The organism is Burkholderia sp. Ac-20353, from assembly GCF_017104785.1.
Classification (GTDB): Bacteria; Pseudomonadota; Gammaproteobacteria; order Burkholderiales; family Burkholderiaceae; genus Burkholderia.
The window spans coordinates 57,672-110,972 of sequence record NZ_JAAGPL010000017.1 but is presented as its reverse complement, the minus strand read 5'-3'; the positions used below and the strand labels follow the sequence as shown (position 1 = coordinate 110,972).

Genomic DNA, 53,301 nt, shown 5'->3' with positions numbered 1-53,301 from the left:
GGCGGCCCGCACGCCGCACGGTCCGGTCAGCACCGCGAGCGGCAGCGGCTCGCCCGCGCGCGGCGCCCAGTCCGGCGCGGCGAGCCACGCGAGCGGTTCGGTGAACAGCAGCGTGCCGTCGTCGCGCGGCGGATCCTCGCCGGGTTCGTGGCGCACGATGACCGCATCGAACCGGCGCTCGTCAAAGCGCGCGAGCAGGTTCGTGGACGTGCCGAGATGCATTTCGAGCGACAGGCCCGGGTCCTGCCGGTGCAGGCTCGTGAGCACCGCCGGCAGGTCGGGCACCGCGACGTGCTCGCTGACGCCGAGCGACAGGCGCCGCGTGCCGGCCGCGATCGCGCCGAGCGCGTGGTCGTGCGCATCGAGCAGCGCGCGGGCGGCGGGCAGGAAGGTTTCGCCGTCGGGCGCGAGTTTCACGACGCGCGGCGTGCGCGTGAGCAGCGGCTTGCCGAGATGGGCTTCGAGCCGCTTCAGCTTCAGGCTGACGGCCGATTGCGTGGTGCCGAGCGCGTCGGCGGCGCGTGTGAAGCTCGCGAGATCGGCAACCAGCACGAACGCGCGCACCGCGTCGAGATCGAGGACTTTCATTTCAGAAGTAAATGAATGAAATATTCATTGATGACTGTTCATTATAGATTCGCGCGCTTAACCTGACCTTGCGTTTCGATCCTTCAACGTCACCGTCAGGAGAACCACCATGCCATTCACCCGTATCGCAGTGCGCGAAGGCAAGCCGGCCGAATACCGCGCGGCGCTCGTCGACGGCGTGCATCGCGCGCTGATGCACACGTTCAACGTGCCCGAGGACGACATCTTCATGGTCGTGACCGAGCACGCGAAAGAGAACTTCGTGTTCGGCCGCCACTATCTCGACATCGAACGCAGCGACGATCTTGTGATGATCCAGATCACCGCGAACAACACGCGCACGCTCGAACAGAAGCAGGCGCTGTACCGGACCATCGTCGACAACCTGGCCGAGCGGCCCGGCGTGCGCCGGCAGGACGTGTTCATCGGCCTCGTCGAGGTGCTGAAGGAGGACTGGTCGTTCGGCAACGGCATCGCGCAGTACGTCGTCTGACCGGCCGCAACGCGGCAACCGCACGCCCGTCGCCAGGAGGCTTTCGTGCCGTGTACTATGGCACTTGTATTACAAGCGATGCCGGCGACGGGGAGACGCCGGCGATTCTTCATACGCAGGAGCCTCCATGTCGCGTGTGCTGGAAATCGTGCTGTGCATGTCGTTGGAAGGTTGGCCGGCCGCGGCGACGGGCCGGGCGCGGGGCGCGCAACGCGACTTCGGCGCCGAACTCGGCCGCGCGTGGCGCATCTGCCCGCAGGTCCGGATGCGTCGCGGCCAGGAGCGCGTGACGATCGAGCCGTGCGAGATCGTCGAAGCCGAGCCGAGTCCCGGCGCGAGCTGGTGGACGTGGGTCGAGTCCACCGCGAACGGGCGGCGCGTCGTCGCGTCGCGCACGCGGGCGTTTGCGCCCGGCGTCACGCTTCGCGAAGTATTCGATGCGGAACATGCGGGCATCGTCGTCGCCGCGCGCGAACCGGAGCCGGCGGTGCGGGCCGATGCGCCGGCGCAAGCGAAGGCATCCGGCGTGTCCGGGGCGGCGGAAGCGTCCGCGGCGTCCGCGGCGTCCGATACATCCGGAGCGTCTGCGGCGCAGGATGCCGCGGTCGTGCTGGAAACTGCCGCCGCAGAGGCGCCTCCACCCCGTGAAGCCGAACCCGCAGCGAAGGCTGGCGCCGCGCATCTGCGGCTCGTCAGCGAGCGGCGGCGCGGGCGCTGGGCCGACGACAGCGGCGTGGTGGTCGAGATGACGCTTGACGACGTGTCGATCCACGACGGCGACGGCCCGCCACGCCGTTACTGCGAACTGCGCCTCGTGGCGCCGGACTGGGAGACGCTCGATGCGCGCACGGCCGCGCTGCACGCGCTGTTCGCCGCCGCGCGCGAACTGAGTGGTGCGTGGCCCGCGTTCGTGCAGCTGACGAGCGTGATCGATCGCGCGTGCGCGGGCGCGCTGGCCGTAGACGCACCGGTGAAGGCGCAGCTCGTCGACCTGAGCGGCATCCGCACGCAGCGCGCGGCGCTGTTCGCGCTGTCCGGCGACATCGCCGCCCAATGGCTCGGCAACGAAGCCGGCGTGCTCGACCACGACGATCCCGAATTCGTCCACCAGATGCGCGTTGCATTGCGCCGCCTGCGCACGCTGATGCGCTTTTTCCCGCGCTACGCGAACGGCGGCTGGAAGGACAATCTGTCGACAGATCTGCGCTGGCTCGGGTCGATGCTCGGCACCGTGCGCGACTGGGACGTGTTTTCGACGGAGAGCCTGCCCGCGCTGATCGCCGCCGACGGCGACAACCCGGAGTGGGCGGGCACGCTCGACGCGTCGCGCGCGCAATGCATGGCGGCGCGCGTCGAGCTGCGGCAGCAGCTGCATTCGGCGCGGTACGCGCGGCTCACGCTAGGCTGGCTCGAATGGCTGAGCGCACTCGCGCTGCCGCCCGTCGGCGACGATGACGCGCCGTCGCTGAAGCGGCACGTCGCGAAGCGCGTGCGCCGCCTGTTCGGTCATCTGTACGGTTCACCGTCGCTCGAATCGCTGGACACGGCCGCGCGCCATCAGGTCCGGATCGACGCGAAGCGGCTGCGCTACGCACTCGAGTTCTTCGCGTCGCTGGCGTCGCGCCGCACGCGCACCGAGACGGTCAAGACGCTGTCGCGCGTGCAGGGCGTGCTCGGCGAAGCGAACGACACGGTGGTCGCGCTGCATCGTCTCGAGCAACTGGCGGCGCCGCCGTACCAGCTCGGCTTCGTGCGTGGCTACGGCGCGGCGCTCGAGCAGCGCGCGGTGCGCGACGCCGAGGCGCTGCTCGCCAGCCTGCGGCCGCCGAAGCTCGCCGGCTGAGCGGTTGAGCTTACGATCATGGCGTTCCACTTTCTGCCTGCCGAACGATGAGTATCGATCCCGATTTGTCCGTCTCAACCGCCTCAACCGTCTCAACCGTCTCGACCGTCTCGACCGACGCGACCGACGCGACCGAATCGACCGAATCGACCGGCCCGTCCGTCTCGTCCATCTCGTCGGTCTCGTCCGAGCCGCTCGAGCTGGGTGGCGAGCTATGGCTGTGCGCGGGTACGCAGACGCTCGGCGGCGCGGCGCGCATCGCGCTGCTGGCGGCGATTGGCGACACCGGCTCGATCACGCGCGCCGCAAAGGCGGTCGGCATCAGCTACAAGGCCGCGTGGGAGGCGATCGACACGATGAACAACCTGGCCGGCGAACCGCTGGTGCTGCGCTCGACCGGCGGCAAGGGCGGCGGCGGCACGGCGCTGACGCCGCGCGCGACGTCGCTGATTGCCGCATTCCGCACGATCGAGCGCGAGCATCGCCGTTTCATCGACGCGGCGAGCGCGGCCGTGGCCGGCTTCGACGTCGACTGGGCGCTGATCGGGAGAATCGGCATGAAAACCAGTGCGCGCAACCAGCTGTTCGGGAAGGTCGCGTCGATCCGGCGCGGCGCGGTCAACGACGAGGTCGTGCTCACGCTGCCGGGCGGCCAGACGATCGTCGCCGTGCTGACGCACGAAAGCGCCGACGCGCTCGGCCTGCAGGTCGACGGCGACGCATGCGCGCTCGTGAAGGCGTCGTGGGTCGTGCTTGCGGTCGACGACGGTGGGCCAGCGCTGAAACTGTCGGCGCGCAACCAGCTGCATGGCACCGTCGAGGCGGTAAAGGGCGGCGCGGTGAACAGCGAAGTGACGCTCGCGCTCGACGGCGGCGGAACGCTGGCCGCGATCGTCACGAACGACAGCGCCGATGCGCTCGGGCTCGCGGCCGGTCAGCGCGCGATCGCGCTGTTCAAGGCGTCGAGCGTGATCCTCGCGGTGACGGGGTAACGGGGTAACGGGGTAACGCGGTGACGCGGTGACGGGGTAACGAGGCAACGAGGTAACGAGGTAACGCCGGCCGCCGCGCGCCATCACGCGATGCGGCTCGGCCACACGGCGTGCGGCGCACCCGGCTGCACGCGACCTTCGCTCACGTGGACGACCTGGTCGCCGAACACGGCGACGTCATCCGGGTCGTGCGTGATCAGCACCATCGGAATATCGAGCCGCGCCTGCAGTTCGGCGAGCTCGTGGCGCATGCGCTGGCGCATCGCGCCGTCGAGCGCAGCGAACGGTTCGTCGAGCAACAGGATGCGCGGCTGCGCAATGAGCGCGCGGGCGAGCGCCACGCGCTGCTTCTGCCCGCCGGACAGCTGCGCCGGATAGTGGCCGGCGAGCGCTTCCAGTTCGAATGCGCGCAGCCAGTACGCGACTTCCGGCGGCAAGGTCTTCGCACGCGGATTGCGCCAGCCGGACGTCAGCCCGAACGCGAGGTTCTGGCGCACGTTCAGGTGCGGGAACAGCGCGTAGTCCTGGAACAGGTACGCGACGCGGCGCTCGCGGGTCGGGACGTCGATGCGGCGCGCTGCGTCGAACAGCGGCTCGCCGTTCAGCGAAATCGTGCCGGCATCGGGCGCGAGCAGCCCCGCGATCGCCTGCAGCGTCAGGCTCTTGCCGGCCCCCGACGGACCGAACAGCACGACGCGCTGCGTCGTCGCGGTGAACGACACGTCGAGCGCGAAACGGCGTTCGGCGGTTGCGTACGTCTTGCGGATGTCGACGGCGAGGCTCATCTCAGCGCGCCCCCGTCAGCCCGCGCGACGGCACGAGGCGCCCGGCCACGAGCAGCACGATCACGCAGGTCACCGACGTCACTAGCACGAGGAAGTTGGCCGTGCCGTCTTCCCCGGCCTGCACGGCCGCGTACACGGCGACCGACAGCGTCTGCGTGCGGCCCGGCAGGTTGCCCGCGATCATCAGCGTCGCGCCGAATTCGCCGAGCGCGCGCGCGAACGCGAGCAGCGCGCCGGCCAGGATGCCGCGTGCGGCGAGCGGCATCGTCACGCGGAAGAACACGGCGGCCTCGCCGAGGCCGAGCGTGCGCGCGGCGCGCTCGAGCTGCGGATCGACGCCTTCGAACGCGGCCCGCGCGGACTTCAGGATCAGCGGGAATGCAACGACCATCGACGCGATCACCGCGCCTTGCCACGTGAACACGAGCTGGATCCCGTACCGGTCGAGCCACTCGCCGACCACGCCGCGCCGCCCGAGCAGCACGAGCAGGTAATAGCCGAGCACGGTTGGCGGCAGCACGAGCGGCAGCGTCAGCAGCGAATCGACCATGTCGCGGGCGGGCGAGCGCCAGCGCGCGAGCGCGAACCCGGCGGCGACGCCGAGCACGATGTCGAGCGCGGTCGCCCAGCCGGCAACCTTCAGCGACAGCAGCAGCGGGATCCAGGCGTCATGCATGTTCGGCGACTCACTTGGCGGCGGCCGGCCTGAAGCCGAACTTCGCGAGCACCGACTGGCCCTGCGGCGACGTGACGAAGTCGACGAACGACTGCGCCTGCGCGGCATGCTGGCTGTCCTTGACCACCGCGATCGGATAGGTGATCGCGGTTTGCGTCGGCACGGTCAGCGCGACTTTCACGCGCCCGGGCATGATGGCCGCATCGGTGCCGAACACGAAGCCGGCGTCGACTTCGCCGCGCGCGACGTAGTCGAGGCTCTGGCGCACGTTGGCCGCCAGCACGCCCTTTGCGCTGACCGCGTCCCAGACGCCCGCCGCCCGCAGCGCGCCTTCGGTGTAGCGGCCGACCGGCACCGAGGCCGGATCGCCGTATGCGATCCGCTTCACGCCCGGCGCGGTCAGGTCGTGCAGCGACGCGGGCGCGGCCGCATGGCTGTCAGCCGGCACGATCAGCACCAGCGAGTTCGCGGCGAAGTCGCGCCGCGTGCCGGGCACGATCACCTTCTCGTCGACCGCGCGGTCCATCGCCTTCTGGTCGGCCGACGCGAACACGTCGGCAGGCGCCCCCTTCGCGATCTGCTGCATCAGCACGTCCGACGCGCCGAAGTTGAACAGCACCTTGGTGCCGGGGTGCTGCTTCTCGTACGCGTTGCCGACGGCCTTGAACGCGTTCGTCAGGCTGGCGGCGGCCGACACGACCAGCTCGTCGGCGGCGCGAGCGGGCGCGGTGAACGCGACACCGGCCGTGAGCGTGACGAGCGGCAGCAGGCGGAGCAGGGTGCGGCGAAGCGGACGGACAGATGAGCGCATGGTGGTTTTCGTTCGAATGAAGGAAACCGTAATCGTAATATAGGGCGGGTTATAACGCTTCGCATATTGCTCATGCGACGGTGGGCATGAGCGGTGGACGGAGCGGGAAAAAGCAGGAGCAAGCAGGCGCCGCCCGCGGTGCGGCGCGGGCGGGCGGTGCTTACGCGTGCAGCAAATGGGCCTGCGCTTCGGTGCGCTGCAGCGGCGACGGCTGCGACGCCGGATGGTAGTTCGGGTTGGCTTTCCAGCGCGCGCGCACGAACGGCCGTTCGTGGCCGGACAATTGCAGCGCGACCTTGGTCACCCAGCGGTGCGACGGCACGGTGATCCCGTGCAGCGCGACGGTGACGAGCGCGAGGCTCACGATGACGGCCGACACCGACCAGCGATGCGGTTCGGCATGCCACGAGCCGTAGATGAACACCAGCGCGGCGAGCGCGCCGACGATGCAGCCGGTGATCGATTCGGATGGCGAATGGGCGGCAAGCGCGACGCGCGACACGCCGACCGCGACGCCCGCCGCGAGCCCGAGCGCGATCCCGAGCAGGCGCACCGGCACGCGCGTGCGGATCAGCATCAGGAACATCGCGACCGGGTAGACCGACGTGGACAGCATCGCGTGGCCGCTGAAGCCGGTGAAATCCCACGCGCGGATGCCGATGCCCCAGCCGAGGAACGCAATCTTCGTGAGCGCGACGACACCGATCGCGGCGGTCAGCACGGCGAGCCACGCTGCGGCGCGTTGCCATGAATAGCCGAGCGCAAGCCAGACGGCGATGGTGACCGCAAGCGGCAGGGTCAGGCCAGCGCCACCGAACGCGGTGATCGAGATCCACAGGTGAGACGGCAGGTCGAACATCTGAAGAGGAAAGCAAGCAGGGGCGGGACGGAATGCTTAATCAACGCACGAGCCGGGAAGAGCGACTACAACGGATACAAGCGGCGAAACACCAGTATAGCCGCGTGCATGCACGCGGCCCGCTTTTTGCACGAGCGGGAACTATCCGCGCGCAGGATAAATCCCAGAAACAATGTTATTGTGCATTGCACAACGCCGAACGATACGTCATTCGTGGCGTCCCCAATTCCTGACTGCGAGCCCGATCGATGACCAAAAGTCTGACGAAATTATGGCTGGGCGGTGTAAAACGCATGCTGTCCCCATCGGCCAAACGCGCGGCGCGCGACGTCGAGCGCATCGCGCGCGACGTGATCGACGCCGCCGCGTCACCCGTCTCCGCCTCGTCGCCCGTCTCCGCCGATCTGTCCCCTTCGCCCGTGCGCGAGTCGCGGGTGCGGCCGCGCGCGGCCGCGTGGGCGGCCGGCGAGTGGACGCGCGGCGAACATCCGATGGCACCCGCGATCGGCCGCCTCGTCCAGCTTCTTTCCTATGGCCTGTATGTGCCGTCCGGCCGCCGGCGCACCAGGATGCCGCTGGTCGTGATGCTGCACGGCTGCACGCAGACCGTTGACGAATTCGTGCAGGGCACCCGGATGAACCTGCTCGCCGACCGCTACGGATTCGCGGTGCTGTATCCGGAACAGTCGCTGCGCGCGCATGCGCATGGCTGCTGGCACTGGTACGAAGATACCGAGCGCGCCGGCCGCGGCGAGGCGCACACGGTCGCGTCGCTGGTCGACGCGCTGGTCGACGCGCACGGTTTCGACGCGTCGCGCGTATACGCTGCGGGATTGTCGGCCGGCGCGGGCCTCGCATCGCTGCTCGCGCTGCATTTCCCGGACCGCTTCGCGGCGGTCGCGCTGCACTCCGGGCCCGCGCTCGGCGAAGCGCATTCGGGCATCACCGCGATGGACGTGATGCGGCGCGGCGTGCGGCAGAATCCGGCCGCGGCGGTCGACGCGCTGATCGGCGACGACGCGTTTCCGGGCATGCCCGCGCTGATCGTCCATGGCGACGGCGATCACGTGGTCTCGCCGAAGAACGCAGATCAGCTTGCCGTCCAGTTCCTGCGCCTGAACGGGATGGCGGACAGCCACGGTGCGCTGCGCGGCGGCCAGCGCGTCGAAGCGCGCGAAGCCGGTGCGCAGGTCTGCGATTACCAGCGCGACGGCGAATCGGTCGTCCGTCTGTGTCACGTGAAGGGGCTCGATCACGCGTGGGCGGGCGGCGACGAGGCCGTACCGTTCCACTCGGCGCTCGGCCCCGATGCGAGCAAGATGATCTGGGCCTTTTTCGAAACGCATCGCCGCACTGTGGCGGCGGAACGACGCACGGGCTGATCGGTGCTGGCAAGTTTTAAGGGTTTTCCCTATAATTCGGGAAAACACCTAGTCGAAAACCCTTGGACTTGCGAGATCGATCATGTACCTGCTGAGCCACCTCTTCCTGATGCTGACCAAGAACGCCGAGCGGGCCGCGAAAGAGCGTGCCGATGCTTACCTGGCTGAAGCGTCCGACATTTACGATCTCGAGTTCCGCATGCGCAAGATCGACCGCGAAGCGGCGATGAACCGCCCGTATTCGTTCGGCGCGCGTTAAGCGGCATCGGGCGGGCGGGTCGGCCCGCCGATCCGGCAAGTCGCGCAAAAAAAGGGCGCGTGCGGCATCAAGCCGCACGCGCCCTTTTTGCATTCGCGGCGCGCGTCGCGTCAGACGACCGTCAGGCGCACCGGCACGTTGTTGCGGGTCGCGTTCGAGTACGGGCACACCTGGTGCGCCTTCTCGACGAGCGCTTGCGCGTCGGCCTTGTCGAGGCCCGGCAGCGACACGCGCAGTTCGACGTCGAGCCCGAAGCCGCCTGCGTCGTTCGGGCCGATGCCCACTTCGGCCGTGACCTGCGTGTCGGCCGGGATCGCCTGCTTGCTCTGGCCGGCGACGAATTTCATCGCGCTCAGGAAGCACGCCGAGTAACCTGCGGCAAACAGCTGCTCGGGATTCGTGCCTTCCGCGCCGGTGCCGCCCAGTTCGCGCGGTGCCGCGAGCTTCACTTCCAGCTTGTTGTCTGCGGATACTGCGCGGCCATCGCGGCCGCCCGTGCTCGTTGCGCTCGTCTTGTACAGAATGTTCATGGTGCAGCTCCTGTCGGAAGGTGGGAAGAGCGGTCCGGTCAAGCGGGATGTGGCCGGCCACGGACAAAATATAGAACACAAATCATTAGTGTGCAAATTAAATTTCAAAAAAATTGCCCGGGCGGGCCGGGCAGCCGGACGAGTCAATGCTCGTCGGTGGCCGACAGCGCGTCACGGAGCTGCTTCAGGTCCGCGCGCAGCCGGATCAGGAACTCCGGTGTTTGCCGCATTGCGCAGAACAGGTCGGCGGGCACCGAGCGCGCCTTTTCCTTCAGCGTGCGCCCGTCAGATGTCAGGCGTACGTTCACCACGCGCTCGTCGGCCGCGCTGCGAACGCGCTCGACATAGCCGAGCGCTTCCAGCCGCTTGAGCAGCGGCGTGACCGTTGCCGGGTCGAGATCGAGGCGCGCGGCGATGTCCTTGACCGCGATGTCGTCGCGTTCCCACAGCACGAGCATCGCGAGATATTGGGGATAGGTGAGCGACAGCTTGTCGAGCAACGGCTTGTACGCTTTCGTCATCGCGTGCGAAGTCGAGTAGAGCGCGAAGCACAATTGCTCGTCGAGCGTTTGCGGATAGGCGGGCGGGCGATCCATGATTCGAAATGCGCGGGGGTGGCGCAAACCATTTGCATGCAAATTATTTTGCGCGCAAATGATTCGCTTGAACAGTAGCGCCCGGCACGGGCGGTGCGTGTGGCGGTGAAGGCGGGGCGATGCCGCGGCGTGGTCGGCGCAGGCCGGCGAGGCCTGCGCCGACCAGCCGACAAGGGTCAGCGGCCCGTCGACGGCTTCGTCGGCGCGCCGGGTTCCTGCACGCCGAAGCAGCCGCGATAGGTCGCGTAGAACGAGCAGTACAGCATCGTGACGATGATGATCGTCACCGGCATCATGAGCGTCAGCGCATACGCGCCCGCGCCGAGCGCCTGCAGCAGCAGCGACAGCACGAGCGAGGTGCCGAGCGCGACGCCGAACCAGAGCAGGCCGTACACGGTGAACGCGCCGCGGTTGCGCCAGCAGCTGACGATGCTGAAGAACAGCGCCTTCGCGGGCGGGATGTCGTGCCATGCGGTGAGCACCGGCGCGAACCAGAACAGCATCGCGACCGGCGTGTACAGCAGCGTCGCGAGCAGCAGCGCGCCGAGCGTGCCTTGCGCCGCGAGCGATTCGGGCGTCGCACTCGTATCGGCCGTCGCGCCCATCATCGCGCTGAACAGCGCGCCGCCATCCATCACCGACGACACGCCGAACACGAACACCATCGACACGACGTAGATCACGCCGAGCACGAGCAGCCGCTGGGTCGTGACGTGGCCGTACGAGCGGAAGCCGTCGACGAGTATCGTCGGCATCACCGGCTTGCCGGCCACCGTATCGCGGCACGCGGCCATGAAGCCGACCGCGATGCCCGGGATGAACAACAGCGGCAGCGCCGCGCCGATCACCGGCACCATCGACACCAGCGTGATCGCCAGCAGGTACGTGAAGAACAGCGTGATGAAAGCGAGCGGGTTCCGGCGGAACAGCCAGATACCCTGTCGGAACCAGACATAGCCCGTCTTCGCGGGCACTTCGATCAGTTGCATGCGGTTTGGGTCTCGGGAAGCACAGGCAGATGCGCGATACGCTCGCGCAGGATGCGTTCGAAATGGCCGGGGTCGTGCGGCTTGAGCATCTCGGCCGCGCGGGGCAGGTGGAAGTCGTACAGACGCGATACCCAGAAGCGGTACGCGCCGGCGCGCAGCATGTCGCTCCAGTGGCGCCGCTCCTCCGCCGTGAACGGGCGGACGGTCTGGTAGGCGCGCAGCAGCGCATCGGCGCGCGCCGTGTCGAGCACGCCCGTTGCGAGGTCGACGCACCAGTCGTTGACGGTCACCGCGACGTCGAACAGCCACTTGTCGCAGCCGGCGAAATAGAAATCGAAGAAGCCGCCGAGCCGCACCTTGTGGCCCGTGTCGGGCGCCGCGTGCGCGAACAGCGCGTTGTCGCGGAACAGGTCGCAGTGACACGGGCCGCCGGGCAGCGCCGCGTAGTCGGCGGAGCCGAAGAAGCGCGCCTGATGGGCGAGCTCGCCTTCGAGCAGCGCGAGCTGTTCGGCCGTCACGAACGGCGCGATGGCCGGCACGTTCTCCTGCCACCACGGCAGGCTGCGCAGGTTCGGCTGGTAGCGCGGGTAGTCGCGGCCGGCGAGGTGCATGCGCGCGAGCATCTGCCCGACCTCGATGCAGTGTTCGATGCCGGGCGCGAGCTCGGTCGCGCCGTCGAGCTTCGTGACGATCGCGGCCGGCTTGCCGTGCAGCTCGCCGAACAGCGCGCCGTCGTCGCGCGGGATCGGGTCCGGCACCGGCACGCCGTGGCCGGCCAAGTGGCGCATCAGGTCGAGATAGAACGGCAGCTGTTCGGCTGTCAGCTTTTCGAAGATCGTGAGGACGTATTCGCCGCGCGTCGTCGTCAGGAAAAAGTTGCTGTTCTCGATGCCGGACGGAATGCCGCGGAACGCGACGACATCGCCCAGCGCGTAGTGGCGCATCCAGTGCGCGAGATCGGAGTCGGAAACAGCAGTGAATACGGCCATGCGAGATGCGTCGAGTCAGGTTGGGCGGGCACGCGTGCCGCGTGCGTCGCGAAATGGGAAGCGGGGAGAGCCCGTGCGCCGCTGCCGGGGCCGGCGCGGCGCGGGCCGAGCGTCAATAGTGCAGGTTGATCGACGGCAGGCGCGTGATCGGAATGCTCGCGTCGTGCGGCTTCGGCGACGTGTCCGGCGACGCGCTCATCTGGTAGCGGGTGCCGAAGTTCGACTTCACGTCGATCTCGACCGGCTTGCCGCGATCGCGGTATTCGGTGACCTCGGTGCCGTTCTTGCTCTTCGTATGAAAGCTCGGCGTGCGGCGGATGTCGCCGAAATCGACCTTGGACGTGACTTCGGCGCCGGGGCGGTTGATCTTCCGGAGATCCGGCAGGCCGGCGGCTTCGTTGGCATCGGCCTGCGCTTGCGCGTCGGCGCTCGGCGTGCCGCCGGCGGCGTGGGCGGCGCTGGCGACGGCGAATGCGGCGGCGGCAGCGACGAGAATGAGCGGCTTCATTGTGACTCTCCCAATTAACCGTTCAATTTTAGCAAATACTGCGCGTCGTCCGGCCGCTTGCTTGCGGCGCGTGACCGGCAGTCTGACAAGGTTCCGTGGTAATGTCGACTGATCAGACGAGGTGATGAAAATGAAGAACGATTTGAGCCGCAGACACCGGATGCTGACCCCGGAAAATCCGCCGGTCGAAGGATTCGACGACCCGATCGCCGCCGTCGCGCGGCTGTCCGCCATCTACGAGGCCAATGCCGGCTTCCTGCGCGATGCGTTCGCACGCTATCGGCGCCACGAACCGATCACCGAGCACGTGCGCGCGTGCTATCCGTTCGTGCGGGTCCGCACGGACGTCAACACGCACGTCGATTCGCGCCGCTCGTACGGTTTCGTCGCCGGCCCCGGCGTGTTCGAGACGACGGTGACCCGACCCGATCTGTTCTCGAACTACTATCGCGAACAATTGCGCCTGCTTGCGAAGAACCACCAGGTGAAGATCGAGGTCGGCGTGTCGTCGCAGCCGATCCCCGTTCATTTCGCGTTCCCGGAAGGCATCCATCTCGAAGGCGAGCTCGACCGCGACAGCCTGCTCGCGATGCGCGACGTGTTCGATACGCCGGATCTGTCGTATCTCGACGACCGCATCGTCAACGGCACGTTCGAGCCGGCGCCGGGCGAACCGCATCCGCTCGCGCTGTTCACGGCCGCGCGGGTCGACTTCTCGCTGCACCGGCTGCGCCACTACACCGCGACGTCACCGACGCATTTCCAGAACTACGTGCTCTACACGAACTACCAGTTCTACATCGACGAATTTGTGAAGCTCGGCCGCATGATGATGACGGAGAGCGACGATCCCGACGTGCGCGCGTACCGCAGCGAGTACAGCGCGTTCGTCGAGCCGGGCGACGTCGTCACGTACAACGAGAACCTCGGCAGCGAGCCGGCTGAAGGCTCGGCGCCGCCGCGCCTGCCGCAGATGCCCGCGTACCACCTGAAGCGCGCGGACGGCAGCGGGATCACGATGGTCAATATCGGCGTCGGTCCGTCGAACGCGAAGACGATCACCGACCACATCGCGGTGCTGCGCCCGCATGCGTGGGTGATGCTCGGCCACTGCGCGGGTCTGCGCAACACGCAGCGCCTCGGCGACTACGTGCTCGCGCACGGCTACGTGCGCGAGGATCACGTGCTCGACGCCGACCTGCCGCTGTGGGTGCCGATTCCGGCGCTCGCCGAAGTGCAGCTCGCGCTCGAGCGCGCGGTGGCGGACGTCACGCGGCTCGACGGCGCGGAGCTGAAGCGCGTGATGCGGACCGGCACGGTCGCGAGCGTCGACAACCGTAACTGGGAGCTGCGCGATCACCGCGAGCCCGTGCAGCGGCTGTCGCAAAGCCGTGCGATCGCGCTCGACATGGAAAGCGCGACGATCGCCGCGAACGGTTTCCGTTTCCGCGTGCCGTACGGCACGCTGCTGTGCGTGTCGGACAAGCCGCTGCACGGCGAGCTGAAGCTGCCGGGGATGGCCGACCAGTTCTATCGCGCGCAGGTCGACCAGCATCTGCAGATCGGCGTGAAGGCGATGGAGATCCTGCGGACCAACGGGCTCGACAAGCTGCATAGCCGCAAGCTGCGGAGCTTTGCGGAAGTGGCGTTCCAATAAGGTTCGCGCGTGGCCGGTAACAGCCGGGGCGTCGGCGCGGCTGCCGTCGGGCAGCCGTATGCGGCTGGCCTGCGGCCCGACGACCGGTAAGCGCATCATTGCCGCATTCGGTTGTCGACGGAGTGGCCGACTGCATGATCGACGAGAAATTTCTTTTCCCCCGCCCGCCGGTTTCGGTCGTCGCGGTGGGTGATAGCGGGGAAGCGTTGCTGATCCGCGCGGTGCTCGAAAGTCTTGGCGCGTCGGTGAGCCTGCACTTGCCGGGGACACCGCAGGACCTGCTGCTGGTGCTGGGCGACACGACGACCAACAGCCAGTATCTGATCATCAGCGGCCACGGCAATCAGGATGGCTTCGTGATGGGCGAATATGACGAAGGGATCGACGTATCGCTGCTGACGAACGGCAGCCTGCCGCCGGATGCGCTTGCCGGGAACATGCGGCTGCAGGGGCGAGTCGTCGTGAGCACGGCTTGCGAGACTGGCACGTCCGCGTTTGGCCGCGCGTTCGTGGACGGTGGCGCGTCCGCCTATATCGCGCCGCGCGGCTTGCCGGACGGCGCCGACGCGGCGCTGTTCGTCCACCGCCTGTTTCATATGGTCCTCGCGCGGCGGATGTCGATTCGGGACGCGCTGCGTAAAGCCCGGACTTATGACGACGCGAGCGAGATGTTCGTCGGGTACGGCGACGTCGTGTGCCATTGAACGAAGGCCGCCCTCGAGCCGAAGCCCGGCGGGCGGCCTGGATGTTGTGCCGGATGGTCAGCGCATCGCGCCGTTCAGCATTCGCCCTTCTTCGCGTGTCCCGGCGGGCAGTGGTAGCCGTGCCCGCGATGACGCTGATAGTCTTCCCATTCGCGGCGCTCCCAGTAGCGGCGGCCGTCCCAGTAGCGGTCGCCGTGCCAGCCGATGACGACGACGGGAGCGGGCGCGATCACGACGGGGGCAGGCGCCGGCGCGACGATGACCGGTGCGGGCGTGCCGATGTTCACGTCGACGTTCACGGCATGGGCGAGGCCGGACAACGAGAGGCCCAGGCTGGCGAAGGCAAGGGCGGTCAGCGAGCGTTTCATGGAGTTTCCCCGAGTGTTGTGAAGAGCGTGGCGCGACGAAGCAGGGCGCGCGAGGCTGCGCACACGTTCGGTGCCGCAACGCGGCGCCGTTGGATCGAAGTGTGTTGCGAAGTGTGCCGCGAAGTTTGCCGTCTTGCGGACCGGATGGCGAACAGGTTTTGTTACAGCAGATTGGCGTGGTTGCGGGGACGAGGGCGCGCACGCGGGGACGTATCGTACGCGCCGATTTGACAATGCGACGCCGCAACGCCGCATTTGCCGTGGCGCAGCATCCGTCGAACGGCGGCCGGATTTGACGTTCGCGAGCCGGCCACGGAACTGGTCACGATAATGCGGCGTTACAAAATGCATCGCGTACGGCCGGTGGCGCCGCGCGACGCGCTGCCCGCAACGGGGCAATGCGAGCCGGGAACCCATCACGAGTACCCGGGCCGCGAGCATGACACTTACAGGTAGAACATCCGGTCTTCTTCCGGACGCGGCGGATGCTCTTCCTCGCCTTCCTCCTCGCCGCGGTCCTCGTAGAACGCGAGCACGGCGTCGAGCACCTGGTCCGGATCGTCGATCACCTGCATCAGGTCCATGTCTTCCGCATTGATGAGCCCGTTCGGGATCAGCTGGTCGCGGAACCATTGCAGCAGCCCCTGCCAGAACGTGCTGCCGACAAGGATGATCGGCACGAGGCGCGACTTCTTCGTCTGGATCAGCGTGAGCACTTCGGACAACTCGTCGAGCGTGCCGAAGCCGCCCGGCATCACGATCACCGCATCGGAGTTCTTCACGAACGTGACCTTGCGCGTGAAGAAGTGACGGAAGCGCAGCGAGATGTCCTGGTAGTGGTTGCCGGCCTGCTCGTGCGGCAGCTCGATGTTCAGGCCAACGGACGGCGCCTTGCCGGCATGCGCGCCCTTGTTCGCGGCTTCCATGATGCCGGGGCCGCCGCCGGAGATCACCGCGAAGCCGGCGTCGGACAGCTTGCGCGCGATCTGCACCGCGAGCTTGTAGTGCGGCGTATCGGGTTTGAGACGGGCAGAACCGTAGATGCTGACGGCCGGGCGGATCTCCGACAGGTACTCGGTCGCCTCGATAAACTCTGCCATAATCGTGAACATCTGCCACGATGCGCGCGCCTTCTTGGCCGTCGCGCGTTCTTGATCTGCGAGCGAACGCAGACTCGGAATCACTTTTCTCTTGTTCATAATGCCTGAAGAACGAAATCTGGAAGGTAAGACCCTGCTATTGGTTGACGGTTCGAGCTATCTGTATCGGGCTTACCATGCGATGCCTGATTTGCGTGGCCCTGGCGGGGAGCCGACCGGAGCGCTCTACGGAATCATCAACATGCTGCGCCGTATGCGCAAGGAAGTCAGTGCAGAGTATAGCGCTTGCGTGTTCGATGCAAAGGGCAAGACATTCCGCGATGACCTCTATGCCGACTATAAGGCAAACCGTCCGTCGATGCCGTCCGATCTCGCGTTGCAGGTCGAGCCGATCCACGGCGCCGTGCGCGCGCTCGGCTGGCCGCTGCTGATGGTCGAGGGCGTCGAGGCCGACGACGTGATCGGCACGCTCGCGCGCGAAGCGGAGCGCCACGGGATGAAGGTGGTCGTGTCGACGGGCGACAAGGATCTCGCGCAGCTCGTCAGCGACGCCGTCTCGCTCGTCAACACGATGACCAACGAGACGCTCGACCGCGACGGCGTGATCGCGAAGTTCGGCGTGCCGCCGGAGCGGATCATCGATTATCTGGCACTGATCGGCGACACCGTCGACAACGTGCCGGGCGTCGAGAAATGCGGGCCGAAGACGGCCGTGAAGTGGTTGACGCAGTACGACAGCCTCGATGGCGTGATCGAGCATGCGAACGAGATCAAGGGCGTCGTCGGCGACAACCTGCGTCGCGCGCTTGATTTCCTGCCGCTCGGCCGCAAGCTCGTGACCGTCGAGACCGCGTGCGATCTCGCGCCGCACCTCGAATCGATCGAAGCGACGCTGGCGACCTGCGGCGAGGCGCGCGACCTGCTGCGCGACATCTTCGCGCGTTACGGTTTCAAGACGTGGCTGCGCGAAATCGACAGCGCGCCCGCGGAAGGCAACGCAGTCGACGTGGCGGACGGTGAGCCGGCGCCGGTGATCGCAGCGGCCATCGCGCGCGAATACGACACGATCCAGACCTGGGCGCAGTTCGACGCATGGTTCGCAAAGATCGACGCGGCCGTGCTGACCGCGTTCGACACCGAGACGACGTCGCTCGATCCGATGGCCGCGCGTCTCGTCGGCCTGTCGTTCTCGGTTGAGCCGGGCAAGGCCGCGTACCTGCCGGTCGCGCACCGCGGCCCCGACATGCCGGAGCAACTGCCGATCGACGACGTGCTCGCGCGGCTGAAGCCGTGGCTCGAATCGGCCGCGCACAAGAAGGTCGGCCAGCACCTGAAGTACGACGCGCAGGTGCTCGCGAACTACGGGATCGAACTGAACGGCATCGAGCACGACACGCTGCTCGAATCGTACGTGCTCGAGTCGCACCGCACGCACGACATGGACAGCCTCGCGCTGCGTCATCTGGGCGTCAAGACGATCAAGTATGAGGACGTCGCTGGCAAGGGCGCGAAGCAGATCGGCTTCGACGACGTGGCACTTGCGCAGGCCGCCGAGTACGCGGCCGAAGACGCGGACATCACGCTGCAGCTTCATCACGCGCTGTATCCGCAGGTCGCGCGCGAACCGGGCCTCGAACGCGTGTATCGCGAGATCGAGATGCCGGTGTCGCTCGTGCTGCGCAAGATGGAGCGCACGGGCGTGCTGATCGACGACGCGCGCCTGCAGGCGCAGAGCACCGAAATCGCGACGCGTCTGATCGAGCTCGAAGCGCAGGCTTACGAACTGGCAGGTGGCGAGTTCAACCTCGGTTCTCCGAAGCAGATCGGCCAGATCTTCTTCGAGAAGCTGCAGCTGCCGGTGGTGAAGAAGACGCCGAGCGGCGCGCCGTCGACCGACGAAGAGGTGCTGCAGAAGCTGGCCGAGGACTACCCGCTGCCGAAGCTGCTGCTCGAGCACCGCGGGCTGTCGAAGCTGAAGTCGACCTACACCGACAAGCTGCCGCGGATGGTCAATCCGGAAACGGGGCGCGTGCACACGAACTACGCGCAGGCGGTCGCGGTCACGGGCCGCCTCGCGTCGAACGACCCCAATCTTCAGAACATTCCGGTGCGCACGGCCGAAGGCCGGCGGATCCGCGAGGCGTTCGTCGCGCCGCCGGGCCACCAGATCGTGTCGGCCGACTATTCGCAGATCGAACTGCGGATCATGGCGCACATCTCGGGCGATGCGTCGCTGCTGCGCGCGTTTTCGCAGGGCGAGGACATCCACCGTGCGACGGCGGCCGAAGTGTTCGGCGTGACGCCGCTCGAGGTCAATGTGGACCAGCGCCGGATCGCGAAGGTGATCAACTTCGGGCTGATCTACGGGATGAGCGCGTTCGGCCTCGCGTCGAACCTCGGCATCACGCGCGACGCCGCGAAGCTGTACATCGACCGGTATTTCGCGCGCTACCCGGGCGTCGCGCAATATATGGTGGACACGCGCGAAGTCGCGAAGGAGAAGGGTTACGTCGAAACCGTTTTCGGCCGCCGTCTGTGGCTGCCGGAAATCAACGGCGGTAACGGCCCGCGTCGCCAGGCGGCCGAGCGCGCGGCGATCAATGCGCCGATGCAGGGCACGGCGGCGGACCTGATCAAGCTGTCGATGATCGCCGTCGACGACTGGCTCGCGCGTGACGGGCTCGCGTCGCGGATGATCATGCAGGTGCACGACGAACTGGTGCTCGAAGTGCCCGACGGCGAGCTGTCGCTGGTCCGCGAAAAGCTGCCGGAGATGATGTGTGGCGTCGCGAAGCTCAAGGTGCCGCTCGTCGCCGAAGTGGGCGCCGGCGCAAATTGGGAAGAGGCGCACTGACCGATACCGATACACGTTCCCCGTGACCTGCGACATATTGTTGCAGCGATGTCACTTATCGAGATGGTTTGCTTGTCGTCAACGCGCAAGCTCCCGGACAATGCAGGTGGTCTTGTCATTGACGCGGGGCTGCGCGCCCCGCGTGCCGGGAGCGGTCGCATCGAAGTGTTTCGAACTGCACATCGATGATGTCCGAACCGGTTAATCCACGAGACGTCGCGCGCGCATCGCGTGCGCGACGTCCGGCGGCAGCAGTTTCGAATCGCAAAGGGGGAATCGGATGCATCGGATCATCATCGTAGGCGGAGGCGCGGGCGGCCTGGAACTGGCGACGCGGCTCGGCGACCGTTACGGCGCGCGCGGCAAGCATCCCGCGCGTGCGCTCGTCACGCTCGTCGACCGCAATCCGACGCACATCTGGAAGCCGCTGCTGCATGAAGTGGCGGCCGGCAGCATGGACCCGTTCACGCAGGAGCTCGAATACGCGGCGCAGGCGCGCTGGCACGGTTTCGAATTCCAGCAGGGCGGGCTGACCGGGCTCGATCGCGCGGCGAAGCGCATTACGCTCGCGCCCGTCAACGACAGCGACGGCGAGGAACTGCTGCCGGCGCGCGAGCTCGAGTACGACACGCTCGTGATCGCGATCGGCAGCACCACGCACTTCTTCGGCGTGCAGGGCGCGGCGGAAAACTCGATCGCGCTCGACACGGTGGGCGAGGCCGAACGCTTCCGCAAGCGACTGATCGCCGCGTGCATGCGCGCCGAGCACCAGAGCCCGGCGCCGGCTGCGTCGGGCGCACCGGGTGACGTGGCCGAGCCGCGCATCCAGGTCGCGATCGTCGGCGGCGGCGCTACCGGCGTCGAGCTGTCCGCCGAGCTGCGCAACACCGCGCAGGTGCTGTCCGCGTACGGGCTGCACAAGCTCGACCCGCGACACGACGTCGGCATCGTGCTGATCGAATCGGGGCCGCGGATTCTCCCTGCGCTGCAGGAGCGCGTGTCGTCGGCGACGGCCGAACTGCTCGAAAAACTCGGCGTGCGGCTGATGCTCAGTGAACGCGTGACCGAGGTCGCGCCCGGGGCCGTTCATACCGCGAGTGGCAAGACGGTGCGCGCCGACCTGACGGTCTGGGCCGCCGGCATCAAGGCGCCGCCCGTGCTCGCGAATCTCGATGGTCTCCAGGTCAACAAGCTCGGCCAGCTCGACGTGCGCCGCACGCTGCAGACCTTTACCGACGACAACGTGTTCGCGCTTGGCGATTGCGCGGCATGCGCATGGCCCGGCAACGAGCGCAACGTGCCGCCGCGTGCGCAGGCCGCGCACCAGCAGGCGAACTTCCTGCTGAAGGCGCTCGGATGTCGGCTCGACGGGCGTCCGTTGCCCGAGTTCACGTATCGCGACCTCGGCTCGCTCGTGTCGCTCGGCCATTTCAGCGCAGTCGGCAACCTGATGGGCGGGCTGATCGGTGGCAACATGTTGATCGAAGGGCTGTTCGCGCGCTTCATGTACATGTCGCTGTATCGGCTGCACATCGCGGCTTTGCACGGCTATCCGCGGATGATGCTCGATACGGTCGCGCACTGGCTGCGACGCACGACGCTGCCGCGCGTCAAGCTGCACTGACAGTGCGAGCACGCGTCGGCGAGCGGCGCGGCGCGCGGATTGCAAGGGCCTCGGACGCGGCAGTCGCGCTGCATGAAGCGTCCTGTCGTAACCGAGTCTTACAATTCTAACAGTTGACTCGGCAACGGATCATTGGGCATCTTGTACAGGTTTCCATATGCGGCGCCGCGCCGATCGCCGCAACGTCACGCCAAGCGCGAGTTCGTGACGGCGGTGCCCAATCGAGGAGTGCATTGATGTTGAAACCCGAAGTCGACAGCCTGGTTCCCCACGTTCCGTTTTCGCGCCGCAAGTTCATGCAGGCGGCGCTCGGCGGCACCTTTGCAGCGGCGGTGCTGCCCGTGTCGGCACAGACGATCACGACCGACAGTACGGGGCTGGACGCGGGCACCGTCGAGATCCGTTCGGGCGATGCGAGCGTGCCCGCGTATCGCGCGCAGCCGCAGGACAAGACCAACCTGCCGGTCGTGATCGTGATTCACGAGATCTTCGGCGTACACGCGCACATTGCCGACGTCTGCCGCCGCTTCGCGAAGCTCGGTTATCTGGCAATCGCTCCCGAGCTGTTCGCGCGGCAGGGCGATGCATCGAAGTATCCGTCGATCCAGGCACTCGTCGAGCATGTCGTCAGCAAGGTGCCGGACCGGCAGGTGACCGAGGATCTCGATGCGGCCGTCGCATGGGCCGGCAAGAATGGCGGTGACCTGTCGCGCGTGGGCGTGATGGGGTTCTGCTGGGGCGGGCGCCAGGCGTGGCTGTACGCGGAGCACAATCCGCATGTGCGCGCGGCGGTGGCGTGGTACGGGTTCGTCGACGGCAAGACCGACGAGATGACGCCGTTCAACCCGGTCGATCGTGCATCGACGCTGGATGTGCCGGTGCTCGGGCTGTACGGTGCGAAGGATACGAACATCTCGCAGGCGTCGCTTGCGACCATGCGCGAGAAGATCCAGGCGAGCGCGTCGAAGCGCGCGCACGAATCGGAGTTCGTCGTGTATCCGGATGCCGGCCACGCGTTCTTCGCCGATTACCGGCCGAGCTATGTGAAGGCCGATGCCGAGGATGGCTGGAATCGCGCGATCGCGTGGTTCCACAAGTACGGCGTGATGTGAACGGCAAGCGGCGGCTTGCGCCGCCGCCGAGTCAATGTGCCGGGTGCGATGTTATGGCGTCGGGCCCGTGGCGACCGGCCGTGCCGGGTCGGCGCACCATTCGCTCCACGAACCGGGGTACAGCGATGCGCCGTGCAGGCCGGCGACTTCCATCGCGAGCGCATTGTGGCAGGCGGTCACGCCGGAACCGCATTGCAGGATCACGCGATTCGGATCGATGCCGCCCAGCAGCGTCGAGAAGGTCTCGCGCAGTTCGTGGCCGGTCTTGAAGCGGCCGTCCGCGCTCAGGTTGTCCTTGAAGAAGCGGTTGAGCGCGCCGGGGATATGGCCGCCGACCGGATCGATCGTTTCGTTCTCGCCGCGATAGCGATCGGGTGCGCGCGCATCGATAACGGTTCGCGTGCGCGACGTCAGATTCGCGAGCACGGCCTGCGCGTCGACCGTCGATTCAAGCGGCGCCGCCGCGTGAAAATCGCCGCGCGACGGGTGAGTGGTTTCGACCGTCAGCGGCTGGCCGGCCGCTTCCCATGCTTGCAGCCCGCCGTCGAGCACGGCGACCGAATCATGCCCGAGCCAGCGCAGCAGCCACCACAACCGCGCCGCGTATGCGCCGCCTTGCGCGTCGTATGCGACGACCTGCTGCCCCTGCCTGAGCCCGCGATCGGCGAGCGTCGCGACAAGCGCATCGCGCGACGGCAGCGGATGGCGGCCGTTGGTGCCGGTCTTGCGGCCCGACAGGTCGCGGTCGAGGTGGAGGTATTGTGCGCCGGTAATGTGGCCGGCCGCATACGCGGCTTCGCCCGCACCCGTAGCCGCGAGATCGAAACGGCAGTCGAACAGTGCGACGCTGCCGGGGGCGGCCGCGAGCCGCTCGGCGAGATTGGCCGCGGAGATGAGCGTAGTGTAATGAGTATGGGGCATGACGGCTCCTGATTGAGCAAACGGCCTGATGTACTAAGTCTAAACAAAAAAGACGGGCCGAAGCCCGTCTTTTCGTCATGCATCGTGATGCGGAAACCGCATGCCTGTGTCAGAGGTCGCCGAGGTGGCTGCGCAGGAACTCGTGGAAGTGCTGCATGCCGTCTTCCATCGGGCTCTGATACGGGCCGACCTGCGATTCGCCGCGCGCCATCAGTGCACGGCGGCCCGCGTCCATCCGCATCGCGATTTCGTCGTCCTCGACGGCCGTTTCCATGTAGGCGGCGCGCTCGGCCTCGACGAACTCGCGCTCGAACAGCGCAATTTCCTCGGGGTAATAGAACTCGACGATGTTGGTCGTCTTCTGCGGGCCGCGCGGGATCAGCCACGACACGACGAGCACGTGCGGATACCACTCGATCATCAGGCCCGGGTAGTAGACCATCCAGATCGCGCCGAACTCCGGCGGCTCGCCGTTGCGGAACTTCAGCACCTGCTCGTGCCACGTCTTGTACGTCGCGCTGCCCGGCTTCGCGAGCGCGTTGTGCACGCCGACCGTCTGCACGCTGTACCAGTCGCCGAACTCCCATTTCAGGTCGTCGCACGACACGAAGCTGCCGAGGCCCGGATGGAACGGGACGACGTGGTAATCCTCGAGGTAGACCTCGATGAACGTCTTCCAGTTGTAGTCGCACTCGTGCACTTCGACGTGATCGAAGTGGTACTCGGAGAAGTCGAAGTGATGCTTCGTGCCGAGGTTCGCGAGGTCGCGCGCGACGTTCCGGCCTTCGTCCTCGAACAGCAGCCCCTGCCAGTTCTGCAGCGGGCTCTTGCCGAGGTTCAGGCAAGGCTTGTCGGGGAAGTGCGGCGCACCGAGCAGCTGGCCTTCCAGATCGTACGTCCAGCGGTGCAGCGGGCACACGATGTTCTGCGTGTGGCCGCGCCCGTTGAGCATGATCGCCTGCCGGTGGCGGCAGACGTTCGACAACAGTTCGACCTGGTTCGCCGGGTTGCGGACCAGCACGCGGCCCTCCTGTTCGGAAGGCAGCGCAAAATAATCCCCCGCCTCGGGCACCATCAACTCGTGCCCGACGTAACGAGGTCCTTTCTTGAAGAGGGTTTCGATCTCGCGCTGAAGTAGCGCCTCATCGAAGTATGCAGTGACTGGAAGCTGGCTGTGAGCCGACTTCAACTGAAGCGCATCGCTCAGATTGGACATTCCCACTCCCGGTGTTAGCGTGAAAGCAGTGAACAACCCAACCATCGAAAATTCGATTTAGGGAAACCGGGAATTATACCCGGATCCCCAAGCAAGGCTAGGATTAAGTGCCTGATTTGTGTCAATTTTTTGTCGGGCGCACATTTGCAGGTGGGCAATGTGCAACAGAGATGGGGCAGGAGCGGGGGCGGGCGATCCAAGTCGGCAGGTCGGAAAATTCTCTTTTGCCGTAGAATGTCCGACTTGTTTTGAAATTTGACACTTCGTCCATGGCGAAAACCGCATCCCCTGGCGCCGCGCCGGCCGGCAACGGCACCGAACCGCTGCCGGACAGTTACGAGATGGCGCTCGCGGAGCTCGAGGCGCTGGTTGCCCGGATGGAAGGCGGCGCGTTGAGTCTCGAGGATTCGCTCGCGGCGTACCGCCGTGGGGCGGCACTCGTTGCGTTTTGCCAACAGCAACTCGAAAAAGTGGAGCAGCAGGTGCGTGTGCTCGACGGCGCGACCCTGAAGCCGCTTTCGGCCGGAACGGCCGCCACGGACGGCGAAGACGACGATCTATGACATTCGAACAATGGATGCGGTCCGTGCTCGACCGCGTCGAGGACGCACTCGGCCACTATTTGCCGGCTGAAACTGTGGTGCCCGCGCAACTCCACGAAGCGATGCGCTACGCGGTCCTCGGAGGCGGCAAACGCGTTCGCCCGCTGCTGTGCCATGCGGCAGGCGAACTGACCGGCGCGTCGGAAGCGGCGCGCAATGCGGCGGCGGCGGCGCTGGAGATGATCCACGTCTATTCGCTCGTGCATGACGACATGCCGTGCATGGACGACGACGCGCTGCGGCGCGGCAAGCCGACCGTGCACGTCAAATATGACGAACCGACCGCATTGCTGGTCGGCGACGCGCTGCAGTCGCAGGCCTTCGTCGCGCTGACCGATGCCGAAGTGCTCGCGCCGGCGCAGCAGGCCGCGCTCGTGCGCGAACTGGCGCTGGCGAGCGGCTCGATCGGCATGGCCGGCGGGCAGGCGATCGATCTGGCGAGCGTCGGCATCAAGCTGACGCGCGAACAGCTCGAGACGATGCACCGGATGAAGACGGGCGCGCTGCTGCGCGCCGCCGTCCGGATGGGCGCGCTGGCGGGCGAAACGCCGTCCGCGGAAGCGATGGCCTCGCTCGACGTCTATGCGGCGGCGGTGGGGCTCGCGTTCCAGGTCGTCGACGACATTCTCGACGTCACGACCGATTCGGCAACGCTTGGCAAGACGGCCGGCAAGGACGCCGCCAACGACAAGCCGACCTATGTGTCGCTGCTCGGCCTCGACGCATCGCGCGAGCTGGCCGCCCAGCTGCGTGCCGAAGCGCACGCCGCGCTGCAACCGTTCGGCGCACGCGCACTGCGGCTCGCCGAACTTGCCGACCTGGTGGTGAACCGGGTCAGCTGACGCGAAAGCCCGCCGCCGCGCACACGCTACGGGTGTGTGCAACAGAATGCGGGCGCGTTTGATTTCCTACAATGGAACGACGATGTACGACTTGCTGAAAACTATCGACGATCCGGCCGACCTGCGCCGTCTTGATCGCCGTCAACTGCAACCGCTCGCCGACGAGCTGCGTTCGTTCGTGCTCGACAGCGTGTCGAAGACGGGCGGCCACTTGTCGTCCAATCTCGGGACGGTCGAGCTGACGATCGCGTTGCACTACGTGTTCAACACGCCGAACGACCGTATCGTCTGGGATGTGGGCCACCAGACCTATCCGCACAAGATCCTGACCGGTCGCCGCGACCAGATGCACTCGCTGCGTCAGCTCGACGGCATCTCGGGCTTCCCGCGGCGGACCGAATCGGAGTACGACACGTTCGGCACCGCGCACTCGAGCACGTCGATCTCGGCCGCGCTCGGCATGGCGATCGGCAGCCAGCTGAACGGCGACGACCGCTTCTCGATCGCGGTGATCGGCGATGGCGCGATGACGGCCGGCATGGCGTTCGAGGCGATGAACAACGCCGGCGTGTCCGAGGACGCGAAGCTGCTCGTGATCCTCAACGACAACGACATGTCGATCTCGCCGCCGGTCGGCGCGCTGAACCGCCATCTCGCCCGCCTGATGTCGGGCCGCTTCTATGCGGCTGCGCGCGCTGGCGTCGAGCGCGTGCTGAGCGTCGCACCGCCGGTGCTCGAACTCGCGCGCAAGCTCGAGGAGCATGCGAAGGGCATGGTCGTGCCCGCGACGCTGTTCGAGGAGTTCGGCTTCAACTACATCGGCCCGATCGACGGTCACGATCTCGACTCGCTGATCCCGACGCTGCAGAACATCAAGGAACTGCGCGGTCCGCAGTTCCTGCACGTGGTGACCAAGAAAGGCCAGGGCTACAAGCTCGCCGAAGCCGATCCGGTGCTTTACCACGGCCCGGGCAAGTTCAATCCGGCGGAAGGCATCAAGCCGTCGGCGACGCCCGCGAAGAAGACCTACACGCAGGTGTTCGGCGAATGGCTGTGCGACGAGGCCGAGCGCGATTCGCGCGTGGTCGGCATCACGCCCGCGATGCGCGAAGGCTCCGGCATGGTCGAATTCGAGAGGCGCTTCAAGGATCGCTATTACGACGTCGGCATCGCCGAGCAGCACGCGGTGACGTTCGCGGGCGGCCTCGCGACCGAAGGGCTGAAGCCCGTCGTCGCGATCTACTCGACGTTCCTGCAGCGCGGGTACGACCAGCTGATCCACGACGTCGCATTGCAGAACCTGCCGGTCGTGTTCGCGATCGACCGTGCGGGCCTGGTCGGCGCCGACGGCGCGACGCACGCGGGTGCGTACGATCTCGCGTTCATGCGCTGCATTCCGAACATGACGATCATGGTCGCATCCGACGAGAACGAATGCCGCCAGATGCTGCACACCGCGCTGCAGCAGCCGAACACGACTGCGGTGCGCTATCCGCGCGGCGCGGGCGCCGGCGTGCCGACGGTGAAGGAATTCACCGAGATCCCGGTGGGCAAGGGCGAAGTGCGTCGCCGCACGTCGCAGCCGGAAGGCAAGCGCATTGCGATCCTCGCGTTCGGCACGATGGTTGCACCGTCGCTGGCCGCGGCCGAGGAACTCGATGCGACCGTCGCGAACATGCGCTTCGTGAAGCCGATCGACGCCGAGCTCGTGCGCGAGCTGGCCGAGACGCACGATTACCTCGTCACGGCCGAGGAAGGCTGCGTGATGGGCGGTGCGGGTTCCGCATGCGTGGAAGCCCTGATGGAGAGTGGGGTTATCCGACCCGTACTACAATTGGGCCTCCCTGACCGCTTCATCGATCACGGTGACCCCGCGAAGCTGCTGTCGCAATGCGGCCTCGACGGCGCGGGCATCGCGAAATCGATTCGCGAACGCTTCCTGAATCCGGCGGCTGCCGTCGCCGACCAGGCCAAGCGCGTCGCGTAAGCCGGCGCCGCCAGTTGGCGGCGTCGACGCGACTGGCGAACCCCGGTCTTTCATTGATGCGGAAAACATGGGCCTGCGGGCCCATGTTGTTTTTCCGGCATGCCGCTTGCGGCGGCGCGCGCGTAGTCGAGCGCGCGGCTTATAAGGATTGAAGAAGATGAACCAGATGAATCCCGCCTTCGTGATGCCCGACGTGCAGAGCACGGTGGATACCCGTCAGATTCCGATTCAGCGCGTGGGCGTGAAGGCGGTCCGGCATCCGTTGACGGTGCGCACCGAGAGCGGTGACGTGCAGCCGACCGTCGGCCTCTGGAACCTCGACGTCCATCTGCCCGCCGACCAGAAGGGCACGCACATGTCGCGTTTCGTCGCGCTGCTCGAAGAGCATCGCACGCCGCTGACGACCGAGCTGTTTCGCACGATGCTCGCAGCGATGCTGGAGAAGCTCGAGGCCGAGGCGGGCCGCATCGAGGTGACGTTCCCGTATTTTGTGAACAAGACGGCGCCGGTGTCGGGCGTCCAGAGTCTGCTGGACTACGAAGTGACGCTCGCGGGCGAAAGCCGCGGCGGCGCGACGCGCCTGTTCCTGAAGGTGCTGGTGCCGGTCACGAGCCTGTGCCCGTGCTCGAAGAAGATCTCGCAGTATGGCGCGCACAACCAGCGCTCGCACGTGACGATCGATGCCGAGCTGGCGGCCGACGTGCCGGTCGAGGCGTTGATCCGGATGGCCGAGGAAGAGGCGTCGTGCGAACTGTGGGGGCTGCTGAAGCGCCCGGACGAGAAGTTCGTGACCGAGCGCGCGTACGAGAATCCGAAGTTCGTCGAGGATCTCGTGCGCGACGTCGCGCAGCGGCTGGATCGCGACGAGCGCATCGTTGCGTACGTGCTCGAGGCCGAAAACTTCGAATCGATTCACAACCACAGCGCTTATGCGCTGATCGAGCGCGACAAGCGGCTGGCCGCGTAACGTGTAACGCATAACGCGCGACACGCGACGCATCGTCCCGCATCGGCAAAAAGGCCGCTCAGTTCGAGCGGCCTTTTTTTCACATGCGCGGCGCGCGGTGCGGATCGATGTGTGCGGCGGCGCTCAGCGCGCGAGCGATGCGAGATCCCAGCGCGGTTTCACGGTGAACGCGTAGTCGGCATTGGCCTGCTCGGGCCAGCGTGCGAGCCGCAGCGCGCCGGCGAGTGCGATCATCGCGCCGTTGTCGGTGCAAAGCGCGAGGTCGGGGTAGTGCACGTCGAAGCCGCGCTTTGCGGCTGCGGCCGACAGCGCGTCGCGCAACTGGCGGTTCGCGCCGACACCGCCCGCGACGACGAGGCGCTTGAGTTTCGTCTTCTTGAGCGCCGCGAGCGATTTCGCGACGAGCACGTCGACGGCCGCGTCGACGAAGCCGCGTGCGAGATCGGCCTTCGCGCGTTCGAGCGCAGCGCCGGACAACTTCGCGGCCTCGAACTTCTTCATCTGCGTCAGCACGGCGGTTTTCAGGCCGCTGAAGCTGAAATCGAGATCGCCGGAATGCAGCATCGGACGCGGCAGTACGACGGCGCCCGGCGTGCCGGTTTCGGCGAGCTTCGACACTTCCGGTCCGCCCGGGTAGCCGAGGCCGATCAGCTTTGCGGTCTTGTCGAACGCTTCGCCGGCTGCGTCGTCGAGCGTCTCGCCGAGCGTCTCGTAGACGCCGACGTCGGTCACGCGCATCAGCTGCGTGTGGCCGCCCGACACGAGCAGCGCGACGAACGGGAACGGCGGCGGCTCCGCGACGAGCAGCGGCGACAGCAGGTGGCCCTCGAGGTGATGAATGCCGACGGTCGGCTTGTTCCAGGCCAGCGCCAGCGCATTCGCGATGCTCGCGCCGACGAGCAGCGCGCCGGCGAGCCCCGGACCCTGCGTGAACGCGATCGCGTCGATCTCTTCGCGCCGCGTGCCGCTTTTCTCGATCACCTCCTCGAGCAGCGGCAGTGCGCGGCGGATATGGTCGCGCGACGCGAGCTCGGGCACGACGCCGCCGTAGTCGCGGTGCATCGCGATCTGCGAGTGGAGCGCGTGCGCGAGCAAGCCGCGCTGCGTGTCGTAGAGCGCGAGGCCGGTTTCGTCACAGGAGCTTTCGATGCCGAGAACGAGCATGGTGTGGGGCAGGGCGTGCCGTGTCGCGGGCGACGCCGGAATGTCAACGTAACCGAAAAGTATAGCAGGCCGACGCGCTGCGCCGCTGGCGGTGGCGCGGGCCGGGTACAATCCGCGCCATGGAAACCTACGATATCGCCGTGATCGGCGCGGGCGCCGCCGGCATGATGAGCGCCGCGGTCGCCGGGCAGCTCGGCCGCCGCGTGGTGCTGGTCGATCATGCGCCGCGCCTGGCCGAGAAGATCCGCATCTCCGGTGGCGGCCGCTGCAACTTCACGAACCTGTACGCGGGCCCCGACAACTACCTGTCGGCCAATCCGCATTTCGCCCGTTCGGCGCTCGCCCGCTACACGCCGCGGGACTTCCTCGGGCTGCTCAAGCGCCATCACGTGACCTGGCACGAAAAACACAAGGGCCAGCTGTTCTGCGACCACGGCAGCGACGCGATCATCGATGTGCTGAAGAGCGAGTGCGACGGTGGCGGCATTGCGTGGCGCCGGCCGGTCGTCGTCGACGCGGTGCGCCACGCGCCGGCGGACGGCTTCACGCTCGACACGCAGGCCGGACAGATTGCCGCGCGCGCGCTGATCATCGCGACGGGCGGCCTGTCGATCCCGAAGATCGGTGCGACCGACTTCGGCTACCGGATCGCGAAGCAGTTCGGTCACAAGCTCGTCGATACGCGGCCCGCGCTCGTGCCGCTGACGTTTGCGGTGCAGGACTGGGAGCCGTTTGCCGCGCTGTCCGGCGTGGCGCTCGAGGTGCGCGTGTCGACCGGCGACCGCAAGCGCGGCGGGGAGTTCGTCGAGGACCTGCTGCTCACGCATCGCGGCCTGTCGGGGCCGGGCATCCTGCAGATTTCGAGCTACTGGCAGCCGGGCGAGCCGATTCGCGTCGACCTGCTGCCGCAGCGTGACGCAGTGGCCGACCTGCTCGAGGCGAAGCGCGGGTCGCGGCGCCAGATCGGTTCGCTGCTCGCGGACTGGGTGCCTTCGCGGCTCGCGCACGTGTGGCTCGACACGCATCGCGTGGCCGCCGATGCGCGGCTGGCCGACCTGCCGGACAAGACGCTGCGCCAGATCGGTGACGCGCTCGGCGGCTGGACGCTGACGCCGAACGGCACCGAGGGCTACAAGAAGGCCGAGGTGACGAAGGGTGGCGTGGATACGCGCGAGCTGTCGTCGGCGACGATGATGAGCGCGCGGGTGCCGGGCCTCTTCTTCATCGGCGAGGCGGTCGACGTGACGGGCTGGCTCGGCGGCTACAACTTCCAGTGGGCGTGGGCGTCCGGCGTGGCGGCCGGGCAGGCAGCCGCGGAGTTCGCGCGCGGCGCTTGACGCGCTGATGTCCTTGTGTAAAGGGTCTGCTATACTCAATAATCTTTTCCTGCAAACCTTTTTTTTGCGTGTCGGGTCATGACGATCATTCGCGTTAAAGAAAACGAGCCGTTTGAAGTTGCCATGCGTCGCTTCAAGCGCACGATCGAAAAGAACGGTCTGCTGACCGAACTGCGTGCGCGGGAGTTCTTCGAGAAGCCGACGGCCGAGCGCAAGCGCAAGAAGGCTGCAGCCGTGAAGCGTCACTACAAGCGCATCCGCAGCCAGATGCTGCCGAAGAAGCTGTACTGAACGATGTTTGCGCCGCGCGGTTCGCTGAGCGGCGCACCGGCGGCTCCCGTGCGAGTCGCCGATGCCGGATTCGAGCAACCCGCTTGAGACAGTGTCCCAAGCGGGTTTTTGTGTTGACGTCCGTTGGCGGGCGTCGGATTCACGTTTCCATTCCCGGGTGAAAGATGAGTTTGAAAGAGCAGATCAGCGAAGACATGAAGACCGCGATGCGCGCGAAGGACACCGAGCGCCTCGCGACGATTCGCCTGCTGATGGCCGCGATCAAGCAACGTGAGGTCGACGAGCAGATCACGCTCGACGACGCCGCGGTGACGGCCGTGATCGACAAGATGATCAAGCAGCGCAAGGATTCGATCAGCCAGTTCCAGGCGGCAGCCCGTGACGACCTGGTCGCGAAGGAGCAGGCCGAGCTGAACGTGCTGAGCGGCTACATGCCCCAGCAGCTGTCGGAGGCCGAGGTGGCCGCCGAAGTGCAGGCCGCGGTCACGGAGACGGGCGCAGCCGGTCCGCAGGACATGGGCAAGGTGATGGGCGTGCTGAAGGGCAAGCTCGCCGGCCGCGCCGACATGACTGCCGTTTCAGCGCTCGTCAAGGCCGCGCTGTCCAAGTAAAACCCGTGCCCGGCGTGCGCATGCATTGCGCGCGCCGGGGCGTCGCATTGTCTTTTTCCGTACTATCCCCCGGTGATTCCGCATTCGTTCCTGCAGGATTTGCTGAACCGCGTCGATATCGTCGACGTGGTGGGCCGCTATGTGCAGCTCAAGAAGGGCGGCGCCAATTTCATGGGGCTGTGCCCGTTCCACAACGAAAAGAGCCCGTCGTTCACCGTCAGCCCGACCAAGCAGTTCTATCACTGCTTCGGCTGCGGCGCGCATGGCACGGCGATCGGCTTCCTGATAGAGCATGCGGGCCTGACGTTCCCTGAGGCCGTGCAGGAGCTCGCGCAGTCGGTCGGCCTGTCGGTGCCGCACGAGCCGTCCCCGATGCGTGGCGGCGGGGGCGGCGGTGGTGGCGACTATCCGGCGCAGCCGGCGGTTTCGAAATCGGTCGCGACCGCGCTGTCCGACGTGATGGCCGCCGCGTGCGATTACTACCGCAAGCAACTGCGTGGCGCGCCGGACGCGATCCAGTACCTGAAGAAACGGGGGCTGACCGGTGAGGTCGCGGCCCGGTTCGGGCTCGGCTATGCGCCGGACGGCTGGCAGAACCTCGAAACGGCGTTCCCGGACTATCGGAACGACGCGCTCGTCGAGTCCGGGCTCGTGATCGTCAGCGAGAAGACTGATGCGCAGGGCGTTGCGCGGCGCTACGACCGGTTCCGCGAGCGGATCATGTTCCCGATCCGCAACGTGAAGGGGCAGGTGATCGGCTTCGGCGGCCGCGTGCTGGGCGCCGGCGAGCCGAAATATTTGAATTCGCCGGAAACGCCATTATTTAACAAGGGCAGCGAACTTTACGGGCTGTTCGAGGCGCGACTCGCGATTCGCGAGCGCAAGTACGTGCTCGTCGTCGAAGGCTACATGGACGTCGTTGCGCTCGCGCAGCTCGGGTTCCCGAACGCGGTTGCGACGCTCGGCACGGCCTGTACGCCGATCCACGTGCAGAAGCTGCTGCGGCAGACCGACACGGTGATCTTCAGCTTCGACGGCGACTCGGCCGGGCGCCGCGCGGCGCGGCGTGCGCTCGAGGCGTGCCTGCCGCATGCGGCGGACAACCGGACGATCCGGTTCCTTTTCCTGCCGACCGAGCACGATCCGGACAGCTACGTGCGCGAATTCGGCGCCGACGCGTTTTCCGAGCAGGTCGAGCGTGCGATGCCGCTGTCGCAGTTCCTGCTGAACGAGGCGATCGCCGGCAAGGCGCTCGACCAGCCGGAAGGCCGTGCGAAGGCGCTGTTCGATGCGAAGCCGATGTTGCAGGCGCTGCCTGCGAATGCGTTGCGGGCGCAGATCATGCACATGATCGCGGACCGTCTCGACATTCCGTTCGAAGAGGTGGCGGGGCTGTCCGACGTCGATGCGCGGATCGTCGCGCCGCCGCGCCAGGCGCCCGCGCGCAGCGAGCGGCGCCGCGTGACGGACAGCGAGAAGCGTGCGCTGCGCAACCTGGTGATGCATCCGCGCATCGGCACGCAGCTCGACGACGAGCAGGTTGCGACGCTGCGGGCGCTGCCGCGGATCGGGGAACTGTTCGGCGAAGTCGTCGAGCACGCGCGTGCGCTGGGCGACGCGGCGGAGTTCAGATTGCTGTCGGATGTGCTGCGGACGTCCTCGAACGCGGCGACTTACGAGGAAATCTTCCGCGAAATTCTGGACTATGATGAAAACGTCCGCGATTTGCTGTTACAGAATCCGGACGACGAGTCGGTGGCCGAGCGGCAGCGCGAGCAGGAGCGGATTGCGGGGGAAGAGCTGCAGGCGGCGGTGTTCAAGATGCGCTACGACGCATGTTGCGACCGGCTCGACCGGCTTTCGCGGCAATCCGCGTTCACCCCGGAGGAATTGGCGGAATTGACGGAATTGAACCAGCAGCGAACCGACATGAAGCGTCGGCTCGGGCTGTAGGCAGGCGGGGCGCCAGGAGAGGGTTACCCCGCGTGCTATAATATAAGGTTTCCAGCGGTTTGTTTTCTAAGCAGAGGCGAGATTCGCAATGGCAAAGACAACAGGCGGAAAGAAAGCAACAGGCAAAGGCTCGACGGAGCCGACCACGAAGGTCACAGCGGCCAAGTCTGCTTCTTCCACCAGGACAGTGTCTTTCGCCACATCGGCTCCTGCCAGAAAAAAAACCGCGGCCGGCACTGCTCAGGCTGGGCCGGCGCCGGCAGCCGGAACACGGGCTGCCGCGAGACCCGACTCCGGGCCGGCGATGCCGGCGGCGAAGCGGGCAAGTGCGAAAAGCGCAAGGGACACGGCTGTCGCGGCGGACGAAACGGCAGTACGTACTACTCATGCACCCACGGTTCAACCGGCTGTCGTCCAGCAGCCGCGAGTCGAATTAGCCGGTACGGCGAACTCCATGACTAAAAAGCTGAACGAAGTATCCGTCGAAGACGAAGCAAATCAGAGCGACGAGCAGCCTGTTGCGGCTGCTGCGGGTAAATCCAAGGTGCGCGATCGTCGTGCCAAGGAGAAGGCGCTGCTGAAGGAAGCGTTCGCGACGAGCACGCCCGGCACGGCCGAGGAAATCGAAGAGCGGCGCGTGAAGCTGCGCGCGCTGATCAAGCTCGGCAAGGAGCGCGGCTTCCTCACGTATGCCGAAATCAACGACCACCTGCCGGACAACTTCACCGAGACCGAAGCCCTCGAAGGCATCATCGGCACGTTCAACGACATGGGCGTGGCGGTCTATGAGCAGGCGCCGGACGCGGAGACGCTGCTGCTGAACGACAACGCGCCGGCCGCCTCGTCGGACGACGAAGTCGAAGAGGAAGCGGAAGTTGCGCTGTCCACCGTCGATTCGGAATTCGGCCGCACGACCGATCCGGTGCGGATGTACATGCGCGAGATGGGTACGGTCGAGCTGCTCACGCGCGAAGGCGAAATCGAGATCGCGAAGCGGATCGAGGACGGCCTGCGCCACATGGTGATGGCGATCTCCGCGTGCCCGACGACGATCGCCGACATCCTCGCGATGGCTGAGCGCGTCGCGAACGAAGAGAGCCGCGTGGATGAGCTCGTCGACGGCCTGATCGATCCGAATGCGGCGGGCGGTGCCGACACGGACGGCTTCTCCGCGAAGGATGCGGAGGAGATCGAGAACGAGGACGAAGACGCCGACGAGGAAGAGGAAGAAGAGGAAGAAGAGGAAGAGGACGACGGCGCTGCGCAGGCATCGGCGAACGCTGCCCAGCTCGAGGCGCTGAAGCGCGCATCGCTCGAGAAGTTCGCGCAGATCAGCGAATGGTTCGACAAGATGCGCCGTGCGTTCGAGAAGGAAGGCTACAAGTCGAAGGCTTACCTGAAGGCGCAGGAAACGATCCAGACCGAGCTGATGACGATCCGCTTCACCGCGCGTACCGTCGAGCGTCTGTGCGACACGCTGCGTGCGCAGGTGGACGAGGTGCGTCAGGTCGAGCGTCAGATCCTGCACATCGTCGTCGACAAGTGCGGGATGCCGCGTTCGGAATTCATCGCGCGCTTCCCGGGCAGCGAGACGGATCTCGACTGGGCGGAGAAGGTTGCCGCTGAAGGCCATGCGTACAGCGCAGTCCTGTTGCGCAACATCCCGGCGATCCGCGAACAGCAGCAGCGCCTGCTCGACCTGCAGGCGCGCGTCGTGCTGCCGCTGAAGGACCTGAAGGAAACCAACCGCCAGATGGCGGCCGGCGAACTGAAGGCGCGCCAGGCGAAGCGTGAAATGACCGAGGCCAACCTGCGTCTCGTGATCTCGATCGCGAAGAAGTACACGAACCGCGGCCTGCAGTTCCTCGACCTGATCCAGGAAGGCAACATCGGCCTGATGAAGGCGGTGGACAAGTTCGAATACCGTCGCGGCTACAAGTTCTCGACGTATGCGACGTGGTGGATCCGCCAGGCCATCACGCGTTCGATCGCGGACCAGGCGCGCACGATCCGGATTCCGGTTCACATGATCGAGACGATCAACAAGATGAACCGCATCTCGCGGCAGATCCTGCAGGAAACCGGTCTCGAGCCGGATCCGGCAACGCTCGCCGAGAAGATGGAAATGCCGGAAGACAAGATCCGCAAGATCATGAAGATCGCGAAGGAGCCGATCTCGATGGAAACGCCGATCGGTGACGACGACGATTCCCATCTCGGCGACTTCATCGAGGACAACAACACGGTCGCGCCGGCGGATGCCGCGCTGCATGCGAGCATGCGCGACGTCGTGAAGGACGTGCTCGATTCGCTGACGCCGCGCGAGGCGAAGGTGCTGCGGATGCGTTTCGGTATCGAGATGAGCACCGATCACACGCTCGAGGAAGTCGGCAAGCAGTTCGACGTCACGCGTGAGCGGATCCGTCAGATCGAGGCGAAGGCGCTGCGCAAGCTGCGTCACCCGAGCCGTTCCGACAAGCTGAAGTCGTTCCTCGAAGGGAACTGATTTTTGGTGTTGCCCCTCTGAACGCCACCGGTATCGATACGGTACCGGTGGCGTTTGTCCCTTTTATTGTTACAATGCCGGCCCGGCATCGTTGCCCGGGTTGCGTGTCGCACGCATCGCTTCTCTGTTGTTCTCTTATCAGGGCCTGTAGCTCAGCGGTTAGAGCAGTCGACTCATAATCGATTGGTCGCGGGTTCGAACCCCGCCGGGCCCACCACGACTTTCCCTTTTTCGATCAGCGGTTTACCTGTTTTCTGCGCTCTTCTGGGGGAGGTTGCGGGGAGGAAAGCGTGTTTTCAAGCATGCTGCATGTTGTCCGGACGCCTGTAGCGGATTCCGAGCTTTTTCACGACATCCTGAAATCCAGTGCGACCTCATGCGCACGGCGTCGGAGCGCCGACCAGGTGGCGACCAGACAAGCAAGCGCAAAGCAGCTGGAGCTCGCCACCGCAGCAATGAAACCGTATCGCGCGGCAACCATCCCTGCGCCGAGCGGCGCAAGTGCCAGCCCCAACCCTTGAGCGGCCGGCGTCAGGCTCACCGCCCGCCCGGTAGGATCCCACCGTCCGAGCAACGCCATCTGAACGATCATCAGAAGATTCCAGAGCACAACGAACAGGCCCAGATCAATCAGAAAACCCAAGTGGCCGCTATCCCCCCACAGCAGGCCAGCCGGCACCAACGCAACCATTCCGGAGCCGAACAGAAGAACGGCACGCTCGCCGAACCTGCGACAGAACCAGGGGGCGGAAACCGAACCGACCAACGCGGCGACATTCGACGCTGCGAGCCACCCACCGACCTCATCAGGTGTCATCCCGGTCTGAGCGCCTGCACGTTCGATGAAGGCCCAATATGTGCCGATCGAGCAAAAAAACAGGAAGACTGCAGCCACCATTACCCAGGTAACCGGTGAAATTCTCACCTGCGTCGATGCACCTTCGTCTTCAGCAAGCATCGGCATGGATGCCGGAACCAAAAGCATCAACGCCAGCGCGCATATGAGCGCCAATGCCGCGTAAATGCTCCCCATGCCCAAAACATGGGTGACAGGCCCGAAGGCGAACAACTCGATCGCGCTCAGTACGATCTGGGAGCTAACCAACCACGAGAAAGCTCGCTCGGGCGCTCGCGAACGAGAGAGGACGGCAACTGATGCGGGTAACACCACACCTGAAGCGAGACTGGCGCCTACCCGAAGAATGATGAAAACCGGATAACTCCAGGTGATTGCACTCAGAAGCTGCAATGCCGCAAGGAGCAGCAATCCAGCAACCATCAACTGCTTCGGTTTGAATCGACGGATGAACCACGATCCGAACATGGCAGTGAATGCGACACCCAATGTCTCGGCAGATGCCACCTCGCCTAGCTGGTCTGGTGTAAGTCCTCGCAACTGGGCAAGCCGTCCGATCACGACAGGCAGCCCAAGAAACACGGCGGAGCCGGCACATGCCGAGACGATTGCGGCGATCTGAGCGCCCCGGCCAGTCCGATCGGCAGATGCCGATTCCTGCGCTTCAATATCATTCATTTAAACGCCCTCCAGTCCCGACAGAGGGCGATAGCGCTTCAGTATGTCGAGCAGACGAGCGGAATCAATGGCCCGAAGCGTCAGGCCATCCGGTTTGATGCATGACATGTCCTGTGCCGCAAGCATGGCATTGATGACGGCCTCTTCAGTGGCATGCGCGGCAGCCCGGCTGATCACATCGACGAGATTGTCTTCAAGGTAACTTGCCGTCTTGACGTTGTTGCCATGAACCAACTCCGCGGGATTCCAGAGGCGGTTGTCGTTGGTGGTAAAGGCAAGCATGATGTCCCCGGAATTGACCCCGCCTGTCGTGCCTGTCCGACCTATGCCCAACGCACCACGCCTGGCCAGGCGTTGCAGTTGCACAGGGTGCAAAGGTGCATCGGTAGCGATGATGACGATGACCGACCCGCTTTCCGACTGACCTGCTTGCGTCAGGATTGCATCTTCGGGCCAGAAGCGCCCGACTGGCACGCCAAGTAGAGAGAATTCCTCACGAATGCCGAAATTGGCTTGCACGAGCACGCCGACACTGTATTCAGTGTCGTCCACGACCACAGTGCGGGAAGAGGTCCCTGTGCCACCCTTGAACTCGTAACACTGCATACCCGTTCCGCCCCCGACGTTTCCCTCGTCAACTGCGCCGCTTTTTGCGGAATCGAGCGCGGCAAGGACATCGGCCTCGGCGACATGCAGTGCCGTGATGTCGTTGGTCAGTCCGTCATAGGTTTCCGCAACGACCGGCAGGTACCAGTGGTGATGTTCACGCATATTCGATACATGCTGGATCATCCATCGCGTCAGGCCATGATGAACCATGCCGACACTGTGACTATTCGTTAGCGCGATCGGACCGGTAAAGTACCCCGCGTCGTGAATCCAATGGCTGCCCGTCATCTCGCCATTGCCATTCAACGAAAATTGTCCGGCCCAAACACTGCGGTCCGGACGTGCACGCCCGCACGGAAAGATGGCTGTGACGCCCGTTCTGGCAGGCCCTTTCCCATTTTCGACCCGTGAAGCATCGTCAATGCGGGTGAAATATCCAACCTCTAAACCGGCGACATCGGTGATTGCATTGTTGGGTCCTGTCCTGCCGACAAACGGAAGTCCAAGTTGACGGCCGCGTGGTTTGGTGTGATGGATCAAAGACATTGGGTGCTCCAGATTCAAAATGCTGGTCAAATCTAAAATCGATTGTCGATACAGGATTCAGGCGATTGCCTTGAGCATCCGGACCATCCGTTCGAACGTTTTGCCGTACGGCGGGTACAGCAAGCCGATGCCATTCACCGGCGCTTGCAGGAAGACCGGCTTCTCCTTGCTGAAGGTCCGGAATCCCCATTCACCGTGATACGCGCCCATACCGCTGGCGCCCACACCGCCAAACGGTTGCGACTCCTGACCGAAGTGCCAGATGCAGTCGTTGACCGTTACGCCGCCGGAGACGGTTCGCTCCAGCACGCGGTCGCGATGCGACGTGTGGGTTCCATACCAGTAGAGCGCCAGCGGCCGGTCGCGTTCGTTGACGAAGGCGATGGCTTCGTCGACATCGCCGCTGTAGCTGACGATGGGCAGGACCGGGCCGAAGATTTCTTCTTGCATGACACGCATGTCTGGCCGCACGTCGAGCAGCAGTGTGGGCGGAAACTTGCGCGCGTGCCCGGTTGGCGCGTCGTCGGGCGTTGCGCAGAAGGTTGGCCGCTGTGCTGTTGCCCCTTGTGCGAGTGCGTCGTCCACCAGTGTTTGAAGCCGGCTGAAATGGCGCTCGGAGATGATCGCGGTGTAGTCGGGATTTGCCCCGGACTCGCCGTACATCTGGCGTGCCGCGCGGGAGAGCGCATGGACGAACGCATCACGCTGCGCGTGCGGCACGAGTACATAGTCGGGCGCGATGCAAGTCTGGCCTGCGTTCAACAGCTTGCCAAACACGATACTGCGGGCCGCGGCCGTGAGATTGGCGCTCGGGTCGATGATGGCGGGGGACTTGCCCCCCAGTTCCAGCGTGACCGCCGTGAGGTTGTGCGCCGCCGCCATCGCGACCTGCCGCCCGGCGGCGGTGGAGCCTGTAAAGAACAGGTGGTCGAACGGCAGCGCGGAGAACGCCTGGCCCACCTCCAGCCCCCCGGTGACGACGGCTAGCTCTTCCGGCGCGAAGTGCGCGGCGACGATCCGTACGAGCAGCGCCGAGAACCGGGGCGTGTATTCCGATGGCTTGATCATGACGCGGTTACCCGCGGCGATGGCGGCGATCGCCGGCCCCATCGCGAGCTGATACGGATAGTTCCATGGAGAGAGGATGCCCACTACGCCCAGCGGTTGCCGCATCAGCCGGTTGCGGCCCGGCAGGTAGTGCAGCGCGGTCTTCGCACGGCGTGTTTTCATCCATGTGGGCAGGTGGCGCGCGGCGTGGCGGATCGCCGTGCCGACCATCAGCAGATCGGTCAGCCGCGTTTCATGCGCGGATCGGTGGCCGAAGTCCGCCTGGATCGCCTGCACCAGCTCGGCGCCGTGCTGCTCGGTCATGGTGGCCAGCCGATGGAGCCTGTCCAGGCGCTGCCTGGCATCCGGATTCGGATCGGCCGCATGCGCGGCGCGCTGAGCCGCCAGAATGCTCTCCAGCCCCGCTAGGGTGGAACGCATCGCGTCGGGTGCGTCATTCATGTTCATGAATCGTGTCTCCTTGCATTGTGGTGTCATGCGGTCGTGACCCGGCGCTCAGCCCACCAGGGTGATGCAGTCCTTGCACAGCTCTCGCAGCTTGTTCTTCAGCACCTTGCCGGTGGCGCCCAGCGGGATATCGTCGAGGAACAGCACGTCGTCGGGCACCTGCCAGCGCGCGACTCGGCCTGCGTAGAGCGCCAGGACGTCGTCGCGCGTCAGGTCCATGCCCGGCTTGCGCACGATCACGACCACCGGCCGCTCGTCCCACTTTGGATGCTGGACGCCAACGCAGGCGGCCATCGCAACGGCGGGGTGCTCCATCGCGATGTTTTCAATCTCGATCGAGCTGATCCACTCGCCGCCCGACTTGATGACGTCTTTGCTGCGATCGGTGATCTGCATCATTCCCGTTGCATCGATGGTGGCCACATCGCCGGTGGCGAACCATCCGTCTGTCAGCGCGGGGGCAGGGGCGCAGTTGCCATCGCCGTTTCGGTAATACGCGCTGACGATCCATGGCCCCCTGGCTTGCAGGTTGCCGAAGGTTTCGCCGTCCCACGGCTGTTCATTGCCGGCATCGTCGACGATGCGCAGGTCGACGCCGAAAGGCGGGCGGCCTTGCTTGAGGCGCAGGCGCCTTTGCTCGTCGGCGGGGAGGGCTGTCTGCGCGGCCGTCAATGTGGCCACCGCGCCGACCGGCGAGGTTTCGGTCATGCCCCACGCGTGGATGACCTCGACTCCAAGCTGATCCACAAACTGCGAGTACATCGCCGGTGAGCATGCCGAGCCGCCAATCACGGTCCGCTTGAGCGTGCTGAAGCGATGGCCGCTTTGCAGCACGTGGCCGAGCAGCATCTGCCAGACAGAAGGAACGCCAGCCGCCATCGTGACGCGCTCTGTCTCGATCAGTGCGTGGATCGACGCACCGTCCAGCGCGTTGCCCGGCAGCACGAGCTTGAAACCGATCGCCGCCGCCGCGTAGATCAGGCCCCACGCGTTGACATGGAACATCGGTACAGCGGGCAGCACCACGTCGCGGGCCGACAGACACAGCGAATCGGGCAGCGATACGGCCCAGGCATGCAGCACCGTCGAGCGATGGCTGTACAGCACGCCCTTCGGGTCGCCCGTGGTGCCGCTCGTGTAGCAGAGGGTGGACGCGGTGTCCTCGTCGAACACCGGCCACGCGTAATGGTCGTCGTGATCGCCGATCCAGGCTTCGTAGCTGACCAGCCCGGGGATGTCCGAGTCGGCGGGAAGGTGGTCGTCATCGCACAGCGCCACCCACTGCCGCACACTCGGGCAGATGGCCTGCAGTTGCCGCGCAACGGGCATGAAACTCAGGTCGAAGCACAGTACGCAGTCTTGAGCATGGTCGATGATCCACCGCAACTGCTCGATACCCAGGCGTGGGTTGATCGTGTGCAGCACCCGGCCCGAGCCGGAGACGCCGTAGTAGAGCTCGAGGTGCCGGTAGCCGTTCCAGGCCAGCGTGGCAACGCGCTCGCCAAAACCGACGGCCTGCGCGTCGAGTACGCGCGCGACCTGCCGGGCACGTTTGGCAGCCGTGCCGAACGTGTAGCGATGAATGTCTCCTTCCACTCGCCGGCTGACGATCTCGACGTTGCGGTGAAAGCGTTCCGCAAAGGTCAGCAGGCTTGAAATCAGCAATGGCTGATCTTGCATCAGGCCGCGCATGATGGTGTATCTCCTCGTTCTGGATTCAGGTTTTCCAGTCCGAGGATAGGCAGTGTGCGGGTGCGGGCGTTATCGAGAATGCGCAAAAATGGCGCGCGGCCGGATCGCGAGTACGGAAGTGCTTTCCGTCAGCGGAAAGCGCTCGCGTGGCTTTACCGGAGGACGAGACCGGCTCTGCCGCGCTGCAGGGTATGCGACGGTAGCTCTCCGAAATGGTGCTTGTAGTCGGTCGAGAATTGGCCGAAGTGCCAGAAGCCCCATCTCGCGGCGATGTCGTACACGCCTTCGTCCTCGTCGGCACAGGCCAGCATTTCCCGCCTGACACCGTTGAGCCGGATCGCGCGCATATAAGCCAGCGGCGTCGTGCCCAGGACTTCCTGGAAGCAGTAGTTCAGCTTGCGCCGGCTGACGCCGACATGCTTGCAGACATCGAGGACCGATAGCGGCTCTTCCGGATGACCGAACATCAGGTCGCGGGCGCGATCGACCACCCGCTTGCGAAGCACGGCGTTGTGCTCCTCGGCCGGTGCAGCCTTGGACAGTATCTCGACCAGCTCCATCACGAACTGATCGGCAAGCAGGCGGCGCGCAGTGTCGGCCTGCAGGGATTGCGGAACTTCGCCGAGCGAGCCGTGGGCCAATGCAAACAACTGGCGCAGGGCCAGACCGGAATCGCCGGGGAGTTGCGCGATAGCGACCTTGCGCGAAAGATGCGGCGCCATTTGCGTGTCCATGCGCCCCAGCGCGTCTTCGACCACGCTCGCATCGATGGTCATAAAGCCGTAGTCGCAATCCGAAGCGGTGCAGAACTCGACCTCCGCGCGGTCGGACAGCGCGATGTGCGCATTCGTCATACAGGCCCCGTTTACCCACAAGGAGCCATCGTGGCCCCACGGTACCACGAGGCCGATCGTTCCCGGAGGCAGCGTGCCGATCTGCCGGGTGCTGTGGCTGAGTTGCTCGCGAAATACCGCTACGTGGGGCAGGTCGACCTCGGCCAGGTGACCGGAAAAGCGCCCCGCGCCGAGCTGATCGTAGCGCCACTGAAAGGCATTCAGGTGCAGAGCGAGTTCGTCAATATCGCCGCTGCGCAAATCATGCCACCACGCGCCGTCCATACCGCTTGCCATCCGTCAGTTCTCCCGATGGCAGCATCTTAAGAATCGGTTTCGACCGCAACAGTGGGGATAACCCGAGCACAAACGACCGCCACCGTATCCGCTGCCGGCCTGCCATCTACAGTGGGCTTGTGCGGGCGCGGGCCGGCGCGATGCGCGCCGATTTGCGAGGCGTTTTCGACGGTAGCTCGCCGAATTGCGACTCGTAAACACTCGCGAAATACCCGAGATTCACGAAGCCCCATCGGGCCGCCGCGTCGCCTACGGACAGGTCCGCCTGTCGCGTATCGAGCAGCAGCCGCCTGACCTGCGCCAATCGCAGCGAGCGTACATAGGTCAACGGCGCGGTCTGCACGACGGACTGGAAGCTGTTTTGCAGTGTGCGCCTGCTTACGCGCAGCTGAGCGCAAAGGCTCATGATGTCGACCGGCTCTTGCGGGTGACGGGTCACGTAGTCGTGGACCCGGCTCACGACATCAGTCTGGCACGTATATGTCAGACGGTTCGACGGTGCAGACCCTCGATACGTAAGCAACTCGACGAGTATTTCGCTGAACTGGCTTCGGACCGCAAGTCGCGCTCGCGTGTCGTCGAATGCGTCAGGTTCCGCCAGCATGCGCTCGAGCAGCGTCGCGATCTGCGCACCGGCGCGCGCGCACGGCGCACTGGGAAGATCGACGACATTGCGCTGAAACAGACGGTCATCCAGATTGACACCCGCCTCGTCGGCGATCCATTGCAACATGTCCGGATCGACGGCGACACATATGAACGACATGTGATCCGGCGAATGCAGCTCGAATGGCACCCCGCCTCTCGCGAAGACCATCGAACCCCGATCGACGCGCGCACCGCCAAACGTAAACGCTCCGTCGCCGACAAGTGGCATGCCGAATATCGTATGGTCCGGCGGCAACGCGCCACGCTGCAGGACCCGAACGTTGGAAGCTTCCTGAAATATGTGCATGCCGTCCAGCGTGGCCTGCTTGACGACGCTGCGATAGGCGCCTGATCCGATCTGGTCATACCGCTGGCCCCAGCCTTCGAGCGATTCCGCATGCCGATCGACATCGTCGAACAACTGATACTGGGCGAACACGATCAACCTCCACGGTGTCTACAGGCGCAATCGGGCACAGCTTAATCTGCTCGATCGGCAGGTGCAATATTTGCGCGGGTTAGTCCGGGTAGGCGCTACCGCCGATTTCTTTCAAGTCGATTTCCAATGTTCCAGATCGGAACGTTCGCTTTGCCGATCTCGATGACGCAGGAATCTTTTGCCGTCATACATTCGCCCCTACAGATCGTGAACATCAATGGAGGGGACATGAGAACCAGGCGACGAACCGCGATCCTCGCGGCGATGCTGTCGTTCGCCGCTGCGTACATCAACAGTGCGAGCGCGATTGAGAAGCCGGAAGAACTGACCGTGCAAAAGATGCCGCCGTGGCATCCGCACGAGGTTTTCCTGCTCGACATTTCAATCGCCGCGATGACCGACGGGCGTATCGATCTCTACGACGCGGATGCGCACAGGCTGCTCGGCCAGATCGGTGGGGGATTCGGGCTCGGGTTCGCCGTTTCGCCGGATCACAAGACAAGCTTTGTCGCGACGACCTACTTCTCGCGCGGCTCGCATGGCGCGCGCACCGACGTCGTCGAAGTGACGGACAACACCACGCTCGATCGTGCAGGCGAAATCGTGATTCCGCCGAAACATGGCCAGCATATCCCGTCGCCGTACAACACGGCGTTGAGCGCGGACGGCAAGCTCCTGTATGTGGCGAACATCACGCCCGCCACGTCGGTGACGGTGATCGACGTGCCGGCGAAGAAGGTGCGCTCGGAAATCGACACGGCCGGGTGCGTGCTCGCGTATCCGTCGGGCAACGACCGGTTCACTGCGCTGTGCGAAAGCGGCAAGGGGCTGACCGTCACGCTCGATGCGAACGGCAAGGAAGTGAAGCGCGTGTTGTCCGACGCTTTCATCGACGTCGACAAGGATCCCGCCTACGTCAACGCGTCGCCGTATCAGGGTGGCTATCTGTTCACGACATTCCACGGAATGGTACGCAGTGCAGACTTCCGGGGCGACAAGCCAGCCTTCGGCGCGCCGTGGTCGCTGCTGACGGACGCCGAGCGCGCCGAAGGCTGGCGTCCGGGCGGCATGCAGCAGACGGCCGTGAACGAGAAGCTCCATCGCTATTACGTGTCGATGCACAAGGGCGCCGACGGCTCGCACAAGGATCCCGGCACGGAGATCTGGGTGTTCGACCTGCAGACGAAGAAGCGCATCGCGCGCTGGGATCTCGCGCAGCAGAAGATCGATCCGCTGACCTCGATCCAGGTCAGCGTGGACGACAAGCCGCTGTTCTACGGGCTGACCGGTACGTCGGACCTCGTCGTGATGGACGCACGCACCGGCAAGCTGCAAACCGTCGAAAAGCAAGTCGGCAGTGCGTCGACGCTGCTCGTCAATCCGTGAGGCCGCGATGATGATCGATCCCGTATTCGCAACCGGCGCGCAGGCCAGCACGGCGATCGTCGTGCTGATCGGCGCGGTCGCCAAGTGGCGGCGGCCTGCCGCATTCCGCCGGGCACTCGGCGACTATCGTCTGCTATCCGAAGCATTGACCGCGTCCGCCGCGTTCGCGATCCCGGCCGCGGAAACGCTCGGCGCGGCCGCGTTGCTGTTCCCCAATACGCGGACGCTCGGCGCGACCGTGCTCGTCGCGCTGCTGCTCGCGTTCGCGGCCGGGCTCGCGTTCAACATCCTGCGCGGCCACACCGATATCGACTGCGGCTGCTCGGGCTTCGGCGCGACACAGTCAGCCGATCAGTCGGCTAGCCCGCGCGGCATCGGCTGGTTCCATGTCGCCCGCGCGCTGCTGCTCGCGGCGCTTGCCGCTGTCGCGTTCGTCGAACCGTCCGCGCGCCAGATCGTGTGGTTCGACTACCTGACGCTGTTCTTCGCGGTGCTGCTGATCGTCTGCGCACTGCTCATCGTCGACGTGCTGCTCGCCAACATGCCGCGTCTGTCTCACCTGAGGAATTCATGATGCAAACCGCTCTCACGCTCTCCACCGCGCTTCTGTGGGCCGCCGTTCTCGCGCTCGGCGCGATCTGTCTCGCGCTCGTTCGCCAGGTCGGCATCCTGTACGAACGCATCATGCCCGCGGGCGCGTTGATGATCGACAAGGGGCCCGCCGTCGGCGCAATCGCACCCACGTTCGAGCTGTCCGACATTCGCGGCGCGCAAGTGAAGGTCGGCGGCATCGACGCGTCGGGCAAGGCCACGCTGCTGTTCTTCCTGTCGCCGACGTGCCCGGTCTGCAAGAAGCTGCTGCCGCTGCTGCCGTCGCTGCAGGCGAGCGAGTCGACGCCCGTGAACATCGTGCTCGCGAGCGATGGCGATCTCGCCGAGCACACACGCTTCGCGCAGAAGCACCATCTCGATCGCTTCCCGTACGTGCTGTCGCAGGAACTCGGCCTCGCGTACCAGATCGGCAAGCTGCCTTATGCGGTGCTGCTCGACGAAACCGGCAAGGTGCGCGCGAAGGGGCTCGTCAACACACGCGAGCATCTGGAAAGCCTGTTCGAAGCGAAGGAGCGTGGCGTCGCGTCGCTGCAGGAGTTCGTGCACGGTGCCCCGCATCACGAACAGCACGCGCAGCACGTTTGACGCGCCGCCCACCAACAATTTCAGCGGAGAACAACGACATGGGCTTGTTTGATTCATGGTTCGAGCGGTCAGCGCGCAACGTCGCGCAACACAGCTCGCGGCGCAGCGCGATGGCGAAGCTCGGCAAGGTGCTGGTCGGCTCGGCGATGCTGCCACTGTTGCCGGTCGATCGCACCGCTTTTGCGGCCGACTCGGCCGCGGCGGCATCGGCTGCGGCCGGTGCGCCAGCGTCGCGCGCAAGCGACGATCCGACGAGCTGCGACTACTGGAAATACTGCGCGATCGACGGCTGGCTCTGCAGCTGCTGCGGTGGCACGTCGAGCAGTTGCCCGCCCGGCACGACGCCGTCGCCGATCACGTGGATCGGCACCTGCCGCAATCCGCACGACGGCTCCGACTACATCGTGTCGTACAACGACTGCTGCGGCAAAACGTCGTGCGGCCGCTGCTTCTGCAATCGCAACGAACGCGAGAAGCCGCTGTACAAGCTGTCGCTCAACAACGACATCAACTGGTGCATGGCAAACGGCAACTCGAACTATCACTGTTCTGTTTCGGTACTGCTCGGAGCGGCAAAGCAATGAAGATGAAACTCACTGGAAACTTCGCAGCCGCCTGCATCGCGGCGGCCGCATCGTTCGCCCTTTCGAGCGGCGTGCACGCGCAGGAGAGCGTGCGTTACGCCGCGGGCAAGAGCCTGTTCGACGCGCAGTGCGCGGTGTGTCACCAGGCGGGCGGCAAAGGCCAGGACGGTCTCGCGCCGCCGCTTACCGAGTATCCGGGAAGGTACGCAACGGCTGCGCAGGGGCGCGCGCAGCTCGCGTCGACCGTGCTGCACGGGATGTTCGGCGAGATTGCGGTGCACGACAAGCACTACAACTTCAAGATGCCGAGCTTCGCGAGTGTCAGCGACGAAGACCTGGCTCAGTTGCTGAACTATGTCGTGTTCGACCTGAACGCACAGCATGGCAACGCGAAGCCGTTCACGGCCGCCGAGATTCAGGCGGCGCGCGCCCGGCAGATGGATGGCGCGGCGGTTCATGAGCAGCGCGCGGTCGTCACGAAGGGGCTCGGGCTATGAGTGCCAAGTACGTGTCGCGTGCCGGCAGTCGCACCGCGACGCGTCTGGCATTGTCGCTGCTCGGATGCGCCGCGGTACTGGCGTCGCCCGCGCTCGCGAATGCGCAAAGCGAGCCCGATGCGGCGCTCGCACGACAGCATTGGGTACTGAACTGCATGGGCTGCCACACGGCGACGGGGGGCGGCATTCCGGGCAAGGTTCCGCCGCTTGCGAACTCGCTCGGCTACTTCGAGCAACTGCCGGCGGGCCGCGAATACGTGATGCGCGTGCCGGGCGCGTCGAACTCGGCGCTGTCGGATCAACAACTCGCCGACGTGCTCAACTGGCTGCTCAGGACGATGAACCGTTCGGCATTGCCGAGCGACTTCAAACCGTATACCGCGGCCGAAATCGCCACGCATCGACGCCCGGCGCTTGCCGATGTCGCGCCCGTACGCGCCGGACTGATCCGTGCGCTGCACGAGCGCGGCGTCGACGGTATCCCCGACCACTACTGATCCGTTACGAATCGTCCCGACGGAATGGATCGATGAATTTTGTCTGTTCGAGGTATTTGTGTGACAAATAATTTAGATATGCAAAGTAAATGTAATGGTCATTGAAAGAGGGTTCAGCAGGTGAACCGGGTGAGCACGCTTTACCTGTGAGATTCGAGACTGTTTGGCAACAACGGAATCAGAAGGAGACGAATGATGAAGACGCATGGAATCGGAGCCGCGTCCGCTATTGCGGCTGCCTTATTGCTTGTGACGGGCGCAGCCGTTGCGGGGGACGATCTCACGCCGGCAGGGGCCGAACGCGACGCGAGCAAGGACGGCCTCGTGCCTGCCTTTGCCGGAAGACAGGCGCCGCAGTCCGGCTGGGAATATGGAAAGTTTCGCGGCGATTTCTGGAAGCACCGGAACGAGAAGCCGCTCTATTCGATCGATGCGTCGAACATCGAAAAGTACGCCAGCCTGCTTTCGCCAGGTCAGATTCAATTGATCAAGCAGCAGAAAGGCTACCGGATGGACGTCTACCCGTCGCATCGCGAATGTCAGCTGCCGGACGCCGCAGAGCAGAACTCGAAGAAGAACCTCACGTCCGCAAAACTTGCTGCGAACGGCGAGACGTTGCAAACCGTCGCGCTTCCCGGTGTGCCGTTTGCGCGGCCAAAAAATGGAGCCGAAGCGATCCTGAACTACGAGATGCGGTATCGCGGAGAGGGTGTCGAATGGGCGCCCGTTGTCACTGCAATCTCACCCCGTCCAGGTGGCGGAGACTGGATCGACGTCATTGGGCCGCAGGTCTTTTATGTCCCGTTTGCCAAATCGAGCGAGGCCACTCCCGACAGCGTCGATCGGCTCAGCGTGGCTGCCTATTTCTCCGTCACCTCGCCGCCGGCAACCGCCGGGCAATCGGTTGTTCAGCGCCAGTATTTCGACAAGGACTCGGACACGTACTACTACTTCCCCGGACAGCGCCGCGTAAGGCGGATGCCGTCTTACACGCACGACGCACCGCTGATCGGTTTCGAAAACCAGTATCTGGTCGATGAAGTCAACATGTTCAATGGGTCGCTTGATCGCTTCAACTGGAAACTGATCGGCAAGCGCGAAATGATCGTCCCGTACAACAACTTCGGGATATACGCGTTCAACACCAGGCTTCGCGATGTCGCTACGCCGAACGGAATCGCTCCCGATCATCGGCGCTACGAGGTGCACCGCGTGTGGGTCGTCGAGGCGACGCTCAAGGCTACCGCGCGACACGCGGATTCGAAGAAGGTTTTCTATCTCGACGAGGATAGCTGGCTCGCGCTTTCCGGCGAGGACTACGACGCACAAGGCAAATTGTGGAAGGTGCGGGAGAGCTACCCGATTCCGGTGTGGGAACTCGGCGGCGCCTGCGACAACGAGCCATTCGTGCAGTACGACCTGATCAACGGGCGCTATGTATTCGATGGATCGTCGGTCGGGCAGGGCAAGGATCTGCACTGGTACGCACACGCCAGCGATCCCCGGTTCACGCCGGACTTCTATACGTCCGAGTCGCTGAGATCGGTCAGCGAACGCTGACGGTCGTCGAACAGATAAAAAATACAGAGCCGGCGTGCGGATGCGCCGCCGGCATTCGGTCTGGAGATGGGGTGGGACAATGAAAGCGAAGAATATCGTTAGACATACTACGGTTTCGATTGCTGTTCTGGGTGCGACAGCATCGGCTGCGTACGGGTATGACTTCACGACCGGGATCGGCGATCTGCAGGGTTCGTGGGTGACCAATCTCACCGCAGGCGCCGGCATTCGGACCAAGAGCCCGAGCTGCTCGCTCACAGGTGATCCGAATGCATATGGCTGTGGCGCGGCGGCCAACACCAACCAGTGGGGCTTTGCCGACAACGGCGACTTGAATTACCGCAAGGGACAGCCATTCAGCACGTATATCAGCGCAACCAGCGAGCTGCTGCTGAAGATGCCGAGCGAGGGGCTGAAGTTCATGGTGCGCGGCACGGGGATGTACGACTTCCTCGCCGGGAATACGGCCCGCACGCCGTTGTCGAGCACTGCCGCGGCGCAGGTGGTCTACAACGCGCAGCTGCTCGACCTGTGGGGCGAGAAGGATTTCACGATCGCCGGGCGCAACGCGCACGTGCGGCTCGGCAACCAGGTGATCAACTGGGGCGAGAGCATGTTCGCGCAGAACGGCATCAACTCGACCAATTCGATCGACACGCAGAAACTGCTGATTCCGGGCACCCAGCTCAAACAGGCGCTGCTGCCGGCGCCGATGCTGAGCTTTGCCGCAGACCTGTCCCACGGGTTCAGCACCGAGGCGTACTACCAGTTCCAGTGGAACGGCAACCGTTACCCGCCGGTCGGCTCGTACTGGTCGATCACGAACAGTTTCGGCCGCGGCGCGGAACCGTTCACGATCAACACGAACAACCTCAACGTGGCCGGCCCGAGCGCCGGCACGATTGCGAACGCGATCGGCGGGCCGGGCGCGGCGGGCAATCAGGATACGCTCAACGCGATCAGGAACGGGCTCGTGAACGGCAACTTCGCAGGGCCGCCATTCAACGATATCGGCATTCCCGTCTCGACACAGCTGCCGGCGAAATACCGGCCGCAGTTCGGCATCAAGTTCAACTTCTCGCCGAGCTCGTTCGACGCGAACTTCGCGTTCTACTACGAGAACTACATCGACAAGTCGCCGGTGCTCGCGTCGTTGGCCAACGGAACGTCGCAGTGGTCGTATCTCGGCAGTCGCCAGTTGTTCGGCGTCAGCGCGAACTTCGGGCTCGGCCCGTGGGCGATCGGCACCGAGCTGTCGTATCGGCCGCGCGACGCCGTCGCGCTGTCGAGCTGCTTCGGCGCGGGCGGCCCGCTCGACCTGAACACGAACGGCGTGTCGGGTGTCGATTGCCAGCAATGGGTCGACAAGAAGAAATTCCAGTACGACATCAACGGACTGCTGGCGCTGACGCGCAGCGAGTATCCATTCCTGAAGCTGCTCGGCGCGGATTCGGCCGCGCTGACGTGGGAGCTGACGTGGATCTACTACCCGGGGCTCGGCTCGAGCGTCACGCGCACGATCGACGGGCAGGCGGTTACGCAGGTGCCGGCGGCCGGCTATCTGCCGTGGCTGAACAACGGGCCGGGGGCCGGCTACCCGATCGTGACGGGACAGGGCACGTCGAGCTCGGTGGGCGCGACGATCGACTTCAACTGGACCTACGACGGCACGCTGATTCACGGCTGGCAGGTGACGCCGGGCATCACCTTCTCCGACGGGCTCTACGGTTATACGCCGACGTTCACCGCGAACTACATGCAGGGCGCGAAGTCGGCGAACCTCTACGTGCTGTTCAACCAGAATCCGCCCAACTGGCAGGCGGGCATCAACTACACGATGTTCTGGGGCGGCCACCAGACGGTGGGGCAGCCGTATGCGGATCGCAACTTCGTCGGGGTGTTTGCGACCCGGAACTTCTGACGGGTGCAAGCGTAAGAGATCGCGCGCGTTGGGCGTCGCCGGAAAACATGAAGGGGTAATACAGTGCTTAATCGTTTGGTCAGCCGCCTGGAACGGCTCTTCTTTGGTCATCGCGCGATCGTGCTCGCGGGAATCGGCCTGTTCACCGCCGCGATGGCCGTGTTCGCCGTGCAATTGCGGATGGACGCGGGCTTCGAGAAGCAGATGCCGATCGGCCATGAATACATCCAGACGTTCCAGAAATACCGGAACGATCTGCTCGGCGCGAACCGGATCACCGTCGTCGTGCGCGCGCGCAACGGCTCCATTTGGACCAAGGAGGGGCTGACGCGTCTGTACAAGGTGACCCAGGCGGTCACCTATCTGCCGAACGTCGATCGGGGCGGGGTCCAGTCGCTCTGGACGCCGAATGCGTTCGTCAATGAGATCACCGACGAGGGGTTTCGCGCGGAACCGATCATTCCAGGCACGATCACGCCCGACCAGTTGACGCCCGAGAAGGTCGAAGCGATTCGCCGCTCGACGACACTGGGCGGCTATGTCGGGACGCTCGCTTCGCATCGCGAAGATAGCGCGATGATCACGGCCGAACTGAACGAGCGGGATCGATTTGGCAAGGTGCTCGATTATGTCGCGTTCAACCGCCTGCTCGAAGCCAGGATTCGCCAGCCGTTCGAGGATGCCGGCTATGAAATCCAGATCATCGGGTTTGCGAAGCAGATCGGCGACATCGCCGACGGCGCAACCGGCGTCCTCGGCTTCTGTGCGATCGCGCTGCTGCTGACAGCGCTGGCGGTCTACTGGTACTGCCATTCGGTTCGCTTCACGGTGCTGCTGATTTTCTGCTCGCTGACGTCGCTCGTCTGGCAGTTCGGCACGCTGAAGCTGCTCGGCTTCGGCCTCGATCCGCTCGCGGTGCTGGTGCCGTTCCTGGTTTTCGCGATCGGCGTGTCGCATGGCGTGCAGCAGGTGAACTTCATCGTCCGCGAGATCGCGCACGGGCAGAGTTCGTTCGATGCTGCGCGCAACAGTTTCAGTGGCCTGCTGATCCCCGGCGTGCTGGCGTTGATCACCGCGTTCGTGTCGTTCATCACGCTGCTGTTGATTCCGATTCCGATGGTGCGCGAGCTGGCGATTACCGCGTCGCTCGGCGTCGCGTACAAGATCGTCACGAACCTGATCCTGCTGCCGGTCGCGGCGTCCTGTTTCAACTTCTCGAAGGACTACGCGGAAAACTCGCTGAAACGCGCGCAGCGGCGTGCGAGGCCGCTGCGCGTGCTGGCAAGGGTGGCCGAGCCCAGGTTCGCGGGCATCACCCTCGCATTGACCGTGGTGGTGTTCGCGCTCGCCGCATGGCAAAGCCGCGATCGCGTGATCGGCACGCTGCAGCCCGGCGCGCCCGAGCTGCGCGCGGATGCGCGTTTCAACCG

General features: G+C 65.3%; 50 protein-coding genes and 1 tRNA gene (1 of these 51 cut by a window edge). 29 read left to right on the top strand and 22 right to left on the bottom strand.

All coding sequences use genetic code 11. The features are described 5' to 3' along the window. Positions 1–588: LysR family transcriptional regulator (locus G3N94_RS08955; RefSeq protein ID WP_205792019.1), on the bottom strand; the 588-nt coding region annotated here is incomplete at its 3' end. Between the two features lie 109 nt (positions 589–697). Between G3N94_RS08955 and G3N94_RS08950 the strand changes: the two genes are divergently transcribed. From G3N94_RS08950 to G3N94_RS08940, 3 genes are all read left to right on the top strand, one after another. Beyond that, positions 698–1,081: a tautomerase family protein gene (locus G3N94_RS08950; RefSeq protein ID WP_205792018.1), complete on the top strand. Its 384-nt coding sequence runs from the start codon at positions 698–700 to the stop codon at positions 1,079–1,081. 127 nt (positions 1,082–1,208) lie between these two features. After that, a complete protein-coding gene (locus tag G3N94_RS08945; RefSeq protein ID WP_205792017.1) occupies positions 1,209–2,924 on the top strand; it encodes a CHAD domain-containing protein in 1,716 nt (571 codons plus the stop codon). A gap of 170 nt (positions 2,925–3,094) precedes the next feature. After that, a complete protein-coding gene (locus G3N94_RS08940) occupies positions 3,095–3,916 on the top strand; it encodes a TOBE domain-containing protein (RefSeq protein ID WP_346778674.1) in 822 nt (273 codons plus the stop codon). A gap of 83 nt (positions 3,917–3,999) precedes the next feature. Here G3N94_RS08940 and G3N94_RS08935 read toward each other — a convergent pair whose 3' ends face one another. The 4 genes from G3N94_RS08935 to G3N94_RS08920 all read right to left on the bottom strand — a co-directional run bounded on the left by G3N94_RS08935 (position 4,000) and on the right by G3N94_RS08920 (position 7,047). Then, a complete protein-coding gene (locus G3N94_RS08935; protein ID WP_205792015.1) occupies positions 4,000–4,701 on the bottom strand; it encodes an ATP-binding cassette domain-containing protein in 702 nt (233 codons plus the stop codon). A gap of 1 nt (position 4,702) precedes the next feature. Further along, the gene (gene modB, locus G3N94_RS08930; RefSeq protein ID WP_205792014.1) at positions 4,703–5,377 is read right to left on the bottom strand and encodes a molybdate ABC transporter permease subunit; all 675 of its coding nucleotides are present in this window, start codon (positions 5,375–5,377) and stop codon (positions 4,703–4,705) included. Positions 5,378–5,387: 10 nt separating this feature from the next. Continuing rightward, a complete protein-coding gene (gene modA, locus G3N94_RS08925; RefSeq protein WP_205792013.1) occupies positions 5,388–6,188 on the bottom strand; it encodes a molybdate ABC transporter substrate-binding protein in 801 nt (266 codons plus the stop codon). Positions 6,189–6,348: 160 nt separating this feature from the next. Continuing rightward, positions 6,349–7,047, bottom strand: coding sequence for a phosphatase PAP2 family protein (locus G3N94_RS08920; RefSeq protein WP_205792012.1), 699 nt, complete (start codon positions 7,045–7,047; stop codon positions 6,349–6,351). Positions 7,048–7,295: 248 nt separating this feature from the next. Between G3N94_RS08920 and G3N94_RS08915 the strand changes: the two genes are divergently transcribed. Next, positions 7,296–8,429, top strand: a complete 1,134-nt coding sequence (locus tag G3N94_RS08915) for a PHB depolymerase family esterase (RefSeq protein WP_205792011.1) — start codon at positions 7,296–7,298, stop codon at positions 8,427–8,429. An 82-nt stretch (positions 8,430–8,511) separates the two neighbouring features. After that, entirely contained in the window at positions 8,512–8,688 is a 177-nt protein-coding gene (locus G3N94_RS08910) for a DUF3563 family protein (protein ID WP_205792010.1), read from the top strand. A 110-nt stretch (positions 8,689–8,798) separates the two neighbouring features. Here G3N94_RS08910 and G3N94_RS08905 read toward each other — a convergent pair whose 3' ends face one another. The 5 genes from G3N94_RS08905 to G3N94_RS08885 form a co-directional block, all read right to left on the bottom strand. Beyond that, positions 8,799–9,218 carry an organic hydroperoxide resistance protein gene (locus G3N94_RS08905; protein WP_124600527.1) on the bottom strand — a complete coding sequence of 140 codons (420 nt, stop codon included), beginning with the start codon at positions 9,216–9,218 and terminating at the stop codon, positions 8,799–8,801. A 143-nt stretch (positions 9,219–9,361) separates the two neighbouring features. After that, entirely contained in the window at positions 9,362–9,814 is a 453-nt protein-coding gene (locus G3N94_RS08900; RefSeq protein ID WP_205792009.1) for a MarR family transcriptional regulator, read from the bottom strand. A 176-nt stretch (positions 9,815–9,990) separates the two neighbouring features. Continuing rightward, entirely contained in the window at positions 9,991–10,803 is an 813-nt protein-coding gene (locus G3N94_RS08895) for a BPSS1780 family membrane protein (RefSeq protein ID WP_205792008.1), read from the bottom strand. Next, a complete protein-coding gene (locus tag G3N94_RS08890) occupies positions 10,794–11,792 on the bottom strand; it encodes a homoserine kinase (RefSeq protein WP_205792007.1) in 999 nt (332 codons plus the stop codon). Before G3N94_RS08890 ends, G3N94_RS08895 begins: the two co-directional genes overlap by 10 nt. Before the next feature lie 112 nt (positions 11,793–11,904). Continuing rightward, a complete protein-coding gene (locus tag G3N94_RS08885; RefSeq protein ID WP_205792006.1) occupies positions 11,905–12,300 on the bottom strand; it encodes a hypothetical protein in 396 nt (131 codons plus the stop codon). Between the two features lie 130 nt (positions 12,301–12,430). Here G3N94_RS08885 and G3N94_RS08880 point away from each other — a divergent pair, with 130 nt between their 5' ends. Further along, positions 12,431–13,957, top strand: coding sequence for an AMP nucleosidase (locus tag G3N94_RS08880; protein ID WP_205792005.1), 1,527 nt, complete (start codon positions 12,431–12,433; stop codon positions 13,955–13,957). A 134-nt stretch (positions 13,958–14,091) separates the two neighbouring features. Further along, complete coding sequence (locus G3N94_RS08875; protein WP_205792004.1) at positions 14,092–14,661, top strand: hypothetical protein; 570 nt, start codon at positions 14,092–14,094, stop codon at positions 14,659–14,661. A 74-nt stretch (positions 14,662–14,735) separates the two neighbouring features. Here the strand turns inward: G3N94_RS08875 and G3N94_RS08870 are convergent, their stop codons facing one another. Together G3N94_RS08870 and G3N94_RS08865 are read right to left on the bottom strand one after the other, a co-directional pair. Further along, positions 14,736–15,029 carry a hypothetical protein gene (locus tag G3N94_RS08870; RefSeq protein WP_205792003.1) on the bottom strand — a complete coding sequence of 98 codons (294 nt, stop codon included), beginning with the start codon at positions 15,027–15,029 and terminating at the stop codon, positions 14,736–14,738. Between the two features lie 446 nt (positions 15,030–15,475). Next, complete coding sequence (locus G3N94_RS08865) at positions 15,476–16,228, bottom strand: TIGR00730 family Rossman fold protein (RefSeq protein WP_124600534.1); 753 nt, start codon at positions 16,226–16,228, stop codon at positions 15,476–15,478. A gap of 1 nt (position 16,229) precedes the next feature. On the opposite strand from G3N94_RS08865, the gene polA reads away from it, so the two are divergent. From polA to G3N94_RS08850, 3 genes are all read left to right on the top strand, one after another. Next, positions 16,230–18,983, top strand: a complete 2,754-nt coding sequence (gene polA, locus G3N94_RS08860) for a DNA polymerase I (RefSeq protein WP_205792002.1) — start codon at positions 16,230–16,232, stop codon at positions 18,981–18,983. A 280-nt stretch (positions 18,984–19,263) separates the two neighbouring features. Continuing rightward, the gene (locus tag G3N94_RS08855; RefSeq protein ID WP_205792001.1) at positions 19,264–20,607 is read left to right on the top strand and encodes an NAD(P)/FAD-dependent oxidoreductase; all 1,344 of its coding nucleotides are present in this window, start codon (positions 19,264–19,266) and stop codon (positions 20,605–20,607) included. A gap of 236 nt (positions 20,608–20,843) precedes the next feature. Next, positions 20,844–21,719 carry a dienelactone hydrolase family protein gene (locus tag G3N94_RS08850; protein WP_205792000.1) on the top strand — a complete coding sequence of 292 codons (876 nt, stop codon included), beginning with the start codon at positions 20,844–20,846 and terminating at the stop codon, positions 21,717–21,719. Between the two features lie 51 nt (positions 21,720–21,770). On the opposite strand, the gene G3N94_RS08845 is transcribed toward G3N94_RS08850, so the two are convergent. Both G3N94_RS08845 and G3N94_RS08840 read right to left on the bottom strand, forming a co-directional pair. Further along, a complete protein-coding gene (locus G3N94_RS08845) occupies positions 21,771–22,640 on the bottom strand; it encodes a sulfurtransferase (RefSeq protein ID WP_205791999.1) in 870 nt (289 codons plus the stop codon). Between the two features lie 109 nt (positions 22,641–22,749). Next, positions 22,750–23,856: an aromatic ring-hydroxylating dioxygenase subunit alpha gene (locus tag G3N94_RS08840; protein WP_205791998.1), complete on the bottom strand. Its 1,107-nt coding sequence runs from the start codon at positions 23,854–23,856 to the stop codon at positions 22,750–22,752. 269 nt (positions 23,857–24,125) lie between these two features. On the opposite strand from G3N94_RS08840, the gene G3N94_RS08835 reads away from it, so the two are divergent. From G3N94_RS08835 to folE2, 4 genes are all read left to right on the top strand, one after another. After that, positions 24,126–24,419, top strand: a complete 294-nt coding sequence (locus G3N94_RS08835) for an exodeoxyribonuclease VII small subunit (RefSeq protein WP_205791997.1) — start codon at positions 24,126–24,128, stop codon at positions 24,417–24,419. Further along, positions 24,416–25,300 (top strand): farnesyl diphosphate synthase, encoded by an 885-nt coding sequence (locus tag G3N94_RS08830; RefSeq protein WP_205791996.1) that lies wholly within the window; start codon positions 24,416–24,418, stop codon positions 25,298–25,300. Before G3N94_RS08835 ends, G3N94_RS08830 begins: the two co-directional genes overlap by 4 nt. Before the next feature lie 82 nt (positions 25,301–25,382). Further along, the gene (gene dxs, locus G3N94_RS08825) at positions 25,383–27,287 is read left to right on the top strand and encodes a 1-deoxy-D-xylulose-5-phosphate synthase (RefSeq protein WP_205791995.1); all 1,905 of its coding nucleotides are present in this window, start codon (positions 25,383–25,385) and stop codon (positions 27,285–27,287) included. Between the two features lie 157 nt (positions 27,288–27,444). Then, a complete protein-coding gene (folE2, locus tag G3N94_RS08820) occupies positions 27,445–28,254 on the top strand; it encodes a GTP cyclohydrolase FolE2 (RefSeq protein ID WP_205791994.1) in 810 nt (269 codons plus the stop codon). 123 nt (positions 28,255–28,377) lie between these two features. On the opposite strand, the gene tsaD is transcribed toward folE2, so the two are convergent. Next, positions 28,378–29,418 (bottom strand): tRNA (adenosine(37)-N6)-threonylcarbamoyltransferase complex transferase subunit TsaD, encoded by a 1,041-nt coding sequence (gene tsaD, locus G3N94_RS08815; protein WP_205791993.1) that lies wholly within the window; start codon positions 29,416–29,418, stop codon positions 28,378–28,380. 110 nt (positions 29,419–29,528) lie between these two features. Here tsaD and G3N94_RS08810 point away from each other — a divergent pair, with 110 nt between their 5' ends. The 4 genes from G3N94_RS08810 (at position 29,529) to dnaG (ending at position 33,610) form a co-directional block, all read left to right on the top strand. After that, positions 29,529–30,755 (top strand): NAD(P)/FAD-dependent oxidoreductase, encoded by a 1,227-nt coding sequence (locus G3N94_RS08810; RefSeq protein ID WP_346778673.1) that lies wholly within the window; start codon positions 29,529–29,531, stop codon positions 30,753–30,755. Between the two features lie 78 nt (positions 30,756–30,833). Then, a complete protein-coding gene (gene rpsU, locus G3N94_RS08805; protein ID WP_205791991.1) occupies positions 30,834–31,046 on the top strand; it encodes a 30S ribosomal protein S21 in 213 nt (70 codons plus the stop codon). 164 nt (positions 31,047–31,210) lie between these two features. Next, the gene (locus tag G3N94_RS08800; RefSeq protein WP_205791990.1) at positions 31,211–31,657 is read left to right on the top strand and encodes a GatB/YqeY domain-containing protein; all 447 of its coding nucleotides are present in this window, start codon (positions 31,211–31,213) and stop codon (positions 31,655–31,657) included. A 72-nt stretch (positions 31,658–31,729) separates the two neighbouring features. Further along, positions 31,730–33,610 (top strand): DNA primase, encoded by a 1,881-nt coding sequence (dnaG, locus tag G3N94_RS08795; RefSeq protein ID WP_205791989.1) that lies wholly within the window; start codon positions 31,730–31,732, stop codon positions 33,608–33,610. A 66-nt stretch (positions 33,611–33,676) separates the two neighbouring features. Here dnaG and G3N94_RS43175 read toward each other — a convergent pair whose 3' ends face one another. Further along, positions 33,677–33,811, bottom strand: coding sequence for a hypothetical protein (locus G3N94_RS43175; RefSeq protein WP_346778672.1), 135 nt, complete (start codon positions 33,809–33,811; stop codon positions 33,677–33,679). Between the two features lie 253 nt (positions 33,812–34,064). On the opposite strand from G3N94_RS43175, the gene rpoD reads away from it, so the two are divergent. Continuing rightward, on the top strand, positions 34,065–36,116 hold the full coding sequence (gene rpoD / locus G3N94_RS08790; protein WP_346778671.1) for an RNA polymerase sigma factor RpoD: 2,052 nt from the start codon (positions 34,065–34,067) through the stop codon (positions 36,114–36,116). Between the two features lie 141 nt (positions 36,117–36,257). Then, positions 36,258–36,333: transfer RNA gene (locus tag G3N94_RS08785), tRNA-Ile, on the top strand. 129 nt (positions 36,334–36,462) lie between these two features. Here the strand turns inward: G3N94_RS08785 and G3N94_RS08780 are convergent. From G3N94_RS08780 to G3N94_RS08755, 6 genes are all read right to left on the bottom strand, one after another. Continuing rightward, positions 36,463–37,650: an MFS transporter gene (locus G3N94_RS08780; RefSeq protein ID WP_205791987.1), complete on the bottom strand. Its 1,188-nt coding sequence runs from the start codon at positions 37,648–37,650 to the stop codon at positions 36,463–36,465. Next, a complete protein-coding gene (locus G3N94_RS08775; protein ID WP_205791986.1) occupies positions 37,651–38,805 on the bottom strand; it encodes a P1 family peptidase in 1,155 nt (384 codons plus the stop codon). It abuts the gene before it with no gap. Positions 38,806–38,862: 57 nt separating this feature from the next. Continuing rightward, positions 38,863–40,293: a coniferyl aldehyde dehydrogenase gene (locus G3N94_RS08770; RefSeq protein ID WP_205792025.1), complete on the bottom strand. Its 1,431-nt coding sequence runs from the start codon at positions 40,291–40,293 to the stop codon at positions 38,863–38,865. Positions 40,294–40,368: 75 nt separating this feature from the next. Next, complete coding sequence (locus tag G3N94_RS08765) at positions 40,369–42,012, bottom strand: 3-(methylthio)propionyl-CoA ligase (protein ID WP_205791985.1); 1,644 nt, start codon at positions 42,010–42,012, stop codon at positions 40,369–40,371. Between the two features lie 152 nt (positions 42,013–42,164). After that, complete coding sequence (locus tag G3N94_RS08760; protein WP_241021704.1) at positions 42,165–43,142, bottom strand: helix-turn-helix domain-containing protein; 978 nt, start codon at positions 43,140–43,142, stop codon at positions 42,165–42,167. Between the two features lie 106 nt (positions 43,143–43,248). Further along, positions 43,249–44,229, bottom strand: a complete 981-nt coding sequence (locus G3N94_RS08755; protein WP_205792023.1) for a helix-turn-helix domain-containing protein — start codon at positions 44,227–44,229, stop codon at positions 43,249–43,251. A 228-nt stretch (positions 44,230–44,457) separates the two neighbouring features. Here G3N94_RS08755 and G3N94_RS08750 point away from each other — a divergent pair, with 228 nt between their 5' ends. The 9 genes from G3N94_RS08750 to G3N94_RS08710 form a co-directional block, all read left to right on the top strand. Then, positions 44,458–45,615, top strand: a complete 1,158-nt coding sequence (locus G3N94_RS08750) for an amine dehydrogenase large subunit (protein ID WP_205791984.1) — start codon at positions 44,458–44,460, stop codon at positions 45,613–45,615. Positions 45,616–45,622: 7 nt separating this feature from the next. Continuing rightward, complete coding sequence (locus tag G3N94_RS08745) at positions 45,623–46,189, top strand: MauE/DoxX family redox-associated membrane protein (RefSeq protein ID WP_205791983.1); 567 nt, start codon at positions 45,623–45,625, stop codon at positions 46,187–46,189. Continuing rightward, the gene (mauD, locus tag G3N94_RS08740; protein ID WP_205791982.1) at positions 46,186–46,812 is read left to right on the top strand and encodes a methylamine dehydrogenase accessory protein MauD; all 627 of its coding nucleotides are present in this window, start codon (positions 46,186–46,188) and stop codon (positions 46,810–46,812) included. The genes G3N94_RS08745 and mauD overlap by 4 nt, the downstream gene beginning before the upstream one ends. Positions 46,813–46,850: 38 nt before the next feature. Then, entirely contained in the window at positions 46,851–47,396 is a 546-nt protein-coding gene (locus tag G3N94_RS08735) for a methylamine dehydrogenase light chain (protein ID WP_205791981.1), read from the top strand. Beyond that, the gene (locus tag G3N94_RS08730) at positions 47,393–47,893 is read left to right on the top strand and encodes a cytochrome c (protein WP_205791980.1); all 501 of its coding nucleotides are present in this window, start codon (positions 47,393–47,395) and stop codon (positions 47,891–47,893) included. The genes G3N94_RS08735 and G3N94_RS08730 overlap by 4 nt, the downstream gene beginning before the upstream one ends. Further along, positions 47,890–48,390, top strand: coding sequence for a cytochrome c (locus G3N94_RS08725; protein ID WP_205791979.1), 501 nt, complete (start codon positions 47,890–47,892; stop codon positions 48,388–48,390). Before G3N94_RS08730 ends, G3N94_RS08725 begins: the two co-directional genes overlap by 4 nt. Before the next feature lie 192 nt (positions 48,391–48,582). Further along, positions 48,583–49,950 carry a DUF1329 domain-containing protein gene (locus G3N94_RS08720; RefSeq protein ID WP_205791978.1) on the top strand — a complete coding sequence of 456 codons (1,368 nt, stop codon included), beginning with the start codon at positions 48,583–48,585 and terminating at the stop codon, positions 49,948–49,950. 79 nt (positions 49,951–50,029) lie between these two features. Further along, entirely contained in the window at positions 50,030–51,871 is a 1,842-nt protein-coding gene (locus G3N94_RS08715) for a DUF1302 domain-containing protein (protein ID WP_205791977.1), read from the top strand. Between the two features lie 63 nt (positions 51,872–51,934). After that, a protein-coding gene (locus G3N94_RS08710; protein WP_205791975.1) for an efflux RND transporter permease subunit crosses the window boundary here: on the top strand, positions 51,935–53,301 show its 5' portion. The gene runs 994 nt beyond the window's last position; the window shows 1,367 of its 2,361 coding nt (coding positions 1–1,367); the start codon lies at positions 51,935–51,937; its stop codon lies off the right edge, out of view.

Bases quoted from the DNA above. Each gene is read 5' to 3' on its own strand.
- G3N94_RS08950 (WP_205792018.1), top strand. From the start codon at position 698: ATGCCATTCACCCGTATCGCAGTGCGCGAAGGCAAGCCGGCCGAATAC.
- G3N94_RS08945 (WP_205792017.1), top strand. From the start codon at position 1,209: ATGTCGCGTGTGCTGGAAATCGTGCTGTGCATGTCGTTGGAAGGTTGG.
- G3N94_RS08935 (WP_205792015.1), bottom strand. From the start codon at position 4,701: ATGAGCCTCGCCGTCGACATCCGCAAGACGTACGCAACCGCCGAACGC.
- modB (WP_205792014.1), bottom strand. From the start codon at position 5,377: ATGCATGACGCCTGGATCCCGCTGCTGCTGTCGCTGAAGGTTGCCGGC.
- modA (WP_205792013.1), bottom strand. From the start codon at position 6,188: ATGCGCTCATCTGTCCGTCCGCTTCGCCGCACCCTGCTCCGCCTGCTG.
- G3N94_RS08920 (WP_205792012.1), bottom strand. From the start codon at position 7,047: ATGTTCGACCTGCCGTCTCACCTGTGGATCTCGATCACCGCGTTCGGT.
- G3N94_RS08915 (WP_205792011.1), top strand. From the start codon at position 7,296: ATGACCAAAAGTCTGACGAAATTATGGCTGGGCGGTGTAAAACGCATG.
- G3N94_RS08910 (WP_205792010.1), top strand. From the start codon at position 8,512: ATGTACCTGCTGAGCCACCTCTTCCTGATGCTGACCAAGAACGCCGAG.
- G3N94_RS08905 (WP_124600527.1), bottom strand. From the start codon at position 9,218: ATGAACATTCTGTACAAGACGAGCGCAACGAGCACGGGCGGCCGCGAT.
- G3N94_RS08900 (WP_205792009.1), bottom strand. From the start codon at position 9,814: ATGGATCGCCCGCCCGCCTATCCGCAAACGCTCGACGAGCAATTGTGC.
- G3N94_RS08895 (WP_205792008.1), bottom strand. From the start codon at position 10,803: ATGCAACTGATCGAAGTGCCCGCGAAGACGGGCTATGTCTGGTTCCGA.
- G3N94_RS08890 (WP_205792007.1), bottom strand. From the start codon at position 11,792: ATGGCCGTATTCACTGCTGTTTCCGACTCCGATCTCGCGCACTGGATG.
- G3N94_RS08885 (WP_205792006.1), bottom strand. From the start codon at position 12,300: ATGAAGCCGCTCATTCTCGTCGCTGCCGCCGCCGCATTCGCCGTCGCC.
- G3N94_RS08880 (WP_205792005.1), top strand. From the start codon at position 12,431: ATGAAGAACGATTTGAGCCGCAGACACCGGATGCTGACCCCGGAAAAT.
- G3N94_RS08875 (WP_205792004.1), top strand. From the start codon at position 14,092: ATGATCGACGAGAAATTTCTTTTCCCCCGCCCGCCGGTTTCGGTCGTC.
- G3N94_RS08870 (WP_205792003.1), bottom strand. From the start codon at position 15,029: ATGAAACGCTCGCTGACCGCCCTTGCCTTCGCCAGCCTGGGCCTCTCG.
- G3N94_RS08865 (WP_124600534.1), bottom strand. From the start codon at position 16,228: ATGAACAAGAGAAAAGTGATTCCGAGTCTGCGTTCGCTCGCAGATCAA.
- polA (WP_205792002.1), top strand. From the start codon at position 16,230: ATGCCTGAAGAACGAAATCTGGAAGGTAAGACCCTGCTATTGGTTGAC.
- G3N94_RS08855 (WP_205792001.1), top strand. From the start codon at position 19,264: ATGCATCGGATCATCATCGTAGGCGGAGGCGCGGGCGGCCTGGAACTG.
- G3N94_RS08850 (WP_205792000.1), top strand. From the start codon at position 20,844: ATGTTGAAACCCGAAGTCGACAGCCTGGTTCCCCACGTTCCGTTTTCG.
- G3N94_RS08845 (WP_205791999.1), bottom strand. From the start codon at position 22,640: ATGCCCCATACTCATTACACTACGCTCATCTCCGCGGCCAATCTCGCC.
- G3N94_RS08840 (WP_205791998.1), bottom strand. From the start codon at position 23,856: ATGTCCAATCTGAGCGATGCGCTTCAGTTGAAGTCGGCTCACAGCCAG.
- G3N94_RS08835 (WP_205791997.1), top strand. From the start codon at position 24,126: ATGGCGAAAACCGCATCCCCTGGCGCCGCGCCGGCCGGCAACGGCACC.
- G3N94_RS08830 (WP_205791996.1), top strand. From the start codon at position 24,416: ATGACATTCGAACAATGGATGCGGTCCGTGCTCGACCGCGTCGAGGAC.
- dxs (WP_205791995.1), top strand. From the start codon at position 25,383: ATGTACGACTTGCTGAAAACTATCGACGATCCGGCCGACCTGCGCCGT.
- folE2 (WP_205791994.1), top strand. From the start codon at position 27,445: ATGAACCAGATGAATCCCGCCTTCGTGATGCCCGACGTGCAGAGCACG.
- tsaD (WP_205791993.1), bottom strand. From the start codon at position 29,418: ATGCTCGTTCTCGGCATCGAAAGCTCCTGTGACGAAACCGGCCTCGCG.
- rpsU (WP_205791991.1), top strand. From the start codon at position 30,834: ATGACGATCATTCGCGTTAAAGAAAACGAGCCGTTTGAAGTTGCCATG.
- G3N94_RS08800 (WP_205791990.1), top strand. From the start codon at position 31,211: ATGAGTTTGAAAGAGCAGATCAGCGAAGACATGAAGACCGCGATGCGC.
- rpoD (WP_346778671.1), top strand. From the start codon at position 34,065: ATGACTAAAAAGCTGAACGAAGTATCCGTCGAAGACGAAGCAAATCAG.
- G3N94_RS08780 (WP_205791987.1), bottom strand. From the start codon at position 37,650: ATGAATGATATTGAAGCGCAGGAATCGGCATCTGCCGATCGGACTGGC.
- G3N94_RS08775 (WP_205791986.1), bottom strand. From the start codon at position 38,805: ATGTCTTTGATCCATCACACCAAACCACGCGGCCGTCAACTTGGACTT.
- G3N94_RS08770 (WP_205792025.1), bottom strand. From the start codon at position 40,293: ATGCGTTCCACCCTAGCGGGGCTGGAGAGCATTCTGGCGGCTCAGCGC.
- G3N94_RS08765 (WP_205791985.1), bottom strand. From the start codon at position 42,012: ATGCGCGGCCTGATGCAAGATCAGCCATTGCTGATTTCAAGCCTGCTG.
- G3N94_RS08760 (WP_241021704.1), bottom strand. From the start codon at position 43,142: ATGGCAAGCGGTATGGACGGCGCGTGGTGGCATGATTTGCGCAGCGGC.
- G3N94_RS08750 (WP_205791984.1), top strand. From the start codon at position 44,458: ATGAGAACCAGGCGACGAACCGCGATCCTCGCGGCGATGCTGTCGTTC.
- G3N94_RS08745 (WP_205791983.1), top strand. From the start codon at position 45,623: ATGATGATCGATCCCGTATTCGCAACCGGCGCGCAGGCCAGCACGGCG.
- mauD (WP_205791982.1), top strand. From the start codon at position 46,186: ATGATGCAAACCGCTCTCACGCTCTCCACCGCGCTTCTGTGGGCCGCC.
- G3N94_RS08735 (WP_205791981.1), top strand. From the start codon at position 46,851: ATGGGCTTGTTTGATTCATGGTTCGAGCGGTCAGCGCGCAACGTCGCG.
- G3N94_RS08730 (WP_205791980.1), top strand. From the start codon at position 47,393: ATGAAGATGAAACTCACTGGAAACTTCGCAGCCGCCTGCATCGCGGCG.
- G3N94_RS08725 (WP_205791979.1), top strand. From the start codon at position 47,890: ATGAGTGCCAAGTACGTGTCGCGTGCCGGCAGTCGCACCGCGACGCGT.
- G3N94_RS08720 (WP_205791978.1), top strand. From the start codon at position 48,583: ATGATGAAGACGCATGGAATCGGAGCCGCGTCCGCTATTGCGGCTGCC.
- G3N94_RS08715 (WP_205791977.1), top strand. From the start codon at position 50,030: ATGAAAGCGAAGAATATCGTTAGACATACTACGGTTTCGATTGCTGTT.